This window comes from Amycolatopsis pittospori (genome assembly GCF_013870525.1).
GTDB lineage: Bacteria > Actinomycetota > Actinomycetes > Mycobacteriales > Pseudonocardiaceae > Amycolatopsis > Amycolatopsis pittospori.
In genome coordinates this window covers 1-55449 of the sequence record NZ_JACBXD010000029.1, presented here as the reverse complement: position 1 = coordinate 55449, position 55449 = coordinate 1, and the positions used below count along the sequence as shown (strand labels likewise).

Genomic DNA, 55449 nt, shown 5'->3' with positions numbered 1-55449 from the left:
ATCAGGCCCGAAAGCAGGTCGTCGGCGGGCTCGGCACGTTTCTCCGCGATGAGGTCGACGAGATAGGCGTGCATTTTCGCCGCCGCGGCACGGAGTTCCTCCGGCGTCGACCAGGCGACCATCGTGTTCGACCACTTCGCGAACGCAGGCTGGTCCCCCGCGTGCACGCCGAGCAGTTCGCAGATCACCCTGATCGGCAAGGGGACGGCGAAGGCGGTCAGCAGGTCGGTGCGCTCCGCGTCGCCGATGCCGTCCAGCAGTTCCGCGGTGATCTGCTCGATCCTCGGCCGCAGCCGGGAGACGGTCCGCGAGGTGAAGGCCTGGTTGACCAGTTTGCGCAGCCGCGTGTGATCCGGCGGATCCAGGTTGAGCAGATGGGCGCCGAGCGCGCGCACGGCGTCGTCGCCGGCGGATTCGAAGCCGTCGCGTTCGAAGAGCCGCCTGACCTGGGTGGTGTCCTTGCCCACGCGGGGATCCGCGAGTACGGCGCGTGCCTCGGCGTATCCGGTGACGATCCAGACGTCCAGGCCGCGCGGCATGCGCACCTTCCGGACCCGGCCGCCTTCGCGAAGCAGCGAAGAAATCCTGTGCGGCTCCTGGATGAACTCCTCGCCCAGGCTCTTCCGCTCTTCCGACACCCGCATCGGCCCGCCTCCCAGCGCACTGGTCAGCGTTCGGCCAGCGCGGCCACCACCCGCTCGGTCACGTCGGTCCAGTATGCCCGCTGTTCCTCGCGCTCGTCGGCGCCCGCGAGCCATTCCTGGTGGAAACGGAGCGTGGTCTTCTGCTCGGAGCCACTCACCGTGATCCGCAAGGTCGAGTCGTGGTCCCAGTCCTTCGGCCGCCAGGTCAGCCGGAGTTCGCCGCCCTCGGTGCGCCCGCGGATCTCGCCGGTCGTCCCGTTGGCCGTCTCGTACGCGGCGCCGAGCTCACGGCCGAGCTCCGCGCCGGGACCGAGCCAGATCTCCACACCCTCGCGTCCGACCAGGAAGTCCCACACCTGCGCGCCGCTTACCTGCACAGTTTGGGAAACACCTACCTGCCAACCACTTCCGGCTGTTTTGGCCACTGCTTTGGTCACCGGCCCATCATCCCATCGGGTGTAGCGTGCGACAGTCACCGGTCCGGGTGGAGGATCTCCTTCTGTGCGCTACCGTCCGATTTCTCCCGCTCTGCTGGTCTCCGAACTGACCGAACGCATCACGGCGATCACCGGCCGCCGCCGGATCGCGGTCGCCGTCGACGGCGCGGCCGGTGCGACGAACACCACAGAACTCGCCGACGCCCTGGTCGATCCGTTGAAGGTTGCCGGTCACGCGGCGTTGCGGATTTCGGCGAACGACTTCCTCCGTCCGGCGTCCTTGCGCTTCGAACGAGGCAAAGAGGACCCGGATTCGCGCTATACCGACTGGCTCGACCTCGGTGCCCTGCGCCGTGAGGTGCTCGACCCGCTCGCCGAGGACGGCAGCGGCCGGGTCCTCCCCTCGTTGTGGGATCCGGTCCGCGATCGCGCCACCCGCGCCGAACGCGTCGAACTGCCCGAAGGCGGTGTCGTCCTCCTGGACGGCGAATTCCTGTTCGGCGCGGGTCTCGCGTTCGACCTGAGCGTGCACCTGTGGCTCTCGCCGGCGGCGCTCAAGCGGCGGGTGCCCGCCGAATGGGCGTTACCCGCCTACGAGCGCTACGAACAGGAAGTCGACCCGACGGCGTTGGCGGACATCGCCGTCCGGGTCGACGATCCGAACCATCCGGCGCGTTACGAGCCCTGACGGCGTTCACCGACCGTCCGCCGTCACCGCACCGCCGCGACCGGGTCGCCGTCGAGCAGCCCGGAAAGCCTGCCCGCCATGGTGTCCCAACGCCAGTTCTCGCTGACCCACTCGCGGCCGGCGGCCCCCATCCGCCGCGCCCGCACCGGATCCTCCAGCAAGGCGGCCAGCGTCTCCCGCAGCTGCTGTTCGTCGCGGCCGTCGACGACGTGGCCGGTGACCTCGTCCAGCACCGTTTCCGGCGCACCGCCGGAATTGCCCGCGACGACCGGCAGCCCGCTCGCCGAGGCCTCCAGGTACACGATGCCGAGTCCCTCGACGTCGAGCCCCTTCCCGCGCGTCCGGGCCGGCATGGCGAAGACGTCGCCGGCGTTGTAATGCGCCGGCAACTCCTTCCACGGCACCGATCCGGTGATGACCACGCTGTCTTCGACCCCCAGCGCGTCGACAAGCCCGGTGAGCGTCTTGCGGTACGGGCCGCCGCCGACGATCAGCAGCGCCACGTCCGGGATCCGCCTACGGAGTTCGGGCAGGATCTTTATGAGCATGTCCTGGCCTTTTCGCGGCACCAGCCGGGAAACGCAGACGATGGTCGGCCGGTCGCCGAGACCGTGCCTGTCGCGGATTTCCTTGCCCGCGGCGGGATCCGGGCGGTAAAGGGCGGTGTCCACACCGCACGGGAGCATTTCCAATCCCGCCATCGGACCGAACGCGGCCGAAAAGCGGGAGCGCGTGTATTTGCTGACATAGGTGATCACGTCGACGGTGTCGCCGATGCGGCGCAACGCCTGCCGCGAACCCGGGAGCATCGACCAGCCGACCTCGTGGCCGTGCGTCGACGCCAGCACCCGGCGGGCGCCCGCGGAACGCAGCGGATGCCCCAGCAAAGCGAGCGGCGCGGCCGCCCCGAACCAGACGGCCTCGCAGTCGCGGGCGCGCATGATCTCCTTCGCCCGCTTGAGAACGTCCGGTGTCGGCAGCATCAGGGACGTCGGATGGCGCACCACCTCGAACGGGGCGGCGGCGTCGAACTCGCCGTGCGAGCCGGTGCTCGACTCCCAGGCCGGGGCGTAGACGACGAGGTCGTCCGCGGGCAGACGGGTGGCCAGCGAGTTCAGGTAGTTCTGGATGCCGCCGGGCCGGGGCGGGAAGTCGTTGGTCACCAGCAGGGTCCTCAGCACCCCTGCAGGCTACTTGGCCCCGGACGAGCGAAAGGGGCGGCACCGCTCGTGCGGTACCGCCCCTTTCGCTCGTCCTGTCGCAGGACAAAAGGTTCGATCAAGCGGTCGGGCGACGGGCCCCGACGTAGTTGTTCTGCAGCGGCGACACCTTGACGACGTCACCGGAGGTCGGCGCGTGCACCATCATGCCGTTGCCGACGTACATGCCCACGTGCGAAACGGGCGAGTAGTAGAACACCAGGTCGCCCGGCTGAAGCTGCGACTTCTCCACCGGGGCGCCGAAGGTGGCCTGCTGACGGCTCGACCGCGGCAGGCTCAGACCCGCCTGCTTGTACGCCCACTGCATCAGACCGGAGCAGTCGAAGGTGGACGGACCGGTCGCGCCCCACACGTAGGCGCTGCCGAGCTTGCTCTTCGCGGCCGAGAGGGCCGCCGCGGCGGCCGGACCCGGAGCGGGCAGGTTGGGGAACGCGCCGCCCTTGTCCTTCTGGGCCGCCTTGTCCGCGGAGCTCAGGTTGCCGCCGGCCCGCTCGATTTCCTTGAGCTGGTCGTTCAGCGTCTTCTGGCGCGCTTCGATGTCCGTCGTCAGCTTGGACGCGGCGTCGCGAGCGGAGGTGGCGGACGCCTGCGCGTCCGAAGCCTGCTTCGCGGCGGCCGCGGCCTGGGCGACGGCACCGCTCAGGTTGTTCAGGGCGGCGTTCTTGTTCGCGGCGAGGACCTCGAGCGCCGAGGAGCGCTCCAGGAAGTCCTGGGTCGACGCGCCCGACAGCAGCGAGGACAGCTTGTTGAGCTGCACACCGCTGGTGAACGACGCACCGGCGAACTTGTTGACCTCGGCCTGGAACGTCTTCTCGTCACCGGCCGCCTTGACGCCGATGTCCTTGGCGGCCGCGGCGTCCGCGGTGGCCTTGTCGAGCTCACCCTGCTTCGCGGCGAGGTCGTCCTTCGCCTTGAGGAGGTCTTCGTTCGCCTTCTCGGCCTGTGCCGCGAGGTCGCGGTACTTGGCGAGCGCGTCCGAGCCGGACGGGGGCTGTTGGGGGGCGGGGGCTGGGGCTGCGGTGGCGGAAGGCTGAGCGACCGTTACGGCTGTGATCACCGCGGCCGCGGCCAAAGCTCCTGACACCACGCGCTTGACTGGATGCGACTGCACGGTCGCGCGTGTCTCCTTTGCTGTCGGCCACTGACCGGAAACCCTGGGACGAAGAGGTCGGGGGCCCTCTTCCGCGAAGCCGCGTCGCCGGCCTCGTGAGAAGCCCGCGCGGTTCCCCGCGTTCCCGCCTTGCGCCTGGCCGAGTGCTATCGCAACAGGTTTGGCGCACGGCTGGTTCTGGTGCAGCTCCCCGACAAAGCTGCTTCAGTGGCGATCCCGTGTCGCCGTCTGTCGACGACTTCCGTCCACGAGATCTCGGACAGGTTACGAAACCACGGGCACCGCGTCCACCACGCCCACCGCAAAAACTCTCCGTGATGCGCCGAAACACCTTCGGACCAGCATGAGTGGAAACTTGTGACGGGCGTTACATCCTGGGGCTGGTCACGACTACCTACCGTTCACCCGATCGGATCGACCACTCGTCGAATGCCACGGTCCGGGCGTGTCTCAGGCCGTCATCCGGCGGGCCGGTTCCACCATCCGGAGGCGCGGGACCATCCCCGCCGCCGCGAGCGCGTCGACCGCCTTCCGCTCGTCAGCGTCCCATTCGAGCGCCGGCGGGGCACCCAGGAGAACGCTGACGACACAGTCATGACATGCGTCACCGCGGACCACGCACCGGTCGCAATCGATGACGAGGTTCTCTATGTCCGCTATATCGGCGATGGCCTTGTCGTCCATGGTCAGCAGGGTAGGAGGTGGCACCGACAGTTTCGGTCGTGAGTGGTAAGGACGGTTAGAACCGCCTTTACCACTCACGACCCGCAGCACCCGCTGTACCGGTTATCCACAACCGCCCTCGCTGTCCACAGATCTGCTTTCCGTCGCACGCACGCGGCGAAATCCGGTGATCGTGAAGGGGTGCCCTTACACAACCGCTGGTCGGAAGAAGCGATCCCGGCCGAACAACGGCCGAGCTGGCCGGTCCTCCTGGAGGAGCAGTACGGCGTCGTCTCCAGAGCGCAGCTCCGGGCCTATGGACACTCCAAGGCCGATATCGTCGCCAACCTGGAGGCCGGACGCTGGCGACGAGTGCTTCCGCGGGTCTATGCCACGTTCACCGGCCCTCTCCCGCGAAGTGCCATGATCCACGCAGCGCTCCGCTACGGCGGCGGAGACGCGGTCCTGAGCCACCGCACGGCCGCCGAGGAATGGCGTCTCGTGCCGATCGCGGAGGGACCTGTCGAAATCACGGTGCGCTATTCGAGTTCGGCGATCTCCCAACCCCCACTGGTGAAAGTGCACCGGTCGAGGGCACTCCCCCATTCCGCGGCCGAAACCTGGCCGCCCCGCACCAGGCTCACGGACACGATCGCCGACCTGGCGACTTCCCAGCCGACCGCGAAAGAGGCCTTGAACGTCGTCGTCGACCTGGTGAGCCGAAGCAAAGTCCCCCTGTCCGCGATGCGGGACTGCGTGTCGATGCGCCCGCCGTTCCGTTTTCGCGCTGAGATCCAGCGAGGTCTCCAACTGGTGGCCGACGGCCTCATGTCGGCTCTCGAAGTGGAGTTCAAGGATCAGGTCGAGATCCTGCACGGGCTGCCGGCGGGTGACCGGCAGACACCGGTCGAAGTGGACGGGAAGACGTTGTGGGAGGACGTCACCTACGACTCGCACGGAGCCGCCGTGACCGTCCGATTGGACGGACGCGCGACCCACGCCATGGCCGCCGTCGCCTTCCGGGACCGTCGCCGGGACAACGCCGCGGAACTCGCCGGTCGAGCCCGGCTGGTCTACGGCTGGCAGGACGTCCGGAACTCCCCGTGTCAGGTCGCGGACGAGGTCCGCACGATCCTCCTGCGGGAAGGGTGGCGACCGATGACCGAACGCGTCACCTGCCGGAAATGCTCGTGAGTGGTGAGGACGGTTCTAACCGTCCTCACCACTCACGACATCTACACCCGGCTGAGCCGCGAAACGAGAACCGCCGAGGGCACCGGGTGCGCGCCCTTCCGCCGCACCGAGTCCGCCACCGCCCGGTCCGTACTCGCGACCACCATCGGCCGCCCGGGCGGCTCGGCCGCGACCAGGGAGCGGATGACGTCGTCCGCGAGCACCCCGCGTTCGGAGAACAGCACCCGCACGCCGCGCGGCACCGCGGCGGGCACGGAGAGCACGCCGGCGCCGTCGAACACCACGGTCACCTCGGCCGAAGTCCGGGCGGCCAGCGCGGAAAGCTGGTGGATGAGCCGGTCCCGCTGGTCGGAGAGCGCGAGTTCCGGATAGCCGGTCTTCGTGACGTTGTAGCCGTCGACGATCAGATGCACATTGGGCAGCGCGAGGTGCCTGTCGAGCGCGGTGACGTCCTGGATCTTGCCGCCCGCGCCCAGGCCCGACGTCGCGCCGCGGACCATGTCCGCCGGACGCTGGCCGCGTGCGCTCACCGAGAGTTCCCGGCGAAGGCCGCCGACGGCGCCCTCGATCGTGTCCAGCAGCAGTCCGAGCCGGACCTCGTCGGCCTGACGTGCCTCGCGCGCGGACTGACGGGCGATCTCAGCGTCCGTGACGGCCTTCTCGGCCCGCGCCCGCTCGGTGGCGACTCGCTGCCTCTCACGGTCCAACTGGGCCTTCAGCGCCTTGATCTCTTCGGCGCGCTCCGCGCCGCCGCTCTCCATCTGAGCGTGGGCCTCGGCGACGGCGTCCTTGGCCTGGCGCAGTTGGACGCCTTGTTCCCGCAGGCGCTTCAGCAGTTTCTCGACCTCGGCGTCGCGTTCGCCCCGCGCGCCACCGGCGATCTCCTTCGCCTCGCGCAGATCTTCGCGCAGCTGGACCAGTTCGGTCTCCAGCCGCTGGTTGCGGGCGAGCGCGGCGTCGCGTTCGGCGCGCAACGCCGTCTCCTCGGCGTTCTTCGCCACCAGCCGGACCCGTCCGGCCGCACCGGACTCGCCCAGCAGCACGGCGGCGGCCGCGGCGGTGACGGAGTCGGGATCGTTCGGGTCGAGGGCGTCCTTGCGGTGGTCACGCAGCCATTCGGTGACCGCGACCCGGAACTGCGACGACTCCCCCAGCGCGGCGAGCAGCGCCGTCCCGCCGAGTTTCGCGCGTTTCGCGGGGGCGAACTTCGCGACCGGGCGCAGCTGTCTCGGCACGTCGGCGACCGGGAGTTTGCCGACGGCGGCCGCCGCGAGCTCGGCGATCCGCTCCCGCACGGCCTCCGGAAGGGACGTCCAGCCTTCGACGGGGACCTCTTCCAGGGTCTCGTCACCGTCAGCCGACGGCACGACACCCGAGGGTCCGCCGGTGGCGTCCTCGGGCAGTTCGGGCACTGTGGGCTGCGGTTGCATCGCTCCAGCGTAGGCCCCACGGGCTCGGGGCGCGCTCGATGGGACACCGTGCGCGGATCGTGAGATTGTCGGTGCCCACCCCTACTGTGCCCGATCATGGACACCGGACGGCGGCCGGGGGCGGCACAACTCGCCTTCGACGAACTCGGAACACCCTTGCGGGACACCACTTTCGTCGTTTTCGACCTGGAGACCACGGGGACGAAACCCGGGCCGGACGGGATCACCGAGATAGGCGCGGTCAAGGTCCGGGCGGGCGAGGTCGTCGGCGAATTCGGCACGTTCGTCAACCCGGGGATGCCGATTCCGCCGCAGATCGTCGAGCTCACCGGCATCACCAGCGCGATGGTCTACGACGCTCCCCGCATCGAGCGCGTGCTGCCCGCTTTCCTCGAGTTCATCTCCGGATGCGTGCTGGTGGCGCACAACGCCCCCTTCGACACCGGGTTCATGCGCGCGGCCTGCGAGGGCCACGGCTACCACTGGCCGAAGACGGCCGTCGTCTGCACGGTCCGGCTCGCCCGCCGGGTCATCTCCCGGGACGAGACGCCCAGCTACCGGCTCTCCGCGCTGGCCGCGCTGTTCGGGGCCAGGACAACGCCCAATCACCGCGCCCTGGCGGACGCCCGGGCCACTGTGGACGTCCTGCACGCGCTGTTGGAGCGCGTCGGCAACCTCGGTGTCCACACCCTCGAAGAACTACTGGACTACCTGCCCGAGGTCACCCCGGCCCAGCGGCGCAAACGTTCTCTCGCCGAACATCTCCCGTCGAGGCCCGGCGTGTACCTGTTCCGCGGCCCGAGCGACGAGGTGCTCTACGTCGGGACGTCGTCCGACCTGCGCCGCCGGGTCCGGCAGTACTTCACCGGCTCGGAGAGCCGCGGCCGGATCCGCGAGATGGTCGCGCTCGCGGAACGGGTCGACGCGGTCGAGTGCTCGCACGCGCTGGAGGCCGCGATCCGGGAGTTGCGGCTGATCGCCGCGCATCGCCCGATGTACAACCGCCGTTCCAAGAACCCACGCCACGCCTGGTGGGTCGCACTGACCGAGGAGGCCTTCCCCCGTCTGTCCGTGGTCCGCATGCCGCGAGACGGGATGCTGGGGCCGTTTCGCAGCCAGACCGACGCCCGGTCCGCCGCGGACACCCTCGCCGGCGCCTCCGGGCTGCGGACGTGCACCCAGCGCATCTCGGCGACGGAGCCGAACGGCAAACCCTGCGTTCTCGCCGAGCTGGGACGTTGCGGGGCGCCGTGCGCGGGACTGCAGACGGTCGAGGCGTACCGGCCCGGCGTGCTGGCCGTGTCCGGACTGATCGCCGGCACGGACGGCCGTCCGCTGCGGGCGGCCGCCGATCAACTGGCCCGGCTCGCCTCGGCGGAGCATTTCGAACAGGCCGCCCAGCACCGCGACCAGCTCGCCGGGCTGATCCGCGCGGTCGGCCGGGCGCACCGGCAGTCCGCGCTGGCGGGCATCCCCGAGCTCATCGCCGCCGGACCCGACGGCAACGGCGGCTGGGAACTGGCGGTGATCCGGTACGGCAGGCTCGCGTCGGCGGGCGTCGCGCGGCGCGGGGTGCCGCCGATGCCGGTCGTGGAGATGCTGGTGGCTTCGGCGGAGACGGTGATCCCCGGTCCCGGCCCGCTGTTCGGCGCGATCTCGGACGAGGTCCGCATCCTGCTGCGCTGGCTGACCCGCCCCGGCGTCCGGCTGGTGCGCACCACCCACCCCTGGGCGGAGGCGGCCGTCTCCGGTGGCTGGCAGGAGTGGCTGGACCTGGCGGCGAGTGCGACGGCGTTGGAACGAGTGGCGGGCTAGGATCGCGGCACCGGATTCCCGTATGTAGGAGGCGCTGTAGTGATCACCGCGATCGTGCTGATCCAGGTCGAGGCCGATGCGATCCCCGAAGCGGCACAGGCGATCGCGGACATCGAAGGCGTCCGAGAGGTCTACTCCTGCGCGGGCGACGTCGACCTGATCGCCTCGGTCCGGGTCGCGGCTCACGAGGACCTCGCGGACCTGATCCCGGCGAAGATCGGCAAGGTCCCCGGTGTGCTGAGCACGGTCACGCATATCGCGTTCCGCTCGTACTCGAAGGCGGACAGCGAGTCCGCGTTCGACATCGGCGTCGAAGGCGCCTGACCTGGAAGCACGTGAAGGCCCCCTTGCTCGCGTCTAGCGCAAGCAAGGGGGCCTTCACGTACTTCTGACGAGCTAGTGCCCGGAGGTGATCTCCTTGCGCTCCTGCGAGGGCTCGCCGCCGATGTCGTCGACCTTGCCGTTGCCGTGCCCGTTGGACCGGGCGCGCTCCAGCGCGATCGTCTCCTCGACCGGGTCCGGGGACCAGGTCGAACCCGCGACGGCGTGACCGGCCGAACCGAGCTTGTTCATCTTCTTCGGGACCGACGCGCCCTGGTACTCGAGCGGCAGCGGGTGACCGTGGTCGTCCACCGGGCCGAGCGGCTGGTGGATCTCGATGAACTCACCGTGCGGCAGGCGCTTGATGATGCCGGTTTCGACACCGTGCTCCAGCACCTCGCGGTCGGCCCGCTGGAGACCCAGGCAGATCCGGTAGGTGATGTAGTACGCGATCGGCGGCAGCAGCAGCACACCGATCCGGCCCGCCCACGTCGTCGCGTTCAGCGAGATGTCGAAGGCGAACGCGATGATGTCGTTGAAGCCCGACAGCATGATGACCGCGAAGAACGTCAGGGCCATGATGCCGAGCGAAGTCCGGACCGGGACGTCGCGCGGACGCTGCAGCAGGTTGTGGTGCGCCGTGTCCTTGGACAGCTTTCGCTCGATCCAGGGGTACATCACCAGCAACCCGATCAGCAGTGGCATCCCGACCGCACCGGGGAAGAACACCGCGGGGACCGTGTAGTTCCCGAGATAGAGCTCCCAGGCCGGCCAGATCCGCAGCATGCCGTCGGCCCAGGCCATGTACCAGTCGGGCTGTGAACCCGCCGAGACCTGCGCCGCGTTGTACGGGCCGATGTTCCAGATCGGGTTGATCTGGAAGAGCCCCGACATCAGCGCGATGACGCCGGTGACCAGCGCGAAGAACGCGCCGCCCTTGAGCGCGAAGACCGGCATGATCCGGACGCCGACGACGTTGGTCTCCTTGCGGCGCACGCCCGGGAACTGCGTGTGCTTCTGGTACCAGACCAGCGCGAGGTGCGCGCCCACGAGGGCGAGCATGATGCCCGGCAGCAGCAGGATGTGGATCGTGTACAGGCGCGGGATGATCTCGTTGCCGGGGAACTCCCCGCCGAACAGCGCCCAGTGGATCCAGGTGCCCATGACCGGCACCGAGAGCACGATGCCCGAAAGGGTCGCGCGGATACCGGTACCGGAGAGCAGGTCGTCCGGGAGCGAGTAGCCGAAGAAGCCTTCGAACATGCCCAGGACCAGCAGCAGCGCACCGATGACCCAGTTCGCCTCACGCGGGCGCCGGAAGGCGCCGGTGAAGAAGATCCGGAACATGTGCACCATCATCGAGGCGACGAAGATCAGTGCGGCCCAGTGGTGCAGCTGGCGGACGAACAGACCGCCGCGGACGTCGAACGAGATGTCCAGCGTGGTCGCGAAGGCCCGCGACATCTCGACGCCCTGCAGACCGGTGAAGCTGCCGTTGTAGACGACCTCCTCCATGGAGGGGTCGAAGAACAGCGTGAGGTACACGCCCGACAGCAACAGGATGATGAAGCTGTAGAGCGCGATCTCGCCCAGCAGGAACGACCAGTGGGTCGGGAACACCTTGTTGATCTGGTGCCGCATGCCCTTGGCGAGGTGATACCGGTCGTCGGCCCACTTGGCACCCGCACCGGCGGCCTTCTCGACCGGGTTCGTCCCCTTTGTCGGGGTGGTGAGTGAACTCATGACTTACGCTCCCAAAAGGCCGGTCCGACGGCCTCGTTGAAGTCTCCGCGCGCGATCAGGAAGCCCTCTTTGTCCACTGTAATCGGAAGCTGGGCCAACGGCCGCGTCGCCGGACCGAAAATCGGCTTGGCGTAGTGGAGCGCGTCGAACTGCGACTGGTGACAGGGGCAGAGGATCCGGTTGGTCCGCTGCTCGTACAGGGAGGTCGGGCAGCCGACGTGGCTGCAGATCTTCGTGTACGCGTAGTAGTCGCCGAAGTTGTAATCCTCCTGGTTCGCCCGCTTGACGACCTTGGCGGCGTCGGTGGGGCGGAGGCGGATCAGCATGACCGGGTTGTCGACCCGCTTGAAGGCGGCGGACAGGGCGTGCTCGTCCTCGCGCTCACTCTCGCGGAACGGGAACACCGTCTCCATGGCGCCGGCGTCGAGGTCCTCGGCCTTGACCAGGGAGACCTCGTGCGGGCGGCCGGTGTTGCGGCGCAGGTAGACGACCTCGTCCGGGAAGTTCTTCTTCCAGCCCGAGTGCCACAGCGAGTCGCGGCCTTCGGTGTCCTTCCAGGGGTCCTTGATGAAGGACGCCACGGGCAGGGCCGCCACGGCGAGCCCGAGCACACCGGCGCCGGCACCGGCGGATCGCTTGATCAGCGAACGGCGCGCGATGGTGCTGTGGCTGCCCGAGTGGGCCAGCTGGGCGAGGATGGTGGCCTTGTCGACCTCTTTCGACCCGCCGTCGCCGCGCTCCTGGACCGAAACCTCGGCCGGGATGAACTTCTTGGTGTAGATGATCACGCCGATACCGAGGCTGAGCACGGCGAGACCGAGCGTGACCCCGAGCAGCGGCGTGTACAGCGTGTACTTGGTGTAACCCTCGGTGCCCGGCTCCTTGTACTCGAACCAGTGCGGCCACGCGACGAGCACGACGAACGCGAGACCGGACAGCGCGGCCAGCACGAACCAGAGGGCGACGGTGCGCTCGGCGCGCTTCTCCGCCCGCGTCCCTTCGACCGGCCAGGGCTTCGGGTACTCCACGATCTCGACACCGTCGAGCGCGGTACCCAGCTTCACCAGCTGGTCGCGATCCATATCCGCCAACTCCGCCTCTGTCGGCGGCTTCGGCCCTTCGGCGCTCATGCCTTCGATCCAATCCACAACGTCACGCCGATCAGCGCGGCGATCCCGACGATCCACGCGATCGCGCCCTCCGAGGCCGGGCCAATACCGCCGAGCGAGTTACCGCCGGGTGAGTTGTTCCCGTGACTCACGGACTTCACGAACGCGATGATGTCCTTCTTCTCTTCGGGCGACAGCTGCCGTTCGGAGAATTTGGGCATGTTCTGCGGCCCGGAGAGCATCGCGGTGTAGATCTGCTCTTCCGTGGCCGGGTCCAGGTTCGGGGCGAACTTGCCCGACGAGAGCGCGCCGCCGCGGCCGGTGAAGCCGTGGCAGGAGGCGCAGTTGAGGCGGAAGAGCTCGCTGCCGCGCGCGACGTCCTTGCCGCGCAGCGCGTCGCCCTTCTCCTCGGGACGCTGGACGCCGCCGCCGTTCGCCTGGATGTAGGCGCTCAGCGCGTTGATCTCGGCCTCGCTCAGCTTCGGCGGCTTCCGCTGCGCCTGGGCCTCCTGGCGCACGGCGGGCATGCGGCCGGTCGAGGTCTGGAAGTACACGGCCGCGTCGCCGATGCCGACGAGGCTCGGGCCACGGTCGGTGACGCCTTCGAGCTTCGGCCCGTGACATTCGATGCACGTGTTGTTGTAGAGCTTCTCGCCCTCGCGCAGGAGGGCGGACTCGCCCTGCGCCTGCGCGGTCTGCGGCTCCGGGGCGAAAACGGCGTACAACCCGCCCACGCTCAGCAGCGCGATCCCGAGCGCCAGCGCGCCGGCGAACCGCCTGCGTGCCTTCGACCGCTTACGGAAGCGGCGCTCCGTGTTGTCCTTGCTGGAGGTCATCTTGCGGCAACCCTTGCTGTCAGTTCAGGCCGATAGGTCGTGGTGGCGGCTTCGATCACGGAAGGATGTAGATCACCGCGAACAGGCCCACCCACACGATGTCGACGAAGTGCCAGTAGTAGGACACGACGATCGCCGAGGTGGCCTGGGCCGGGGTGAACTTGCTCAGCTTGGTGCGGATGAGCAGGTACACGAACGCGATGAGCCCGCCGATGACGTGCAGGCCGTGGAACCCGGTCGCGAGGTAGAAGACCGTTCCGTACGGGCCGGACGGGATGGTCATGCCCTCGTCGATCAGGTGCAGGTACTCGTAGCCCTGGCCACCGACGAAGATCGCGCCCATGATCAACGTGATGATGTACCAGCGGCGGAGGCCGAACACGTCACCCTTTTCAGCGGCGAACACGCCGAACTGACAGGTGAACGACGACGCCACGAGGATCACGGTGAACGGGATCGCCAGCGCGATGTTCAGGTGGAAGGGCTCACCGTGCAGGGGCGGCGGCCACTGGCCGGTCGCGTTCTGCGCCTTCACGGTGAAGAACATGGCGAACAGTCCGGCGAAGAACATCAGTTCGCTGGACAGCCACACGATGGTGCCGACACTGACCATGTTCGGCCGGTTCAGCGAGTGGACCCGCTGGCTGATGGTGGGAGCTGCCGTTGTCACGCGTCGCATTATGTCCTCTCACGCGGGAGGCCCGCCGGGTGGGTCCCGGCGGGTCGCGTGCGTGTCGGGTCACATCTGAACGAAAGAGGGAACCGGGCTACTCATGGGTTTACTAGATCGGCTGCGTGACCTGGTCGGAAAGACCAAAGCCCCCGGTCTCGGCGCCGACACGCCCGGCGTGGAGATCATCGCGGAGGCGTTCGACCCGGCCGAGGCGGACTCGTCGGTGCTGGCGAGATCACCCGCTTGGGTCGCCGAAGCGCCGGCGATCCTGCGGCACCACTTGAAACTTCCGCCCGAAAAGGTGGCGGAGGCGACAGCGATTCTCGCCCAGGACGGCTGGGAGCTGCGGGAACAGGGACCGGACGGCGGCTTCACGCTGGCGCACGCGCTGCGCGTCCAGATCCTCGACGCGCTGCACTGCGCGCAGGAAAGGTCGCGGATGGCGGGGCTGGCGCAGCGGCTCGGCGGGGATTCGCTGGGCTGGGACGCGCTCCAGCCTCCGACCGGTACACGTGATGTCGGTCATGGCGGATAACATCGCGGGGTCGACATGACTAGACGAGGCGGAGGCGCGCTCATGGGCGAGCAGGCGATGCGGATCCTGGTGTTCAGCCACAAGGCGGAGGTGCGCGAGGCGATCATCAACGCCGTCGGCCGCAGGCCCGCCGCCGACCTCGGCCGGGTGGACTACACCGAGGCGTCCGGCATCTCCGAGGTGCTCTCCGAGATGGACGCGGCCAATGTGGACCTGGCCATCCTGGACGGTGAGGCGCAGCCGACCGGCGGCATCGGGCTGACCCGCCAGCTGAAGAACGAGATCGAGGATTGCCCGCCGATCGTGGTGTCGGTGCGGCGCAAGGACGATCGCTGGCTGGCGACCTGGTCGCAGGCCGACGCGGTGCTGGTCCACCCGCTCGACCCGCTGACCGCCGCCGAGACGGTCGCCGACGTGCTGCGCGCCCGCCGGGTGCCGGTCGTGCACGGCTGAGCCGATGAGCGCGGCCACTAAGACCTGGCCGTCCCTGCTCAACCAGCTCATCGCGCGCGCGGACCTGTCCGCCGAGGACACCGCGTGGGCGATGGACCAGATCATGAGCGGGGCGGCGACGCCCTCCCAGATCGCCGGATTCGCCGTCGCGCTGCGAGCGAAGGGCGAGACACCGGCGGAGATCTCCGGGATGGCCGACGCCATGCTGGCGCACGCCAAACGCGTGACGATCGACAGGCCGTCGGTCGACATCGTCGGCACCGGCGGCGACCGGTCCAACTCGGTCAACATCTCCACCATGGCCACGGTGGTGACGGCCGCGGCCGGCGCCCCGGTGGCCAAGCACGGCAACCGGAGCGCGTCGTCGAAGTCCGGCGCGGCCGACGTGCTGGAGGAACTGGGCGTCACCATCGACCTGCCGCCCGAGACGGTCCAGCGCAGCGTGAACGAGCTGGGGATCGGCTTCTGCTTCGCGCCGAAGTTCCACCCCGCCCTGCGCCACGCCGGCCCGACCCGCGGTGAACTCGGCGTGCCGACGACGTTCAACCTGCTCGGCCCGCTGACCAACCCCGCGCAGCCGCGCAGTTCCCTGATCGGCTGCGCCTACGAGGACAAGACCCGCGTCCTCGCCGAGGTCTTCGCGCGACGCGGCATGACCGTGCTGCTGGTCCGCGGCGACGACGGGCTCGACGAGATCACCACCACGACGACCAGTTCGGTCTGGGTGGTCTCCGGCGGCGAGATCACCGAGCGCAGCTTCGATCCCTTGTCGGTGGGTGTCCCGCGAGCGACCGCGGAGGACCTTCGCGGTGGCGACGCGGCGCACAACGCCGAGGTGTTCCGGCAGATGATGGCTGGGAAGACCGGTCCGGTCCGGGACGCGGTACTGCTCAACTCGGCGGCCGCGCTGGCCGCTTTCACCGGCTTCTCGGGATCGCTGGAAGAAGACCTCGCGGCCGGTCTGGCGCGGGCGGCCTCCGCTGTCGACTCGGGCGCCGCCGCCGACCTGCTGAACCGGTGGATCGCCTTCGCGTAGCCCCTCGCGTGCGCTCTCCGACGTGCTATGAACGGCCCGTTACTGGCAAATTTTGCAAGTAACGGGCCGTTCATAGCATCCGGCGGCGGCTACGAAGCGGTGCTGAAGCGGGCCCGGTAAGCCGTAGGCGTCAGGCCCGTAGCCCGCCGAAGCTGGGTACGCAGGTTCGCCGCGGTACCGAAACCCGACGCCCGCGCCACCCGGTCCAGGCGCTGCTCCCCGCGCTCGATCAGCCGGCACGCCAGCGCGATCCGCTCGGTGGTGAGCCACGCCAGCGGCGTCGTCCCCAGTTCGGCGCGGAATCGACGGTGGAGCGTCGCCTGGCTGGCCGCCGCCCGGGTGGCGAGGTCGGCCACGGTGAGCGGCCGGTCCAGTCGTTCACGCGCCCATTCGAGCACCGGCGCGAGAGAGGTGTCCGGCACCGACGGAACGGGGCGTTCGACGAATTGCCGCTGTCCGCCGTCGCGGTGCCCGGCGAACACCAGGCGGCGGCTCACCGCGTTGGCGATCTCGGCGCCGTGGTCGCGGGCGATCAGGTGCAGGCCCAGGTCGAGCGCGGCCGCGCTGCCCGCCGCGGTCAGGACGTCGCCGTCGTCGACGAACAGGACGTCCGGCTCCATCAGCACCTCGGGGAACAGGCTCCGGAACCGCTCGGCCCATTTCCAGTGCGTCGTCGCGCGGCGCCCGTCGAGAACACCGGCCTGAGCCAGCGTGAAAGCGCCTGTGCAGAAGCTCACCAGGCGGGCTCCCCGCGCGGCCGCGGCGCGAATGGCGGCCAGCACCGGCTCGGCCGCCGGAACCTCCGGGTCGGGCCGGTTGGGCACGATCACCGTGTCGGCGTTCTCGACGGCTTCGAGCCCGGAAACCCCGGTGAGGGTGAACATCCCCAGGTGCATGCGCACGGACGGCGCGGCGGCGCACAGCGTGAGGCCGTACCAGGGCCGGTCCAGCTCCGGCCGCCGCAGGCCGAACAACTCGGTCGCGACGCCCATTTCGAACGGGTTGGACCCCTCGTCGACCAGGACGGCGACCTCGTGCGAGAAATCATGCGACATATGCGATTCCTAGCACTCACTCCCCGGACGGTCCAGCGGCCAGGATCGAATCCATGAGCAAGCAGCCGATCGATCTGAGCACCGCGCTGGCCGGGTTCGACGAGATCTGGAGCCCGCGGATCGTCGCCCACGTCAACGATTACGACGTACGTCTCGCCAAGGTCGCGGGCGAGCACGTCTGGCACGTCCACGAGAACACCGACGAGTTCTTCCTGGTCCTCGACGGAACGTTGGACATCGCCTTGCGCGAGGAGGCGGGCGAGCGCGTCGTCACCCTGCCGCGCGGCTCGGTGTTCGTCGTACCGCGCGGCACTTATCACAAACCGTCCTCAGTGGACGGTGCGTCGCTGTTGCTGTTCGAACCGACCGGGACACTGTCGGTCGGCGACAGGCACGACGAGGTCCCCGACCACGTCACGGTCACGGTCGGACAGGAAATCTCCTTCTAGCCAACGGAAAACGTCCTGCGGTAGGCGCTCGGACTGGTCCCGCGAAGCTTGCCGAACTGGTGCCGCAGCGCCGCCGCGGACGCGTAGCCGCAAGCGACCGCGATGTCCTCGATGGACAGACGTCCTTCTTCGAGCAGGGCCTGCGCGCGATCGAGACGGCGTTCGGTGAGCCATCGGTGCGGGGTCGTACCGGTGGCCGCCGAGAAGCGGCGCAGGAAGGTGCGCTCCCCCAAACCGCTGCGGCGCGCCAATTCCGCGACGGTGAACGGCTGATCCAGTCGCCGCTCGATCCATTCGAGCGCTTCGGACAGCACGGTGTCGTCCGACGCGGCGGTCTCGGGGACCGGTGCCTGCACGAACTGCGCCTGCCCGCCGACCCGGTGCGGCGCCGCGACCATCCGCCTCGCCAGCGCGGTGGCCGCGGTCACTCCGCGCAGTTCGCGCACCAGATGCAGGCACAGGTCGACGGCGGCGACGGTCCCCGCACTGGTGAGCACGCCGCCGTCGTCGACGTACAACGCCTTCGGGTCGACTTTCGCCGTCGGGAAGCGCGACCGGAACTCCTGTTCGTAAACCCAGTGCACGGTGCAGTTGCGCCCGTCGAGGAGCCCCGCGTAGCCGAGCGAGAAGACGCCAGCGCAGAAGCCCGCGACCCAGGCACCCCGGGCGGCCGCGTCACGAAGGACTTCGAGCACCGGCTCGGGTGGGCTCGCGCTGCGCGGTGCGCAGGTCGGGACGATCAGCAGGTCGGCGGACGCCGCGAAGTCCAGGCTCTCCAGTCCCTTGAGACCGAAGCCCGACCAGCTCAGGACGTCGTCCCCGCCGGGCGAACAGACCGCGAAGTCCCAGCCCTCGATGCCGTCCGCACTCCGGTCGGTGCCGAAGACCTCGCACGCGACCCCGAGTTCGAACGGCGAGACGTGGTCCGCGAGCACCACCGCGACCTTCTTCACATCCATGCGGCGAGTGTGTCACAAGTTTTGCGGTCGATGTCATCTCTGACACTGGTTGAGCGGGCAAGAGAGGGCGAAAGTGGTCGCCATGACCAAGAACAACCCCCTGCTGCAGTGGACGGCCGCGATGGCCCTCTCCGGCACGATCGGTGCCGTCGTCCTCGAAAGCGGCGCCGACGCGCCCGCCGTGGCGTTCGCGCGGAGCCTCGTCGGCGGCCTGCTGCTCCTGGTGTGGAGCGCCGCCCGAGGCTGGCTCCGCCCCTGGACGCTCAGCCGCCGCGACCTCGGGCTCGCCGTCTTCGGCGGACTGTTCCTGGTCGGGAACTGGGTGCTGCTGTTCGCTTCGTACGCGCTGTCGTCGATCTCCGTCAGCACCGTCGTCTACCACACGCAACCGCTGATGCTGGTCGGTCTCGCCGCTGCGTTCCTCGGCGAGAGGATGGCGAAGAGCCAGTTGATCCGCGCGCTGATCGCGTTCGGCGGCGTGACGCTCATCTCGCTGTCCGCACACGGCGCCGACGGGAAACCCGTACGGCTGGAAGGGATCGCGCTCGCCCTCGGCGCGGCCGCGCTCTACGCCGGCGCCTCCTTCGTCGCGAAGCAACTGAAGCACCTTCGCCCGCACGTCCTGGCGGCCGTCCAGCTGGCGACCGGCACGATCGTGCTCGCGCCCGCACTGCTCGTCACGCCGCTGCCTACGGACACCTCAGGGCTGCTGTGGCTGGTACTGCTGGGAACGGTGCACACCGCGCTGATGTACGTCCTGATGTACGCCGGCATCGGCAAACTGCCGACAGCGACGGTGGCGCTGCTGTCCTACGTCTACCCCGTGGTCGCGGTGGTCGTCGACGCCCTCGCCTACGACCACCGGCCGACCTGGCTGGAAGGTGTGGGGATGCTGGCCGTCCTCGCCGCCGCCCTGGCACCCCAGAAGGGCGGGAAGGCGCCCAAGCCCGAGGTGCGCGAAACACCAGTGGCCGTTCGGCCCAGTGGGTCGTGAGTGGCGATTCGGGTTCTAACCCGAATCGCCACTCACGACCCCGCACATACGAAAGCGGCGCCTCACTCCGTTCCCGGAGCGAGGCGCCGCTTCCAACGACTACAAGCGTCAGTCGTGGTTCGGACCGGTGTGGTACTCGAAGACCAGCCCGCCGATGGCCACGATCACGAAACCCAGCGCGATGATCAGCAGCCAGATGTGGAAGAACGCGAGCGCGACACCGGTCAGCGCGGCGGCCGCCGCGAGACCGATCGGCCAGTAGCTGCCCGGGCTGAAGAAGCCCAGCTCACCGGCGCCGTCGCTGATCTCGGCGTCTTCCCGGTCCTCCGGACGCGGCTCGATGCGCCGCGCCACGAACTGCAGGTAGCTCCCGGCCAGGAAGGCCAGGCCACCGGTGAGGATCAGGGCCACCACACCGACCGGCTCGACGCCGTCCCGGGTCATCGTTCCGGTCATGTACGCGTAGATACCCGCCACGACGACGGAGAAGACCGCGACGAGGAAGAAAATCCGTCCTTCGACCTTCATGGACGTTGCCTCACTCCTGTTTCGGGCTCGAACAGCCGGGTCAGTTGGTCGCGACCCGCGCGGTGCGGTCGGTGTTGAACGGGGTGGTGGTGACGGCGTACGGCGAGCAGAGCTCGCCACAGTTCATGGCCGTCAGCGCCTCGGAAGCGGTGTTCGGCTTGCCGCTCTTCGGGTTCACCGTGCCGCGGAGCTGGATGTACTGCGCGTACTTGTCCGCCGACAGCGCCCTGACCTCGAAGTTCATCCCCGAGTGGTAGGTGCCGCACAGTTCGGCGCAGCGGCCGACGAACGAACCTTCCTTGTCGATCGAGTTCTGGAAGGTGAAGTCCTGGTTGTTCTTCTCCGGGTCCGGCATGACGTCCCGCTTGAAGTGGAACTCCGGCACCCAGAACGAGTGGATGACGTCGGCCGACCGCAGGTTGTACTGGATCGTCTTCTTCGTCGGCAGGACGAGCAGCGGGATCTCGGTCGAGCTGCCGACCGTGGTGATCTCGGGGTCGTCGTGGTTCTTGGAGTCGCTCTTGTACTTGAACTCCCAGTTCCACTGGAACGCGACGATGTCGACCGTGACGTCGGGGTTCTCCGTCTCGGCGAGCACGCGGTTCTCGGTGGTCGCGGTGAAGAAGAACAGCACGCAGACCATGATCGTCGGGACGACGACCGTGAAGATCTCCAGCGGGATGTTGTACTGGAACTGCCGGGGCAGTTCCTCCTCCGCGCCGTCGGCGGTCTTCTTCTTGCGGTGGAAGATCGCGGTCCAGAAGATCAGCGCCCAGACGATGACACCGACGACCAGCGCGGCGACGACGGTCCACGTCCACAGCGTGCGCATGTCGTGCGACTGCGGGGTCACCCCGACCGGCCAGCCGAATCGGAGGATCTCGTCCCCGGAGCAGCCCGTCGCGGTCAGCATCACCAGCGCGGCGAGTGCGACTACGCGACCAGCCCGCTTAGCTGGCTTGCGCTCTGGATTTCCCACTGCGCCTTGCCCTTTCACCCAGAGCCTCCTCGACCGATCTTTGTGACAGGGCGGAGCCTAGCCGAGTTGTGGCACCGCGCTGACTAAGGGGTAACCCCAACACACGTGTCCCCCACCACGGTCGGGTGTACGCCCGCACGGGCATACTGGGCCCTTCTCCCCCGCTCGGCCAACAAGAGGTGTGTGAACTAGACGTGTGCGGCCTGCTTGGACTGATCTGTTCGACCGAAGCCGACGCGGCCGGCGCCCGTGACGCGGTCGACGCCGCCATGCGCTGCCAGCGGCACCGCGGCCCCGACGAGCACGACACCTGGGCCGACGCCGAGGTGGTCTACGGCTTCAACCGGCTCGCCTTCATCGATGTCGACCACGCGCACCAGCCCCTGATCTGGGGTCCGCCGGAGGCGCCGGAGCGCTACACGCTGAACTTCAACGGCGAGATCTACAACTACCGGGAGCTGCGCGACGAGCTGGCCGCCGAGCACGGTGCGAAGTTCGCCACAGAAGGTGACGGCGAGGCGATCGTCGCGGCGTACCACTACCTCGGCGACGACGCGGTGAAGAAGCTGCGCGGCATGTTCGCCTTCATGATCTGGGACTCCCAGGAGAAGGTCGTCTTCGGCGCGCGTGACCCGTTCGGCATCAAACCGCTGTTCTACTCCGCCGGCCCCGGCAAGGTCGCCTTCTCGAGCGAGAAGAAGAGCCTTCTGGAGCTCTCGGGCGTGCTCGGCGTCGAGGAGAAGCTGGACCGCAAAGCCCTTCAGCACTATCTGGTGCTCCAGTACGTGCCGGAGCCCGAGTCGCTGCACGCCGGGATCCGCCGCGTCGAGTCCGGTACGTCGTTCCGCGTGGTCCCCGGCGGGGACGTCGAGTTCACCCGCTACTTCCACCCACAGTTCAGCGCGAAGCCGGTCAACGGCCAGGCCGAGGCGGACGCGCTGTACGAGCGCATCGCCGACGTCATGCGCGACTCGGTCGGCAAGCACATGATCTCCGACCCGGACGTCACGGTCGGCGCGTTCCTCTCCGGCGGTATCGACTCCACCGCGACCGCGACGCTGGCGAAGGAGCACAACCCGAACCTCATCGCGTTCACCACCGGGTTCGAGCGCGAGGGCTACTCCGAGGTCGACGTCGCCGCCGAATCGGCCGCCGCGATCGGCGTGAAGCACGTGGTCCGCACGGTGTCGGCGGACGAGATGATGGAGGCGCTGCCGCTCATCGTCTGGTACCTGGACGACCCGGTGGCCGACCCGGCGCTCGTACCGCTGTGGTTCATCGCCCGCGAAGCGCGTAAGCACGTCAAGGCCGTGCTGTCCGGCGAAGGCGCCGACGAGCTCTTCGGCGGCTACACGATCTACAACGAGCCGATCTCCCTGGCGCCGTTCGAGAAGATCCCCGGCGGCATGCGGAAGATCATCGGCAAGGTCTCCACGAAGATCCCCGAGGGCACCCGCGGCAAGGACCTGCTGCGCCGCGGCGCGCTTCCGCTGGAGGACCGCTACTACGGCAACGCCCGCAACTTCCGCGACGACCAGCTGCGCCACGTGCTGCGCACGTACGAGGAGGGCGTCGGCTTCAAGGACGTCACCGCTCCTTGGTACAAGGTCTCCGAGGGCTGGGACCCGGTCGCGCGTATGCAGCACGTCGACCTCTACACCTGGCTGCGCGGTGACATCCTGGTCAAGGCCGACAAGGTGACCATGGCGAACTCGCTGGAACTGCGTGTGCCGTTCCTCGACGCCGAGGTCTTCAAGGTCGCCGCGAGCATCCCGCTCGACCAGAAGCTCGCGCACGGCACCACGAAGTACGCGCTACGCCAGGCGCTGGCGAAGATCATCCCGGCGCATGTGCTGAACCGGCGCAAGCTCGGCTTCCCGGTGCCGATCCGGCTGTGGCTGCGCAACGAGATGTACGACTGGGCCAAGGGCATCATCTCGGACTCGCGGACCGACGAACTGCTCGACAAGAAGGCCATCCTGGCGCTGCTGGAGGAGCACAAGGCCGGTCAGCTCGACCGGAGTCGCCAGCTGTGGGCGCTGCTGGTGTTCATGCTCTGGCACGGCATCTTCGTCGAGCACCGCATCAAGCCCGAGGTGCCGGAACCCGTCTACCCGGTGAAACTCTAGTCACGACTCCGCACTGGCCTTCACCGTTCACCCGGTGGAGGCCAGCATGGAGCGATGGACTTCGTCCTCGTGCACGGCACGACGCAGAGCCCGGCAGGCTGGGACCGCGTGGCCAAGTTGCTCAGGGCCGCCGGGCATCGCGCGATCGCGGTGGACCTGCTGACCCCGGCCGATCTGCCTGTCGAGGGCTACGCGCAGCACGCACGGGACCAGTACGACGGCGAACGGCCGGTCGTGGTGGCCCATTCCGGGACCGGGGTCCTGCTCCCCGCGATCGCCGAAGCGCTCGACGCGCGGGCGATGGTGTGGGTCGCCGCCTACATCCCCGATTTCGCCGGTGGCCGGAGCCTGCGCGACGAGGCCGTCTCCCTGTTCGCCCCTGAATGGATCGGCGTGGACCCGACCGCGGATCCCGCGAAGGCGTCGGAGTTCCTTTTCCACGACTGCGACCCCGAGACCGAACATCTGGCGCTGGACAGCCTGCGGCTGTTCAGCCCCGCGGTGCTCGCGGCGCACCACGCCGGGCCCGCGCCGGAGATCCCGTCGACGGTGGTCGGCCCCACGCGTGACCGCACGCTGAAGCCCGAGTGGATGCGTCAGGCCGCCCGGGACCGGCTGGGGGTCACCGCGATCGAGATCGACGCCGGGCACTGCCCGCACATGTCCCGCCCCGCGGAGGTCGCCGGCATCCTGACCGGACGCGCGTGACAGATGCCCGACCCACTCCCCTCACCCCTGCTCGCGCAAGTCCGTGAAGGCCTCCTTGAGGGACGCTGAGTCCCTCAAGGAGGCCTTCACGGACTTAAGGGACGTCAGTGGACCTTTCAGCTCACGCCGGCAGGATCGCGGCGATCTCTTCGGCCGACTCCGGCCCGAAGGCCTCCTTCAGGCGGCCCAAGACGTCTTCACGCTGGAAGGACCATTCCTGCGTGCCGACGGTCTCGAGCACCAGCACGGCGATCAGCGACCCCAGCTGGGCCGAACGCTCCAGGCTGAGGCCGCCGTCGATACCGGCGATGAACCCGGCGCGGAAGCCGTCGCCGACGCCGGTCGGGTCGACCTTGCCGCGCTCCGGGACGGCGCCGATCTGCAGCGCGAGGCCGTCCTTGCCGATGATCTCGACGCCCTTCTCCCCGAGCGTCGTGATCCGCATGCCGACGCGGTCGAGGACGTCGGCCTCGGTCCAGCCGGTCTTCTGGAGCAGCAGCTCCCATTCGTAGTCGTTGCTGAACAGGTACTTCGCGCCCTCGACGAAGGAGCGCACCTGCTCGCCGTCCATCCGGGCGAGCTGCTGCGAGGGGTCGACGGCGAAGGGGTAGCCGCGCTGGCGGCACTCCTCGGCGTGCCGGACCATACCCTCGGGGTCGTCCGGGCTGATCAGCACGAGAGACAGCTCACCGGCGTGCGCGGCGACCGGCTCGAGTTCGATGTTGCGGGATTCGGCCATCGCGCCGGCGTAGAAGGTGGCGATCTGGCAGAGGTCCTCATCGGTGGTGCAGACGAAGCGTGCGGTGTGCGCGACCTCGGACACCAGCACGCCGGCGGTGTCGACACCGTGCCGCTCGAGCCACGAGCGGTAGTCGGCGAAGTCGGAGCCCACCGCACCGACCAGGATCGGGCGCTTGCCCAGGACACCGAGTCCGAAGGCGATGTTCGCGCCGATCCCGCCCCGCCGGACGACGAGGTCGTCGGCCAGGAAGCTCAGGGACACGCGGTGCAGCTGCTCGGCGATGAGCTGCTCGGCGAACCTGCCCGGGAAGTGCATGAGGTGGTCGGTTGCGATACTGCCGGATACTGCGATCCTGGCGCTGTCTGCCACCGGTTCTCCTTGATCGGTCGGCCTCGCCGGAACGAGGACGGCTAAGTTACCCGCAGGTCATGCCCCATACGGGTTGCTTCAAGCACGGCCATGAACACTACCGGTTGGTAGTGGTGTCCTACTCGAACGCGAGTCATTAACTTGTCGTTCGTGACCTCTTCCGCGTATCACCTAGAACCGGAATCGATCGGCGAACTCATCGCCGACTGTGCCGGCATCCCTTCGTCCCTCCAGGCCGAGAACCTGCCCCTGCCCCGGCAGATCGCTCCGCCGTGGACCGTGGACGAGCGGTGCCTCGCCCAGGTCGCCGATCTGGACGCCTACGTCTGATCCGCTGAGAGTCCGCAAGTTCGGCGGGCATGAAGAAGGGCCGCGACCTGGGTGAGGTTCGCGGCCCTTCTTCGTGCCCGATTCGCGTCAGTGGAAGCTGTCGCCGCAGGCGCAGCTACCCGTCGCGTTGGGGTTGTCGATCGTGAAGCCCTGCTTCTCGATCGAGTCGACGAAGTCGATCACGGCGCTGGACACGTACGGCGCGCTCATCCGGTCGACGGCGACGCGGAGGCCGTCGAAGTCCCGGAACAGGTCGCCGTCGAGCGTGCGCTCGTCGAAGAACAGCTGGTAACGCAGACCCGCGCACCCGCCGGGCTGGACGGCGATGCGCAGGTGCATGTCGTCGCGGCCCTCCTGCTCGAGCAGGGCCTTCGCCTTGGAGGCCGCGGAGTCGGTCAACGTGACGCCGTGGGTCTCCTCGGCGGTTTCGGCCTGAGCTGCGCCTGCCTGCTCAGCGGTCGTCATGGTTCTCCCTCTGGTCGAACTCGCTGCGGGTACTCGTCTTGCACATGGTCCAACACGTCGGAGTCCCGATCTGTTCCCCTCCATGGTGACATATCGCTCGGCCTGGTGCGTGGCACCGTGACGCCCGCGACTACCCTGGTGAGGTGAGGTTCCTGCGCCGTAGCACCACAGACTCCGCCACGACCGACACCGAGACCCTCGACAACGAGGCCGTCGAGGTCCAGGCCAAGGCCTATACGCCCGGAAAGGGCAAGGCCACGCCCAAGCGGCGTGAGGCCGAGGCCAAGCGCCGTGGTCCGGTGGCGCCGCCCCCGACCACCATGCGGGAGGCGATGAAGCGCAACAAGGAACTCCGCAAGTCCGCGAAGGCCGACCCGGAGTACAAGGCCAAGCAGCGCAACGCGGCCAAGGAACGCCGCGAGAAGATGATGGCGGGCGACGACAAGTACCTGCTCCCGCGCGACCGCGGGCCGGTCAAGGCCTACATCCGCGACCTCGTCGACTCGCGACGCAACCTGCTCGGTCTCTTCATGCCGCTCGCGATCCTGGTGTTCGTCGCGCTGCTGGTGCCGTACCCGGACGTGCAGCGCTACGCGACCCTGCTGTGCACAGTGATGCTGCTCGGCATGATCGTCGAAGGCGTGCTCAGCGGACGCCGGATCGCGAAGATGGTCCGCCTGAAGTTCCCGAACGAAGTGGTCAAGGGCACCTCGGTCGGCTGGTACTCCTTCATCCGGGCGAGCCAGATCCGCAAGCTGCGCGTCCCGAAGCCGCGGGTCAAGCCCGGCGACAAGGTCTGAGCAGGCGAAACCCAGGTCGTTAGCCTACCTAACGGCCTGGGGTAGAGTCGGGCTCATGGAGTTCCGACGCCTAGGCCGCAGCGGCCTCAATGTCAGTGAGATCTCGTACGGCAACTGGCTCACCCACGGGTCCCAGGTGGAAGAGGACCAGGCGCAGTCCTGCATCAAGGCCGCGCTCGACGCGGGCATCACCACCTTCGACACCGCCGATGTTTACGCCAACACGGCCGCCGAATCGGTACTCGGCCGCGGACTCAAGGGCCTGCGGCGCGAAAGCCTGGAGATCTTCACCAAGGTCTACTGGCCGACCGGCCCCAAGGGTCCCAACGACCAGGGCCTCGGCCGCAAGCACATCATGGAGTCGGCGAACGCTTCGCTGAAGCGACTCGGCACCGACTACGTCGACCTCTACCAGGCGCACCGCTTCGACCGGACCGTCCCGCTCGAAGAGACGTTCCTCGCCTTCGCCGACCTCGTCCGCCAGGGCAAGGTGCTCTACATCGGCGTTTCGGAGTGGACCGCCGAGCAGATCACCCAGGGCGCCGCGATCGCACGCGAGCTGAAGGTGCCGTTCATCTCGAACCAGCCGCAGTACAACGCGCTGTGGCGGGTCATCGAGGCGCAGGTCGTCCCGGCGTCCGAGCGTGAGGGCCTCAGCCAGATCGTCTGGTCGCCGATCGCGCAGGGCGTGCTCACCGGCAAGTACAAGCCCGGTCAGCCGCTGCCCGAGGGCTCCCGCGCGACGGACGAGAAGGGCGGCGCCAACATGGTCGCCCGCTTCCTCAACGACGACGTCCTCGAACGTGTCCAGCGGCTGCAGCCGATCGCGGACAAGGCAGGCCTGTCGCTGGCCCAGCTGTCCGTGGCGTGGGTGTTGCAGAACCCGAACGTCGCTTCGGCGATCATCGGCGCTTCGCGTCCGGAGCAGGTGCACGAGAATGTGAAGGCGGCCGGCGTGAAGCTGGACGCGGATCTTCTCGCCGCCATCGACGAGGCCCTCGACGGCGTCGTCGAGACCGACCCCACCCTGACCCGCTCGCCCTGATCCCCTCCCCCGCACTTAGTCGACCAAATGCGGGGTTGGTCCGTGAAGGCCTCCTTGAGGGTCCATCCATGCCCCCGCCACCGCCCTCAACGGAGGCGCTTCGCGCCACGGGGCTGATTCAAGTCCCTCAAGGAGGCCTTCACGGACTTCGGGCGTCAGTCGCCGTGCACCCGGGACTGGTAAGCGATCTGACCGTCGAGGTCGAGGGCGTCGGCGGGTGCGCGAAGCGGGTCGATTCCCAGTCCCCGCAGCAGCCTGCTCGCCCCGACGACGCGGTCGCCCGCCCGGCCGTCGAGCCGCTCCGGCCGGTGGCCCCGCTGGATCAGCAGGCCCACGACGTCGTCGATCAGCCGGTACGGGTCGTAGACCTGCGGGTCAGGCATGGCCACCACCGGGAACCCAGGTGTTCCCGGTGATCCTCTCGTAGACCTCGGTGTATCGCTTGCGGGTCGCCTCGACGATCTCGTCGGGGATCTCCGGCCCGGGCGGCGTCTTGTCCCAGCCGGTGCTCGCGGACCAGTCGCGGACGAACTGCTTGTCGAACGCGTGCTGCGTCCGCCCCGGCTGCCAGTCGTCGGCGGGCCAGAACCGCGAGGAGTCCGAGGTGAGGACCTCGTCCCCGAGCGTCAGCACACCGTCGGCGTCGAAACCGAATTCGATCTTGGTGTCGGCGATGATGATGCCGTTCTTCGCCGCGTGCTCGGCGCCCTTGGTGTAGACCTCGATCGTCAGGTCGCGGAGACGGTCCGCGGTCTCCTGGCCGATGTCGTTCACGACCTCGGCGAAGGTCATGAATTCGTCGTGTCCGGTGTCGGAGATCTTCGTGGTGGGCGTGAAGATCGGCTCGGGCAGCTTGTCCGCCTCGACGAGACCCGCGGGCAACTCGACCCCGGAGACCTTGCCGTCGCGCTGGTATTCACGCATTCCGAGACCGGTGAGGTAGCCGCGCGCGATGCATTCGACCTGGATCATCTTCAGCGGCTTGCAGCGCATGGCACGGCCGGCGAATTCGGCCGGGACGTCGGTCGTGGAGACGACGTGGTTCGGTACCACGTCGGCCATCTTTTCGAACCACCAGGCGGAAAGCTGGTTCAGCAGCGCGCCCTTGTCCGGGATCGGGGTCGGCAGCGAGACGTCGTAGACCGAAACGCGATCGGACGCGACGAGCAGAATGTCGTCGTCGATTTCGTAAAGGTCCCGGACCTTACCCGCGTGAATGTGCTTCATGCCCCGTCCTCGATGTTGTATTCGTAGAAAACCCACTGATTCGGCAAGGCCGACGATTCGCCGTACTCCAGCACGTCACCCTCCGCGGAGAGAAACCTGTTGCGGCTCAACAAGATCGCCGTACCTTCGGCCACGCCGAGTTCCGCCGCGTCCTCGGCACCCGCCAGCCCCGCGGCGTGCTGAGTATGCGTCGACGTGAGAACCCGCCCGGTCTGATCCGCGACGTATTTGACCGTTCCTTCGACGATCCGCCTGGTCTCGAACAGCAGCGGCGACTTCGCCGCGAGCGCGCCGTCGAACCAGGAGACCGACGTCGACACCGGCACTTCGTCGCCGGCGTACGTGGTCCGCCGCCGCCGGATCGCGGGAGCGCCCTCGTCGATACCGAGCGCGTCCGCCACCCGCTCCGGCGCCGGGACGAGCCCGGCCTCACGGATTTTCGCGTAGTGGCCCGGTGGATAGACCTTGCCGGTTCGCGCGATCGAGATCGTCCGATCGTGCGCGGAGCGGTGCAGCGCTCTGGTCTGCACCACTGTCCCGATGCCGCGTACCGCGCGGACCAGACCTTCGGCCCGCAATGTCGAGAGCACCTTCATCGCCGTCGCCATGGCGACGTTCCAGTTCCTCGCGATCTCGCGCGCGGACGGCACCGCGTCGCCTTCCTTGAGCCTGCCCGAAACGATGTCGTCGCGAATGTTTCCCGCGATCTGGAGATACGGCGGTTCAGGTCGTTCGACGGCGGGCAAGGTGACTCCTAACAAGGTCGCGCGGTGCGCACAAGCGTTCTAGCACACCCATGGACGAGCACCAAGGATCCTGCTCACACCCCATTATTACGTACTAGTACACATTCTGGACGGTGCTCTAGTACACCTGTTACTCTCCGCAGAGTTCCCGAAACCCGTTGGGGGGCTCGATGAACCATCTGAGCATCGACGAACTGCTCGAAGAGCTTCGAAGACGCCGGTGGGTCGTCTACATCTTCGGCCCCCGGGAGGAGCCCGAAGTCTGCGCCGCGGTGTTCCAATGGGAGACCTGCGCCGATGTCCTGGTCCTGCGCGGTGAGGAACGGGCGAGCGCCTACCGGGTCACCACACTCCCCGACACGGACGTCTTCCAGCCCGCACTCGTCTCGTGGCAGTACCACTCCACGGCCGACTGGACGCTGCGCGCGGTGCTCACCATCCCGCCGCCCGGCGACGTCGCGGCGCCGATCCAGTTGCTGCAACCACATCCGGACTGCGCGATCCCGATGGACGCGCGCCAGCCGGTCACCATCCTGCCGGCCAACGGAACCGGCAAGGCCGACCAGGGAGATCCCTAACCTCGGCCGATCACCTGCTCGGCGACAACGAGGTCGTGCGGGTAGGTGATCTTGAGGTTCTCCGCGCTGCCCGGAACCCACCGCACCGGCAGCGCGGAGAACCTTTCCATGCACGAAGACGTGTCCGTGCCGACGAAACCCTCGCGCTCGGCCGTTTCGTACGCCTCCAGCAACGGGGCCGCGCGGAAACCCTGTGGTGTCTGCACCCGGATGGCGCCCGGCAATTCCCCGGAAACGGTGTCACCGTCCACACGCACGATGTCGTCGGCGGCGATGCCGGGCACCGCTCCCCCATACCGCCGCGTGTCGGCGAGGACGTCCGCGATCAGTTCCGGGGTGACGAGCGGACGGGCCGCGTCGTGCAGCAGCACCGCGTCGATCTCGCCGCTTCCGATCCGGGAAGCCAAGTGGCGCAAGGCGTTCAGCTCCGAACCCTGACGCGTCGCGCCACCGTGCACGAGTTCGACCTCACCCGGATGCGCGGCGAGCACCTCCCGCGCGAGCTCGGTGTCCTGCGGCCGGATGACCAGCACGAGCACGTCGATGCCGGGTACGCGGGCGAAGGCGTCGAGCGACCACGCGACGACCCGCCTGCCCGCCACCGGCAGGTAGACCTTGTTGAGCTTGGCGCCGACCCGGGTGCCCGCACCGCTCGCGAGCACCACCCCGGCCGCCTTCGTCTGAGCCACAGGCAACTCTGGCACAGCCGGGTCGGTAGGTTGGGCCCGGCCACCGAAGCGATCCGAAGGGCAAGGCGTTGGACGACGAAATCCTCGAGTTCGCCGAAGTCGAGCAACCTGATGAACACGCACGCTCGGCGGCGATCGCCCTCCACTCGAAATTGATCAAGCCCGCGGGCTCGCTGGGCAGGCTCGAAGAACTGGGCGTCTGGGTCGCGGCCTGCCAGGGCCAGTCACCGCCTCGCCCGTTCACGCGGCCCCGCGTCGTGGTGTTCGCCGGGGACCACGGCATCGCCGCGAAGGGCGTCTCGGCCTATCCGGGCGAGGTCACCGCGCAACTCGTCGGCAGCATGCTGACCGGTGGCGCGGCGATCAACGTGCTGGCGGCCTCCGCCGGCGCGAGCGTCCGGGTCGTCGACATGGCCGTGGACAGCGACGCCCCCGCGACGCGGTCCATCGGCGAGTACAAGGTGCGGCGCGGCTCCGGCTCCATCGACGTCGAAGACGCCCTGACCGACGAAGAGGCGCGCGCCGCCGTCCGCGCGGGCCGGGCGATCGCCGACGCCGAGGTCGACGGCGGGGCCGACCTGCTCATCGCGGGCGACCTCGGGATCGGGAACAGCACCCCGGCCTCGGTCCTGGTCGCGGCGCTGACCGGCAGCGAACCGGTGGCCGTCGTCGGCCGCGGATCGGGTATCGACGACAACGCCTGGATGCGCAAGGCCGCCGCCGTCCGCGACGCGCTCCGGCGGGCCCGGACGGTACTGGCCGACCCGGTCGCTCTCCTGCGCACCGCCGCCGGCGCCGACATCGCCGCGATGACCGGATTCCTCGCGCAGGCCTCGCTCCGCAAGACCCCTGTGATCCTGGACGGCCTGGTCGCCGCCGCGGCCGCGCTGGTCGCCGAGGAACTCGTGCCCGGCGCGCGGCAATGGTGGACCGCCGGCCAGCTCGGCGGCGAACCCGCGCACGCGCTCGCGCTGGAGCACCTCGACCTGGACCCGATCCTGGACCTGGACGTCCGGCTCGGCGAGGGAACGGGCGCGGTCGTCGCGCTGCCGCTGGTGTTCATGGCGACGCGGGTGCTCGCGGAGATGGCGACGCACGAGCAGTCCGGGGTGAGCGGGCCGCTGATCGACGTCCCCGCCACCTGACGCTTCGCATTTAGTCCTCTGAATGCGGGCCGTCTTCGGTCCCGGAAGTCCGTGAAGGCCTCCTTCCCTACCTTGAGCGTAGGGAAGGAGGCCTTCACGGCACTCTTGCCGGTCTGCGGACCGGCGAGGGCTCAGCTCCCTCTCGCGTTTAGTCCTCTGAATGCGGACCGCCGAAGATCAGCCCAGCGGGTACATCCAGCCTTCCGGGGCGGGCCGCGTGCCCTCCTGGATGCCGGTCAGCGCGCCGCGCAGCTTCATGGTCAGTTCGCCCGGCTGGCCGCCGGCGACGGAGAACTCCCCGCCCGCGTGCTTCACGTGCCCGACCGGCGTGATGACGGCCGCGGTCCCGCAGGCGAACACCTCGGTCAGCTCACCCGACGCGGCGGCCTTTTCCCACTCTTCGGTGGAGATCCGACGCTCCTCGACCTGGTGGCCGAGCGACTTCGCCAGCTCCAGCAGTGACTTGCGGGTGACGCCCGGCAGCAGCGAGCCGGTCAGTTCCGGGGTCACGACGCGGGCTTCGTCGCCGGAGCCGAAGACGAAGAACAGGTTCATCCCGCCCATCTCCTCGACCCAGCGCCGCTCGACGGCGTCGAGCCAGACGACCTGGTCGCAGCCCTTTTCGACGGCCTGCGCCTGCGCCACGAACGACGCCGCGTAGTTGCCGGCGCATTTCGCCTCGCCGGTGCCGCCGGGGACGGCGCGCACGTACTCGGTGGAGAGCCAGACGCTCACCGGCTTGACGCCGCCGGAGAAGTACGAGCCGGCGGGCGAGCCGATCAGCGCGTAGAGGTACTCGTTCGCGGGACGGTTGACGCCGAGCCCGGCCTCGGTGGAGATCATGAACGGCCGCAGGTACAGCGACTCGCCCTGCTTCGTCGGGATCCAGCGGTTGTCGACGGCGATCAGTTCACGGATCGAGTCGAGGAACACCTCCACCGGCAGCTGCGGCATGGCGAGCCGCTCGGCCGAGTTCCGGAACCGGACAGCGTTGGCGTCGGGCCGGAAGGCCGCGACGGTGCCGTCCGGTTGACGGTACGCTTTGAGGCCTTCGAAGATCGCCTGGCCGTAGTGCAGCACGGAGGTCGCCGGGTCCAGCGTGAAAGGCGCGTACGGCCCGACGGTCGCGTCGTGCCAGCCCTGCTCGGCGCTCCACTTCACGGTCACCATGTGATCGGTGAAGTACAGACCGAAACCGGGTGCGGCCAATACGTCCGCGACGCGTTCCGGGCTCGCGGGGCTCGGGTGCGGGAGGTGGGTGAACTGCGTCGAGGTCGTCATGCCTAAGACGATAACGCTTGGTCGGACCCACGTTAGTCGGACGTCCGCATATCTTTACCTCTCGCGATCTGTCCATCGCGACGAACGGATGAGGGCTCGCGCCCCTAGGATGGGTTCGTGACGTACAACCAGATGCAGCCCGCACACCCGGCGCGACCGGCCACCGTCGGCAAGGGTGCCGACGTCAAGACGTTCGCGACGGCGGTGCTGCTCACCTTCGGCACCGGCCTGCTGATGATGGACGGCTGGGCCCTGCTGGACAGCGGCTTCGGCGCGTTCCTCGGCCTGGTCGGGGGCGGCTTCGGCATCTTTTGGTGGCGCAGCATCCACGGCAAGGTGTTCCCGCGTGAACTGTCCACCAAGTCGGTGGTCATCCTTACCGTGATCAACGTCGTGCTGGTGCTGCTGCTCCTCCTCCAGGTGAGCTAGAGCAGCCCCTCGGGGAGAACGGGCGCCCGCCAGTCCGGCTCCGGCCGGAAGTCGGTCCAGGTGCCGTCGAAGGGGAACGACCCGGCGTCCGCGAGCGCCCCGATGCGCTCGCCTTCGGCCCTCAGCCGCTCCAACTGCGCGGCGGTGATCCGCCCGGCGAGGACGGCCTCCTCGGCCTCGTCCTCGTCCTTCCACTGCCAGCTTCCGCCGGGTTCGACGGCGACGTCGAGGATGCCGTCGATCCGGTCGGGCCCGGACGACGTGCGCCCCATCGGGACCTCGAGGTTGACGTACCAGTTGAGGAAGCGTCCCGCGGCGTCGAAGAACCACCAGACCGACGACCATTCGTCGTCGGCGATCCGGCGCAGCGTCGAGGTGTCGCGCCAGAAATCCGGCACCCGCACCCTCGGCACCCGGAACCGCTCCTCGAGCGGCGCCTCGCGGAAGAGCCGTCCGTCGGCGAGCCTGCTGCCGATGATCGGGGTGTCGGCCGGGAGCCAGCCGAGCAGCACTTCGCCGTCGTCGGCGATGACGCGCAGCGGGTGATGCTGACCGATCGAGCCGTCCGGCCGGAGGAAGCGCTCGACGACCGTGTCGCCCGGGGTCCAGAGAGGATCACGCACGCCTTGCACGGTACCCACGGGCGCGGACCCGCAGAACCAGTTCCGCGACCGTTCCCACTCCCGCGAGCCCGAGGGCCACGACCGGCCCAGCGAAGGCCGCCGCGACGGCCACGATCAGTCCACAAGCGAGTGTCGCCTTCGGACGTTCCGGGGACAGCCGCTCCCGGCCCTCGGTGAAGGCGTCCACCGCGACCGGCACGGTCGCCACCGCGACCACCACCGAAAGCACGGGCAGCAGCGAGACCGCGTCGGCCGCGGCGAGGAGTTCGCGGAACGACGTCGCGGAGAGTCCCAGCCGGATCGGTCCCAGCTGGTAGAGGGCGACGCCGACGATCACCACGGCCACCAGGCCCACCGCGGCCGCGCGGCCCGCGCCGGGACGGCGGGGCAGCAGGAACGGCAGCAGCACCAGGACGGCGAGGCCGAGACCGGGTACGGACGGCGGATCCGGCGCGATGAACTGCGCCAGCGGCGGGATGGCGACGCAGATCGCGATCAGGGAGGCGGCCGCCACGAGCAGCACGCCGGTGACCCAGCGGGCGGCGTGGTCGCCGAGGCGGACCCCGGCGAGATCGGCGACGGCCGCGACGACGGCGAACACCGCCGCGGCGATGCCCGGAGCGGACGGAAACAGGTACTGGCCGAACGTCGTCGCGAAGACGAGGACGAGGCCCAGCCGCGAAACGGAGCCCACGATCCGATCCGCTCGCGTCTCCCCCAGCGGCGGCAGCAACGCCTCCGCCGCGACGGCGACCAAGACCGCGACCACCGCCGCGAGCAGCACCCAATAGTCCGCTCCGGAGGTGCCCACCGCGAGTGCGATGAACAGACCGCCCGCCAGCCGCACGCCGTCTCCCTTCCTGTACACCGAGTGACCCGGTCGGCCCCGCTGTTCCCCCAGGTCCCGCTGTCATTAGCATGGCTCACGATCCAACCGGGCACCCGCCCGGTACCACCGCGAACGCGCGAGGAGCCAGAAGTGACCGTGCCGAAGCTTGCCCTGACCGAGAACGCCGAAGCGGCGCTTGCCAAGACGCGCGCCGACGTCGTCGTCATCGGAACCCTGCAGGGCGAGGACGGCCTGGCGCTCGCCGCCGGCTCCTCCGTTGCCGATGCCGCCTTCGACGGCAAACTCGCCGACGTCCTCGGGACGCTGGGCGCGTCCGGCAAGGCCGACGAGGTCGTCAAGGTCCCGACGCTGGGCAAGCTGTCCGCCGGTGTCGTGCTGGCCGTCGGCCTCGGCAAGGCGGGCGAGAACGGCGTCACCGCCGAGCAGGTCCGCCGGGGCGCGGGTGCCGCGGCGCGGGCGCTGAGCGGCACCGACCGCGCGTTCGTCACACTGTCGGCGATCGACCTGCAGGCCGCCGTCGAGGGCACCGCGCTCGGCGCGTACACCTTCACCGCGTACCGCTCCGAGAAGGGCGACGGCCCGGTCGCCAAGGTCGACTTCGTGAGCCCCGAAGAGGGCACCGCGAAGGACCACAAGGCGACCCTCAAGGCCGCCACCCTGATCGCGGAGTCGGTGATCATCGCCCGCGACCTGATCAACACCCCGCCGAACGACCTGTTCCCGGCCTCCTTCGCCGACCGCGCGAAGACCCTGGCCGAGGCGAACAACCTCGAATTCGAGGTCCTCGACGAAAAGGCGCTCAAGCGCAAGGGCTTCGGCGGCATCCTCGGCGTCGGCGGCGGCTCCTCCCGTCAGCCGCGTCTGCTGCGTCTCGCCTACAAGCCGGCGAAGGCGTCGAAGAAGGTCGCGCTGGTCGGCAAGGGCATCACCTTCGACTCGGGCGGCATCTCGATCAAGCCCGCCGCGAACATGGACCACATGACCTCGGACATGTCGGGCGCGGCCGCCGTGCTCGCCTCCGTGGTGCTGGCCGCGAAGCTGAAGTACCCGCTCGAGGTCGTCGCGCACATCCCGCTGGCGGAGAACCTGCCCTCGGCCACCTCGTACCGGCCGGGCGACGTGCTCAGCATGTACGGGGGCAAGACCGTCGAGGTGCTCAACACCGACGCCGAAGGCCGTCTCGTGCTGGCCGACGCGATCGTGCGCGCGGGCGAGGAGAACCCCGACTACCTGATCGAGACCTCGACGCTGACCGGCGCGCAGCTCGTCGCGCTGGGCAACCGCACCGCGGGTGTCATGGGCTCGGACGAGTTCCGCGACCGGATCGCCGGTATCGCGCAGGCGACCGGTGAGGGCGGCTGGGCCATGCCGCTGCCGGAGGAACTGCGCGCCGACCTCGACTCGCGTCTCGCCGACCTGGCGAACGTGACCGGGCACCGCTGGGGCGGCATGCTCGCCGCGGGCATCTTCCTGCGCGAGTTCGTCGCCGACGGCCTGCCCTGGGCGCACATCGACATCGCGGGCCCGTCGTTCAACACCGCCGGCCCGTGGGGCTACACCGGCAAGGGCGGCACCGGCGTCCCGGTCCGCACCATCGCCGCCGTCCTCGCGGACATCGCCGCCAACGGCTGATCCTCGCGCGTGAAGGCCCTCTTCCCTCTGCTCAGCCGAGGGAAGAGGGCCTTCACGCGTTTCACTCCAGAGGCGTGTCCACGAGCTGGCCGAACGCCGGCCCGCAGGGTCCCGCTCAGTGTCCGATGTGGACGGTGACGGGGATGGCTCGAGGTCGGCGAGGTCTTGGCTGTGAAAGCTCGTAGAGGATCCGACTCACGGCGTTCTGCGTCTTGGCCACGCCGGCGATGTTCTCGGGCTGATCGAGGGGCCGGACCCCCTTGGGTCGAATTCGATCACCCGCTCTGAGGCGACGGCCGGCGTGAGTGGATCGGCGTCGCACCGAGGTCATTCCTTGTGGCAAGGTCGTTTCCGTGGACAGGGACGCGTATCTGGAAGGCGCGATCAGGGATGTGCTGAGCGGTGACGAGGCGACGCTCGACGACCGGATCGGGCACGCCGCGTTGCTGTTCGCGGCGTCCGGGGCGATGGCGGAAGCCGACAGGCTGATCACGCATTGGCACGCGCTCACCGAACGTCCCGTGACAGCGCTCGTCCCCGGCGCCGTGCAGGCGCGCGCGTGGGCGATGCTCTTCGAAGCGAACGGCGGGCGGCCGGAGTGGGCCGCGGCGCTGACGCCGCTCGACCTCGACGCCGAGGAACGCGCCCACGAAACGCACCTCGCCCGGCGCGTGTCCGATCTCGACGGTCTCTTCAGCGGCTCCCCGATCGGCGAGGCGGTGTCGCATCTCGGGCCGTCCCGGCCGGACCGGTTGCGCGAGGCCGTCGCGCGAGGCGACGTCGACGTCTGGGCGGAGATCGCCTCGCAACAGGCTCGCCCGGACGTCGCCGTGCTCGCCGCGTCGCGGCCGCTCGCGCCGCGTCTGGCCGCGGGAGCGGACCCGCTCGGACTCGGCGACTGGACCAGGGTGTGCGCCGGGGCGCTCGTCGCGGGCTTGTACGAGCGCTACCCGCCGGACACCGGGACGTGGCGCGAGATGGTCGCGGGCATCCTCCGGCTACGCGGCGGCGGGACCGCGCCCCCGGCGGCGTCCGCCCGCAACGTCGACGCGGCGGAGGTACGGCTCGGGCTCCGGCTGCCGGCCGATTACCGGGAGTTCCTGCTGACCTGTGACGGACTGCCCGCCGACGTCGTCTTCCCGCGTCTGCTCGGCACGGCGGAACTGCGCGCGGAAGGCGGGGTGGTCGTGATCGCCGACCCCGCCGTGGTGCTTCTCACGGCTGTCGGCGACGGATGGCGAACGGTCGAGATCGACCCGGCGCTGGGCACGACGGTCCACCCGGCGTTCCGCGCGCTGCTGGAACGGCATCTGCTCCTGCTGGCCCAGTCCGCGTAGGACAGGCGTCGGTCCGTGAAGGCCTCCTTCACTACCTTGAGGGTAGGGAAGGAGGCCTTCACGGACCGGACCTGTGACCAGCCGAAACCCGTCAGGCTTCGCCGCGTTTCTTCCGCTCGGTGTACTCCCGCATCCGCTTCGGATAGCCGACCCGCGCCACCTCGTACACGGGGATCGACCGTTTGCGACCGAACTGCTGCGCGGCGTCCAGGCTGTCGATCCGGCGCCGCGTCCACTCGCCGTCGTGCGCGATGAGGACGACTGTGGTCTCCGTGACGTTGGTCTTCGGCTCCACATAGGCCTCGACACCCGTCCTCGACGCGGCCCACTCCTCAAGGTGCTTGAAGTCGTTTGAAGAGGCTTTCCGCAGCGTACCGGGCTTTTGCCCGCCTTTAGAGCGCCGGCGCAGCGAGTCGAACAGACCCACTCCGACCACCTCACTTCCCACTCGCGTCCGATGTCCATTATCCCGACTCGGGCGTGTGCTCACCGTCGCATACCCGGCTAGGTCGCAGGCCCGCCGCGCGTAGTGACAAGATGGCAAGTGTCCGCGCGCGCGTATACCGCGCGAAGCGGCGCCAGAGCACCACCCCTACCGCTTGCCGAGGAGTTATTGAAGTGACCGACACCTCCGCCGACCTTGTGATCCTGGGTGGCGGATCGGGCGGCTACGCCGCCGCGTTCCGCGCGGCCGAGCTGGGCCTTTCCGTCACCCTGATCGAAAAGGACAAGCTTGGCGGGACGTGCCTCCACCGAGGCTGCATCCCGACCAAGGCCCTCCTGCACGCGGCGGAGGTCGCCGACGAGACCCGCGACGCCGAGACCTTCGGCGTCAAGGCCGTGCTGGAAGGCATCGACATCGCCGGGGTCAACAAGTACAAGGACGGGATCGTCTCCCGCCTGTACAAGGGCCTGCAGGGCCTGGCCAAGGCGCACAAGGTGAACCTCGTCGAGGGCACCGGAACGTTCGTCGGCGGCACCACCGTCGAGGTCGACGGCACCCGCTACACCGGCAAGAACGTCATCCTCGCCACCGGCTCGTACTCGAAGACGCTGCCGGGCCTGGAGCTGGGCGGCCGCATCATCGCGAGCGAGCAGGCCCTTTCGCTGGACTACATCCCGAAGAAGGCCATCGTTCTCGGCGGTGGTGTCATCGGTGTCGAATTCGCGTCCGTCTGGGCGTCCTTCGGCGTCGACGTCACCATCGTGGAGGCGCTGCCCCGCCTGGTCCCGAACGAGGACGAGTACGCGTCCAAGCAGCTCGAGCGCGCTTTCCGCCGCCGCAAGATCGCCTTCAAGACCGGCGTGCGGTTCACCGGTGCGAAGCAGGACGACGACGGCGTCAGCGTGTCGCTGGAGTCGGGCGAAACCCTCGAGGCCGACGTGCTGCTGGTCGCCGTGGGCCGCGGCCCGAACTCGGCCGGGCACGGCTACGAGGAGGCCGGGGTCAAGATGGAGCGCGGCTTCGTCCTCACCGACGACCGCCTGCGCACCAACCTGCCGAACGTCTTCGCCGTCGGCGACATCGTCCCGGGTCTGCAGCTCGCGCACCGCGGGTTCCAGCAGGGCATCTTCGTCGCCGAAGAGATCGCCGGCCAGGAGCCTCGCGTGATCGACGAGAGCGGCATCCCGCGCGTCACCTACTCGCACCCCGAGGTCGCTTCGGTCGGCCTCACCGAATCGCAGGCGAAGGAGAAGTACGGCTCCGACGTCACCACCTTCACCTACGACCTCGGCGGCAACGGCAAGAGCCAGATCCTCAAGACCTCCGGTGGGGTCAAGCTGATCAAGGCTCCGGAAGGGCCGGTCGTGGGCGTGCACATGGTGGGCGACCGCGTCGGCGAGCTGATCGGCGAAGCGCAGCTGATCTACAGCTGGGAGGCGTTCCCCGAGGACGTCGCCCCGCTCATCCACGCGCACCCCACCCAGACCGAGGCCCTCGGTGAAGCGTTCCTCGCCCTGGCGGGCAAGCCGCTGCACGTCCACAGCTGACGTCTCACCGTCGAAGAAACAGACCAAGCAAGACATATCAAGGGAGTCAGCGAACGATGGCCTACTCCGTCACGTTGCCGGAGCTCGGTGAGAGCGTCACCGAGGGCACCGTCACCCGGTGGTTGAAGCAGGAGGGCGACACCGTCGAGGTCGACGAGCCGTTGCTCGAGATCTCCACGGACAAGGTCGACACCGAGGTCCCGTCCCCGGTCGCCGGCAAGGTCGTGAAGATCAGCGCGCAGGAAGACGAGACCGTCGAGGTCGGTGGCGAGCTCGCGGTGATCGACGACGGGACCGGCGGTGTGCCGGAGTCCTCCGGGTCCTCCGAGTCCTCGGCGTCTTCGGAACCGGCCGCCGAAGAAGCGCAGCCGGAACCCGAGCCGGAGCCCGCGCAGGAGCAGGCCTCCGCGCCGTCCCAGCCGGACACCGCACCGGCTTCGGGCGGCGAAGGTACCGAGGTGAAGCTGCCCGAGCTGGGCGAGAGCGTCACCGAGGGCACCGTCACCCGGTGGCTCAAGCAGGTCGGCGACAGCATCGAGGTCGACGAGCCGCTGCTGGAGATCTCCACGGACAAGGTCGACACCGAGGTCCCGTCCCCGGTCGCCGGCACCGTGCTGGAGATCCGCGCCGGTGAGGACGAGACCGTCGAGGTCGGCGGTGTCCTCGCGGTGATCGGCGCGGCCGGTTCCGCCCCGGCCCCGAAGGCCGAGGAGAAGAAGCCCGAGCCCAAGCCGGAACCCAAGCCCGAGCCCAAGCCGGAACCGAAGCCCGAGCCCAAGGCCGAGGCCGCCCCCGCGCCGAAGCCGGCCGAGCAGCCGAAGCCCGCCGCTCAGCCCGCCCCGGCGGCGAGCAGCGACAACGGTTCGGACAACGCGCCGTACGTGACGCCGCTGGTCCGCAAGCTCGCTTCGGAGCACGGCATCGACCTGTCGTCGCTGACCGGCAGCGGTGTCGGTGGCCGTATCCGCAAGCAGGACGTGCTCGCGGCCGCGGAGGCCAAGCAGAAGGCCGCCCCGGCTCCCGCCGCCCAGCCCGCCGCTGCCGCCGCGCCGGCCGCGTCGTCGGCTCCGGCCGCTCCGCGCAAGGCCGCGGTTTCGCCGGAGCTCGCGGCACTGCGCGGAACCGTGCAGAAGGCCAGCCGGATCCGTCAGATCACCGCCACGAAGACCCGCGAGTCGCTGCAGGTTTCCGCGCAGCTCACGCAGGTCCACGAGGTGGACGTCACGAAGATCGCGAAGCTCCGCACGCGGGCGAAGGCGGCCTTCAAGGAGCGCGAGGGCGTCAACCTGACGTTCCTGCCGTTCTTCGCGAAGGCCACCGTCGAGGCGCTCAAGCAGCACCCGAACGTCAACGCGTCCTACAACGAGGACACGAAGGAGATCACCTACCACGGTGCGGTGCACCTGGGGATCGCGGTGGACACCGAAAAGGGTCTGCTGTCGGTGGTCATCCACGACGCGGGTGAGCTCAGCCTCGCCGGTCTCGCGCACCGCATCGCCGACCTGGCGGGCCGCGCGCGTTCGGGCCAGATCAAGCCGGACGAGCTTTCGGGCGGCACCTTCACGATCACGAACATCGGCTCCAACGGCGCCCTGTTCGACACGCCGATCATCGTGCAGCCGCAGTCCGGCATGCTCGGTACCGGCGCGGTCGTGAAGCGTCCGGTCGTGATCGCGGACGCCGACGGCAACGACACGATCGCCGTCCGGTCGATGGCGTTCCTGCCGCTGACCTACGACCACCGCCTGGTGGACGGGGCCGACGCGGGCCGCTTCGTCACGACGATCAAGCAGCGTCTGGAAGAGGGCAACTTCGAGGACGAGCTCGGTCTCTGATCCTCCGGTAGTCCGAGAAGGCCCTCGTCCCCTCCACGGGACGGGGGCCTTCTCCATTTTCCTCGCATTTAGTCCTCTGGATGCGGTACTTGCGCACGCAACTACCGCATCCAGAGGACTAAATGCGCCGGTTTGACAGCCACCCAGAACTCTAGTATTCCGGAATTACGGAAAACAAGAGGGAGGGTGTTGACCATGCTGACCAGACGCCATCTGCTGGCGGGAGCCGCGGCCGGATCGGCGGCGCTGCTGCTGCCGGGGACCGCGAGCGCGACCACGACCGGGCCGGACACGTCGACGGAACAGGGCTGGCTCGACTGGCTCGCCGCGCACCGGCGCGACGTCTCCGTCCTGATCGACGACGGCGCGGGCCGGCGGGCTTCGCGCAACGCCGATGTCCGGCGGCTACTGGCTTCGTCGGTCAAGGTCGTGCACCTCAGCGCCTACGCCGTCGCGGTCGCCGCGGGCAGGCTCGATCCGAAGGAACAGATCAGGGTCGGCGACTGGGACGCCCACCACCCGTTCGTCTCCGACGGCCGCGCGCACTTCCACGCGCTCACCTGGCTGGGCGTCCCCTGCGACGACTACGGCATCGCCAAGGACCCTGAACAGCGCGTCCCGCTGGCGAGGCTCCCCGAAGCGATGATCTTCTTCAGCGACAACGCCGCCACCGACTACCTCCGCACCCGTCTCGGCGATCCCGCCCTCCAGCGCGCGGCGGCACGAGGAGGGTGGGTGCGGCCGGACACCCGATCGCTGGGCGGCGAGGTCCTGATGCTGATGATGCCGGAGTACGCGCCGCCGCCCGGCAGTCCCGTCGCGGTCCGGCGGGCGCTGGGCGACGCGGTGGCCCGGCGGTTCGTGGCCGACCCCGACTTCCGCGCCGAAGCCTTCGCACGCTTCCCGACCATGCCGGGGACGCCGGAGGCGCAGTGGCCGTGGGTGGAGGGCCACGCCAGGGGTACGGCCTCGGAACTGTTCTCCCTCCACCACAGCCTGGCATCCGGTCGCTACCGGCCGGGCGGCGCGCTCGCCCGCGAGATCCTCGCCAGGCCGCTTTCCGGCCGCGTGCCGCCCGGCGCGAGCGAGGTGCTCATCAAGGACGGGGCCCTGCCGCGCACGCTCACCATCGGGCTTTCGGTCAGGTGGCCGGGAGGACGGTCCGGTACGGCGGCCGTCCTGCTCCACGGCGTGACGGACCGGGACACGCAGAACGAGTTGCCGCTCATCGACGCCTTGCTCGCGGCGCTGTCCGACCCGGCGAAGTTCACCGCCCTGCGGCGAGCGCTCGGCTAGCCGACGGTATAGATAACCGGTATGGACGCTGAGCTCGCCGACCGGATCGCCGCCCTCGAAGAACGGGTCGCCGCGCTCGAAGAACGGGGCCCGGCCGCCCAGCCGGCCGGCCCCGGGGGTCTGGTCGGGTATCGCGGCGAGCTCACCGATCCCGTCGAGCTGAGCTGGGCGATCAACGTCCTGCCGGGCCCGCTGCTGGCGCTGGACGACGGGCCGCGGGTCGAGGTGCTCGCGGCTCTGTCCAGTACCGCACGGGTGGCACTCGTACGGACGCTGGCCGAAAAGGGCACCCAATCCGCGCCCGCGTTGCAGGAGGCCGCCGAACTCGGCTCCCCCGGCCAGCTGTACCACCATCTCAAGGCGCTGACCGGCGCCGGGATCGTCGAGCAGGACAAGCGGGGCAGCTATCGCCTGCGGCCCGCGGCGACGATCCCGGTGCTGGTGTTGCTCACCGCGGCGTCGGACGTCGCCGGGCAACTGCGAACCTGAGCGTGCGACCGGAACGCGGATAGGACACGATCGGATCATGCGAGTTCTGATCGCGGGCGCGAGCGGACTGATCGGCACCTCCCTGACGAAGCGGCTTCGCGAGTCCGGGAACGAGGTGATCCGACTCGTGCGCAGGGAAGAACGGGCCGACGACGAACGCCGCTGGGATCCTCCGGCGGGCGAAATCACCGACGGCGCGCTCGACGGTGTCGACGCCGTGGTGAACCTCGCGGGTGCGCCCCTCCTGCCCGGACGCTGGAGCGCGGCCCGTAAACAGGTTCTGCTCGACAGCCGGGTCGAACCGACCGAAGTGCTCGCCGAAGCGGTCGCCGAACACGGGATCCCTGTGCTGGTGAACGCTTCCGCCGTCGGCTACTACGGCGATCCCGGTCCGTCCCTTGTGGACGAAGCGAGTCCGGCGGGCCGCGGTTTCCTCGCCGAACTCTGCACCGCGTGGGAAGGTGCCACCGAGGCCGCGACCACCGCCGGCGCCCGGGTCGTGCGGATCCGGACCGGGCTGGTGCTCGCGCGCAAGGGTGGACTCCTCGATGTCCTGCGTCCGCTGTTCCGGCTCGGGCTCGGCGGGAAACTCGGCGACGGCAAGCAGTACATGCCGTGGATCTCGCTCGACGACGAGGTCGGCGCGATCGTTTTCGCGCTGGAGAACGCGTCGCTGTCCGGCGCGGTGAATCTCAGCGGACCGCAGCCCGCGACGAACGCGGCGTTCACGAAGGCGCTCGGCCGCGCCGTGCACCGTCCGGCGTTCTGGCAGGTGCCCGGTTTCGCCATGAAGATCGCCCTCGGCCAGGCCGCCGAGGAGATGGCGTTGTTCGGGCAGCGCGCCATGCCCCGCGCGCTCGAAGAGGCGGGCTACGAGTTCAGGCACCCGACGCTCGAAGGCGCGCTGGCCGCCGCGACATGACCCTGCAACGCGGCTTGTACACCATCGCCGGAACCCTGCTGCTGATCGGCTTCGTGGTCCTCGGCCTGCTGGTCGACGATCAGGCGCCGCCGGTGGACGTCGCCCTCGCCGACGCGTTCCGCGGCCAGTACACGCGGCCCGCCGGGCAGGTGGCCGACCTGATCACGAACGTCCTCGGCCCGGTGCTGCCGTTCGCGCTCGGCGCCGTGCTGGTGGTGATCGCCTGGCGCCACCGGGAGCTGACCGCGCTGTGCGTCAAACTGGCCGTCGTCCTCATGCTGTGCCGCCTGACGAGCCTGATCGCCAAACCACTGTTCTACCGGGAACGTCCTCGCGAATTCCCCGACCTGAGCTACCCGAGCGGGCATGTCGTCGCCGTCGCCTGCACCGGATTCGTCGCCATCCTGCTCTGCGCGTGGACCCGTCCGCACCTGGTGCGCCTGGCGATCACGATCGCCGTCGCGGCGACGGTCGTGGGCGCGCTCTGCCGCGTCGTCCTCGGCGTCCACTGGCTGACCGACACCGCCGGATCGGTGCTGGCCGTCGGCGGTGTCGGCCTGATCGCGGCGACCGGACTGGGCCTGCTGCCCCGGCCGCGAGACCCGGCGTAGTGTCGCTGACGTGAGCTCTTCGACCACGTCATGCCGTGCCGCCACCGAGCCCGTCGACGTCCGCGAGATCGGGACGATCGACTACACCGAGGCCTGGGAACTCCAGCGCCGACACGTGACCGCCCGGGCCGACGGCGACGGCCCCGACACCATGCTGTTGCTGGAGCACCCGTCGGTGTACACCGCGGGCAAGCGCACCGAAGCCGAGGACCGTCCGACCGACGGCACCCAGGTGATCGACGTCGACCGCGGCGGGAAGATCACCTGGCACGGCCCCGGCCAGCTGGTCGGCTACCCGATCGTCAAACTCGCCGACCCGATCGACGTCGTGCACTACGTCCGGCGCCTCGAAGAGGCCCTGATCACCGTCTGCGACCAGCTCGGCGTGCACACCGGCCGGGTCGAGGGCCGCAGCGGCGTCTGGATACCGGCCGACGACCGCGGCCCCGAGCGGAAGATCGCCGCGATCGGCATCCGCGTGCAGCGCGGCGTGACCATGCACGGCTTCGAGCTGAACTGCAACGCCGACCTGGCCGCGTTCGACAAGATCGTCCCGTGCGGTATCCGGGACGCGGGCGTGACGTCGCTCTCGTACGAACTCGGCCGCGAGGTCACCGTGGCGTCGGTGCTGCCGATGGCGCGCGAGGCCGTACTCGCGGCCTTGGAGGGCGACCTCCCGGTGAACGACGAGCGCTGGCTGCCGCGTCCCGAGACACCCGCGGCCCCCGGGGTCACTTTCGCCTTGCAGAATTAGTGCTGCCGGCAGGGTTCAGTTCTCGCTGAAAGGGGCCTGCAAATCGGTTCGCGGCAGCGTTTTGGCAGCGGTTCGGCTGACAATTCGATGCACCGATCCGAAGGGGCTTCATATGGGAAACAAAACCAAAACCCTCACCGTCGCCGCACTGACTCTGGCGAGTCTCGCTTCTTCGGCGATGACCGCCACCGCGGCACCGGCGACGGTGGGCGCCGCGGCCGGCCAATACAGAGACTGCACCTGGACCGGTATCAATCGGGCCCCGGCGGCCTATGCCAAGGCCAGGTGCGATGAACTCGACGAAGGGACGCTCTGGTTCCGCGTGGTCGTCTACTGCCAGGACGGACATCTCCACGTCGGCGATTGGGCACAGCGAGGCGATACCTCCATCGCGCGGTGTCCCGCCGGTGTCGGAATGCACAACTTCGGCCCGGACATCACGATGACCTGACGCGACTCCCGCGCACACTAAGGCCTCCTTTTCCACCGCACGGTAGAAAAGGAGGCCTTCGTGCTTCGCTATGACTCAGAGACAGAAAACCACGTCGTAGCCGAACAATGACCAGTTGTCACGATTCTGATTGTCGGAGCGCAGAAGACCGTCTCCGCTGGGTTCCACCCGGGCATAGTTACCGGGCGACCCTATCAACCGGAAGGTACGCGCCCCCGGCGAGACGTCTTCCCAGCGCCACTGGCCGTTGATCTTCTTGTCCGGATATTCCGCGTACAATCTCCTTGTACTGTCCAGAATCTCGACATAGTTTCCATTGGCGTTCGACTGCAGATAGACCACGCCATTATCGTAGTGCTGCACCCAGAATTCCTCCGCGGCGCCGGTTCCCGCACTGTCCGCGTGCAGCGTCGTTCCCTTGACGCGCACGGTCAGGCCGCTGGCCATCGAAACGATCCGGATCTTGCAGTACACGGGCGCGCCCGCGATGCGCGATTCCGCCGCGCTCGCCGCGGGCGCGACCAGGCCGGCAGCCATGACCATCGAACCCAGCGCGAGAGCGAATGCACGAATCAGCCCGAATTTTTTCGCCACCGATTTCCCCTTTCGACGAAGAAATCGTAGGAGGAATTCGTGAGAGCACACAATAGCTTTCAAGCGAGCCTGAAAGCAGCAGCCCCACCGCGTATGAAGGTGTCAGTCCAGCCGAGGTGCGACCTCGGAGGCGATCAGCTCGATCTGGTCCACATCCGAGAGGTCCAGCAGCTGCAGGTAGAGCCGGGTGATCCCGGTCTTCTCCCGCCACTGCCCGATCTTCTCGACGACCTCCGCCGGCGTCCCCGCGAGGCCGTTCTCCTTCAGTTCCGTCACGTCGCGGCCGATCACCTCGGCCCGCTTCGCGATCTCGGCGTCGTCACGACCCACGGCGACGACCAGCGCGACCGAGCGGAGGATCTCCTTGGGGTCGCGGCCGATCTCGCGGGCGGCGGCGTCGACACGGCCGAACTGCTCGGCGGCGAACTCCGGCGCGGCGAAGGGCAGGTTGAACTCGTCGGCGTACCGCGCGGCGAGCGCCGGGGTCCGCTTCTTGCCGCCGCCGCCGATGATCACCGGCGGCCGGGGCCGCTGAGCCGGTTTCGGCAGGCCGGGCGAATCGACGAGCTGGTAGTGCTCGCCGTCGAAGGAGAACGTCTCCCCCTCCGGCGTCTCCCACAGCCCGGTGACCACCGCGAGCTGCTCGGCGTAGCGGTCGAAGCGCTCTTTGAGCGGCGGCAGGTCGAGGCCGTACGCGGTGTGCTCGTCGTCGTACCAGCCCGAACCGAGGCCGAGTTCGACCCGGCCGCCGGACATCTGGTCGACCTGCGCGACCGAGATCGCCAGCACCGACGGGTGCCGGAAGGTGGCGGCGGTGACGAGGGTGCCCAGCCGCACACGGCTGGTCTCACGGGCGAGACCCGCGAGGGTGATCCACGCGTCGGTCGGCCCGGGCAGGCCGGACGCCGAACCCATCTTGAGGTAGTGATCGCTGCGGAAGAAAGCGTCGTAGCCCGCGTCCTCGGTGGCCTTGGCCACCCGGAGCAGGTCGTCGTAGCTGGCCCCCTGCTGGGGCTCGGTAAAGATCCTGAGGTCCACGAAGCCACCCTATAGACGGCTTCGTCAGCTCGCTTTCCCGTGCTCGGCGGACGGAACACGGCGGAATCCGACGAGCAACCGCACCAGGACCTCCTCGACCTGGGCGCTGACCTTCTTCGGTTCGGGCGACGAAGCGATCTCGATGGCCGCGCTCGACAGCGCGCCGAACAGCAGGCGCGCGGTGACGTCGACCGGGACGTCGTCGACCTCGCCGACCTCGATGAGCGACTGGATCCCGGTGCGGACCAGGCCGAAACTGCACCGTTCCTCGGCCTCGCGCCAGCGCTCCCAGCCCATCACCACCGGGGCCTCGTGGATCGCGATGCGCTGGTACGCCGGGTCGAGGCAGCTCTGCAGGAAGCCGCGCAGACCCGCCAGCGCCCGCTCCCACGGCGAGTCCGGACCGTTCATGATCTTTTCGAGCCGGTCGAAGACCTGGCTCTCCACCGTGTCGAAGGCAGCCTCGAACAACGCCTGCTTCCCACTGAAGTGGTGATAGAGCGCGCCCTTCGTCACCCTGGCCCGTTTGGCGATCTCGTCGAGAGAAGTGCCCGCGTAACCGCGTTTGGTGAACAGCTCCACGGCACTCTCGACGAGTGCCGACCGAGTGGACTCGGAATAGTCCAGCCGCCTTGACCTCATTGTCGCCACCTTCACAACTTTACGCCGTCGGCCCCGCTCCATACTCATGGTATGTTGGCTGCTGTCAGGTCCGTACCGGGAGTATGCCGCAAACCTGCGGTATGTACCGGGTCACGGAGGGGAGCCAACATCATGAGCTGGAACGACTTCTACCAGCGGCGAGACATCCTCGAAGCCGCACTGCGACAGGCGGGTCACCACCCGTCCGACCCGCTTTCACTCGAAGAGATCCCGGGGGCCACCAAGTACTTCGCGACCGAAGACGAACTTCTGGTCGCGCTGCAGTACAAGTGGAATCAGGTGTTCGGCGGACACCTTCGCGCCGAAATGGCGGACCCCGACTACGCCGATCAGGACCTCGCGCTCGACCGCGTCGACGCGGTCACCCGTGCCTGGAATCGCGCCACGACCGAGCATGAGACCCTTCGCGCGGTTCTCGACGCCGCCCTCGACCGATGCCCGGCGCTGGCGCCGTCGCACGAAGCAGAACTGCGCACCCTCGCGCTCACGGCGGGACTGGCCGACGGCAACGAGCCCACCGCCGAGATCACCAAGGTCGGCGCCGCGTTCGCCACCCTGCTCCGGCACGGCCGCCAGGCCAAGCCCGCCCGCCGCCGCAGCCCGATGGGACACCTGCTCAGGTTGCTCGCGCCGAGCGCGTGATCCGGCGTGGCGGCACGGCTGACGATGTAGTTAGGTGACCGACATGGCTGCTCACACGCGCTGGACCGAGGCCGACATCCCTGATCAGACCGGCCGGACCGCGTTCGTCACGGGGGCGAACTCGGGACTGGGACTGCGGACCGCCGAGGTGCTCGCGAGCAAGGGGGCTCGCGTGCTGCTCGGCTGCCGGTCGCCGGAACGCGGCGCCAAGGCGCTGGAGCAGGTCCGCGCGGCCGCGACCGGACCCGCACCGGAACTGGTCCGGCTCGATCTCGCCGACCTCGACTCGGTGCGCGAAGCCGTCAAGAAGGTCCAGGAACTGACCGAGGACAAGCTCGACCTCCTGGTCAACAACGCCGGTGTGATGGCGACCCCGCGTGGCCACACCAAAGACGGCTTCGAGACCCAGTTCGGCACGAACCACCTCGGGCACGCGGTGCTGACCTGGCTGCTGGTGCCGTCGCTGCGCAACGGCACGGGCGCCAGGGTCGTGACCTTGTCGAGCGTCGCGGCGACAGGTGCGCGCATCGACGTCGCGGATCCGAACTTCGAACGCCGCGCGTACAACCCCGCGGCGGCCTACGGCCAGTCGAAACTCTCCAATCAGGTGTTCGCGCTCGAACTCGACCGCAGGCTGCGTGCCGCGGGCGAGGACATCATCAGCGTGGCCGCCCACCCCGGCTACACCTGGACCGGTCTCGGATCGGGTATGGCCCGCTCCTACCGCAACCCGGTGGTGCGCGCGCTCGTCGGCGCGGGCAACCGGATCGGCGAGATCTTCATCGCGCAGAACGCCCGGCAGGGCACGCTCCCGCAGTTGTTCGCGGCGACCTCCCCCGAGGTCGAAGGCGGCGACTACATCGGACCTCGCGGCCTCGGCGGCCTGCGCGGTACGCCGGTCAAGGTGCGGCCGCTGCCCGCCGCGAAGAGCGAATCGCTGGGCGCCGCACTGTGGGACGTGACCACCAAGTTGACGGGCGTCACCCCCGATCCCGCGTGAGCGACGACCACTACTACGGCGGGCGTAGGGTGGCGGTGTGAGTGCTGCCCCAGATGGCCGCAAGCTGTTGCGGCTCGAGGTCCGGAATTCCCAAACCCCCATCGAAAAGAAGCCTTCGTGGATCAAAACGCGAGCGCGGATGGGCCCGGAGTTCACCGAGCTGAAAGGTCTGGTGCGCCGCGAAGGCCTCCACACCGTCTGTGAAGAAGCGGGCTGTCCCAACATCTACGAATGCTGGGAAGACCGCGAGGCGACGTTCCTGATCGGTGGCGACCAGTGCACCCGGCGCTGTGACTTCTGCCAGATCGACACGGGCAAGCCGGCCGAACTGGACCGCACCGAACCGCGCAAGGTCGCCGAAAGCGTCCAGGCCATGGGCCTGCGCTACTCGACGGTGACCGGCGTCGCCCGCGACGACCTGGAAGACGGCGGCGCGTGGCTGTACGCCGAGACCGTGCGCCAGATCCACGCGCTGAACCCCGGCACGGGCGTCGAACTGCTGATCCCGGACTTCAACGCCGACCCCGACCAGCTGGCCGAGGTGTTCGGTTCGCGGCCGGAGGTGCTCGCGCACAACGTCGAGACGGTGCCGCGGATCTTCAAGCGGATCCGGCCCGGCTTCCGCTACGCGCGTTCGCTCGAAGTGATCACGCGTGCCCGCGAGGCCGGCCTCGTGACGAAGTCGAACCTGATCCTCGGCATGGGCGAAACCCCCGACGAGGTCGCCCCGGCAATGAAGGACCTGGTCGACGCGGGCTGCGAGATCCTCACGATCACCCAGTACCTGCGTCCCTCGCCCCGGCACCATCCGGTCGACCGCTGGGTCAAGCCCGAGGAGTTCGTCGAGCACTCCAACGCCGCCGAGGCCATGGGCTTCGCCGGTGTCATGGCGGGGCCGCTGGTCCGGTCCTCGTACCGCGCCGGGCGCCTCTTCGCGCAGACGAAGGCGCGCCGCGGCGAAGCGCTGTCGGAGAACCTGGCCCACCTCGCCGCCGAAGGGACCGCCGCCCAGGAAGCCAGCTCGCTGCTGGCCCGGTGACTCCGGTCACCCTCTTTCGAAGGTCGCCACCCACCAGGTCACGAATCAGTAATGTGACCTGGTGGCGTTGGTAACGGATCTTCTGAACTGGCTGCAGGGACTCCCCGAACCGGGACTGGTCGCGGCGACCGGTGGACTGGTGTTCGCCGAATGCACCATCGGGCTCGGCTTCATCGCGCCCGGCGAGTCGGGGCTGCTGGTGGCGGCCACGACGGCGACGTCGGTCTCGCGGTTCCTGACCCTGTGGGCGGTCGTGACGGTCTGCGCCGCACTCGGCGACTCGCTCGGGTACGCGATCGGCAAACGCTTCGGACCGCGTCTGCGCGAAACCAAACTGATTCGCAAATACGGCCTCGACGCCTGGGACAAGGCGACAGGCGTACTCGAACGGCGTGGCGCGTGGGCGGTGTTCTTCGCACGGTTCCTGCCGGTGATCCGCACGTTGACCCCGGCGGCGTCCGGGACTTCGGGTCTCCCGTTCCGCAAGTTCCTGCCGGCCGCCGCGGCCGGTGCGGCCTGCTGGTCGGCCATCCACATCGGTATCGGCGCCGCCCTCGGTGAAGCCGCGAAGAAGGTCGAAGGCGCGCTGAACACCGGCGGACTGGTCATCGTCGGCGTGCTCGTCGGCGTCGCCGTGTTCTTCCTGCTGCGCTACAAAAAGAAGAAGGCGCTCGGCGTCACAGCCGAGGAAGCCACCCCGGCGAAGGTCGGCGCGGAGGACTAGATTCCGGGCATGAGCGCCCTGAACCTGCCCCAGCCGATCGGTTTCGTCCTCGGCGGCGGGGGCAGCCTCGGCGCCATGCAGGTCGGGATGCTCCAGGCACTCTCGGAAGCCGGCATCGCGCCCGACCTCGTCGTCGGCACTTCGGTGGGTTCACTGAACGCCGCCGTCCTCGCCCTCGGGGACGAGTCGGGTGACCGGCTGAACCGGATCTGGTCGCGGATGACGCGTCACGAGGCGTTCCCCGGCGGCGTGCTCAGCCAGGTGCGAACCCTGCGGCACAGCAAGACCAACCTGTTCCCCAACACCGGTCTCGCCGCGATCGTCGACGAGCACATCGGCGAAGGCGTCCGGTTCGAGGATCTCGCGCTGCCGCTGGGCGTCGTCGCGACGGACGTCGACACCGCCGAGCCCCTGCTGATCCGCTCAGGCCCCGTCCTGGCGCCGTTGCTGGCCAGTTGCGCGATCCCGGGGATCTATCCGCCGGTGGCTTTCGAGGAGCGCATGCTCTACGACGGCGGCCTGGTCGCCAACGTGCCGATGCGCCAAGCGCTCGCGATGGGCGCGAAATCGCTCGTCGTCCTCGACTGCGCGTTCCCCGGCAAAATGCCCGGCACCCCGCAGACCTTCGCCGAGGTGATGATGTTCACCGCGATGATCAGCATGCGGAACCAGGCCGTCCTGGAAGCGCCGATCGCCGCGGCGGAGGTACCCGTCGTCTACGTGCCGGGGCCGAAGCCGGTGCGGGTCAGCCCGCTGGACTTCAGCCACACCACCACGCTGACGAGCGAAGCCTACGAAGCCGCGAAGACCTATTTGGGTGAATTGAACGTCGATGGCCCTGGTCTTTATGGTGCGCCGGGTCTCGTTGTGGCGTGACAGGCAACCATCCACCATCGATCACGTCTTCTTCGTCGCGTACTTTTGAAAGAGAACTTTCCGCTGATCGAGCGACGTAAAAAGAGACTTACATGTTCCCCAAGAAGACATTACTTTCGACGGCCGGAATACTCGCCGCGGTACTGCTGATCTCGGCCTGCTCATCCTCGGGCGACTCAGGAAGCGGCAATACGAATTCGACCGGCACCAGTGCCGAATCGGACGAAAGCCCGGTTTCGGTGTCCATCGATCCCGCAGGCGGCAAGGACGTCAATCCGGCGACCCCGGTCGTCGTGAAGGCCGAGCACGGCAAACTGACCGATGTCACCGTCACCAACGCCGACAAGGGCAATCCGGTGAAGGGCGAACTCGCCGGCGACGGGCTCAGCTGGAAGACAGTGGAGCCGCTCGGCTACGGCAGCACTTACAAGATCGTGGCGCACGCCCAGGGCACCGACGGGAAACCGGTCGAGCAGCAGACCCGGATCTCCACGCTGAGCCCACGTCAGCAGGCGAACCCGAACCTCATCCCGGCACCGGCCGCGGTCACCTCCGGCGGGGTCGGTGTCGGCCAGCCCATCGTGTTCAGCTTCGGCCAGCCGGTGAAGAACAAGGCCGACGTCGAGAAGAAGCTGTCGGTGGAGTCGACGCCGAAACAAGAGGGCTCCTGGTACTGGATCGACGACAAGAACGTCCACTACCGGCCCAAGGTCTACTGGCAGCCCGGGACGACACTGAAGGTTTCGGCGATGATCTACGGCGTCGATTTCGGCAATGGCGTCTACGGAGCGACCGACCGCACCGAAACGTACAAAGTGCACGATTCCTGGGTCGCGAAGGCCGACGGCAACACCGAGCAGATGCAGATCTTCCACAACGGCCAGCTGGCGAAATCGATGCCCATTTCCATGGGCAAGGACGCCACGCCGACCCATTTGGGCGCGCACGTCATTTCGGACAAACACGAGAACTACACGATGGACTCGTGCACCTACGGCGTCTGCCAAGGCCAGCCCGGCTACTACAAGTCGAACGAGAAGTGGTCGCTGCGGATCTCCAACGACGGCGAGTTCGTCCACGAGAACCCGAACAGCGTCGGCGCGCAGGGCAGCTCCAACGTGTCTCACGGCTGCATCAACCTGAACGCCGCCAACGCCCAGTGGTTCTACCAGAACATGGGGCTCGGAGACGTCGTCGAGGTGACCAACTCCGGTGGCCCGCAGCTGCCGGTCTGGGACCTCTACGGCGACTGGTCGAAGTCGTGGGCGGACTGGCAGGCGGGCAGCGCCGTCAAATAGGGGCATGATGGGCCGGGTGACCACCACCCTGAGTACGGCCCGTTCGCTCGTGGCCGGCGCCGGCCGGGTCGTCGCACTGACCGGCGCCGGGGTCTCCACGGACTCCGGGATCCCTGACTTCCGCGGCCCGCAGGGCCTGTGGACCCGCGATCCGGCCGCGGAGAAGATGTCGAACCTCCAGGCGTATCAAGGCAGTCGCGAGGTTCGAGAGCGGACTTGGCAGGCGCGGCTGGTCCACCCGGGCTGGTACGCCGAGCCGAACGCCGCGCACTACGCGCTCGTACGCCTGTCGCCGACGCATATCGTCACGCAGAACATCGACCGGCTGCACCAGAAGGCGGGTTCTCCGCCGGAACGGGTGCTGGAACTGCACGGGACGATGTTCGAGTCCGTCTGCCTGTCCTGTGACGACCACCGGGACATGAGCTCGACCCTGGAGCGGGTCCGAGCCGGCGAGACGGATCCGCCCTGTCTGGTGTGCGGTGGCATTCTGAAGTCCGCCACGATCTCCTTCGGGCAGCAACTGGACCGAGACCTGCTACTCGCCGCTCGCGCCGCTGTCGAAGCGAGCGATCTCCTGCTGGTGGCGGGTTCGTCCCTGGGCGTCCAGCCGGCCGCGGGCCTGGTGAGCGCCGCTTCGCGCGCCGGCGCCGCCGTGGTGATCTGCAACGGCTCCGAAACGCCCTACGACTCCCTGGCCACCGCTGTGGTCCGAGGCCCCCTGGGCGAGACCCTCCCCGCCCTCGCCCCCTGACCTCCCCGCACCCCTTCCTCCGCCGGCCGCAGTTAGTCGACTACTTGCGCCGGCTCCCGGGGTCGCGCGGCTCACTGCGCTCCGACCCGCTCCGACCCGCTCCGCTGGGTCTTCGCTGGCCGGGGTCTTCGCTGGCCGGGGTCTTCGCTGGCCGGGGTCGTGAGTGTTTTGGGTCGTTAGAGCGACCCTTTTCACTCACGAGCTCTGTGTGGTGGCGGGTTGGTCGTGAGTGGCGTTTCGGGTTAGAACCCGAAACGCCACTCACGACCTCCTGCGTCGCTGAGCCCCGCATGGGAGTGCCAGGGGTGTGGTGGGCGGTGACTTGTGTGTGTAGGCGTGTATGTCGCGTGCTCAGGGGCGTGTCTCGCGTGATCGGGTGGACGGCGGGCGTGTTTGGGTGGACGGCAGGCGTGTTTGGGTGGACGGCATTGTGTCGTCCGTGTGATCACGGGTGTGTGCCGTTCAAGCACGGGT

The 55449-nt window shown here is 68.8% G+C and carries 61 protein-coding genes (1 of these 61 only partly in view); 34 read left to right on the top strand and 27 right to left on the bottom strand.

Translation table 11 applies throughout. The features are described from left to right. Both H5J31_RS18440 and H5J31_RS18435 read right to left on the bottom strand, forming a co-directional pair. Nucleotides 1–644, bottom strand: partial view of a cytochrome P450 family protein gene (locus tag H5J31_RS18440; protein ID WP_181773829.1) — the 5' portion only. 565 nt of this gene lie to the left of the window's left edge; the window shows 644 of its 1209 coding nt (coding positions 1–644); the start codon lies at nt 642–644; its stop codon lies beyond the left edge, outside the window. 23 nt (nt 645–667) lie between these two features. Next, nucleotides 668–1021: an SRPBCC domain-containing protein gene (locus H5J31_RS18435; RefSeq protein ID WP_328701537.1), complete on the bottom strand. Its 354-nt coding sequence runs from the start codon at nt 1019–1021 to the stop codon at nt 668–670. Between the two features lie 124 nt (nt 1022–1145). Here H5J31_RS18435 and H5J31_RS18430 point away from each other — a divergent pair, with 124 nt between their 5' ends. Then, the gene (locus H5J31_RS18430; protein ID WP_181773828.1) at nt 1146–1769 is read left to right on the top strand and encodes a nucleoside/nucleotide kinase family protein; all 624 of its coding nucleotides are present in this window, start codon (nt 1146–1148) and stop codon (nt 1767–1769) included. A gap of 23 nt (nt 1770–1792) precedes the next feature. On the opposite strand, the gene H5J31_RS18425 is transcribed toward H5J31_RS18430, so the two are convergent. The 3 genes from H5J31_RS18425 to H5J31_RS18415 all read right to left on the bottom strand — a co-directional run bounded on the left by H5J31_RS18425 (nt 1793) and on the right by H5J31_RS18415 (nt 4784). Continuing rightward, nucleotides 1793–2950: a glycosyltransferase family 4 protein gene (locus H5J31_RS18425; protein WP_181773827.1), complete on the bottom strand. Its 1158-nt coding sequence runs from the start codon at nt 2948–2950 to the stop codon at nt 1793–1795. A gap of 97 nt (nt 2951–3047) precedes the next feature. Then, entirely contained in the window at nt 3048–4100 is a 1053-nt protein-coding gene (locus H5J31_RS18420) for a C40 family peptidase (protein WP_181773826.1), read from the bottom strand. Nucleotides 4101–4550: 450 nt separating this feature from the next. Beyond that, nucleotides 4551–4784 (bottom strand): hypothetical protein, encoded by a 234-nt coding sequence (locus H5J31_RS18415; RefSeq protein WP_181773825.1) that lies wholly within the window; start codon nt 4782–4784, stop codon nt 4551–4553. 180 nt (nt 4785–4964) lie between these two features. On the opposite strand from H5J31_RS18415, the gene H5J31_RS18410 reads away from it, so the two are divergent. Then, on the top strand, nt 4965–5957 hold the full coding sequence (locus H5J31_RS18410; RefSeq protein WP_181773824.1) for a hypothetical protein: 993 nt from the start codon (nt 4965–4967) through the stop codon (nt 5955–5957). Between the two features lie 41 nt (nt 5958–5998). Here H5J31_RS18410 and H5J31_RS18405 read toward each other — a convergent pair whose 3' ends face one another. Further along, the gene (locus H5J31_RS18405) at nt 5999–7387 is read right to left on the bottom strand and encodes an NYN domain-containing protein (protein WP_181773823.1); all 1389 of its coding nucleotides are present in this window, start codon (nt 7385–7387) and stop codon (nt 5999–6001) included. A 96-nt stretch (nt 7388–7483) separates the two neighbouring features. Here H5J31_RS18405 and H5J31_RS18400 point away from each other — a divergent pair, with 96 nt between their 5' ends. After that, on the top strand, nt 7484–9202 hold the full coding sequence (locus H5J31_RS18400) for a DEDD exonuclease domain-containing protein (RefSeq protein ID WP_181773822.1): 1719 nt from the start codon (nt 7484–7486) through the stop codon (nt 9200–9202). A 39-nt stretch (nt 9203–9241) separates the two neighbouring features. After that, nucleotides 9242–9526, top strand: a complete 285-nt coding sequence (locus H5J31_RS18395) for an Lrp/AsnC family transcriptional regulator (protein ID WP_005154220.1) — start codon at nt 9242–9244, stop codon at nt 9524–9526. Between the two features lie 72 nt (nt 9527–9598). Here the strand turns inward: H5J31_RS18395 and qcrB are convergent, their stop codons facing one another. The 4 genes from qcrB to ctaE are packed head-to-tail and all read right to left on the bottom strand — an operon-like array spanning nt 9599 to nt 13890. After that, nucleotides 9599–11266 carry a cytochrome bc1 complex cytochrome b subunit gene (gene qcrB, locus H5J31_RS18390; RefSeq protein WP_181773821.1) on the bottom strand — a complete coding sequence of 556 codons (1668 nt, stop codon included), beginning with the start codon at nt 11264–11266 and terminating at the stop codon, nt 9599–9601. Continuing rightward, nucleotides 11263–12396, bottom strand: coding sequence for a cytochrome bc1 complex Rieske iron-sulfur subunit (gene qcrA / locus H5J31_RS18385; RefSeq protein WP_181773820.1), 1134 nt, complete (start codon nt 12394–12396; stop codon nt 11263–11265). The genes qcrB and qcrA overlap by 4 nt, the downstream gene beginning before the upstream one ends. After that, nucleotides 12393–13211 carry a cytochrome bc1 complex diheme cytochrome c subunit gene (qcrC, locus tag H5J31_RS18380; protein WP_181773819.1) on the bottom strand — a complete coding sequence of 273 codons (819 nt, stop codon included), beginning with the start codon at nt 13209–13211 and terminating at the stop codon, nt 12393–12395. The genes qcrA and qcrC overlap by 4 nt, the downstream gene beginning before the upstream one ends. 55 nt (nt 13212–13266) lie before the next feature. After that, nucleotides 13267–13890 (bottom strand): aa3-type cytochrome oxidase subunit III, encoded by a 624-nt coding sequence (ctaE, locus tag H5J31_RS18375; RefSeq protein WP_181773818.1) that lies wholly within the window; start codon nt 13888–13890, stop codon nt 13267–13269. A 94-nt stretch (nt 13891–13984) separates the two neighbouring features. On the opposite strand from ctaE, the gene H5J31_RS18370 reads away from it, so the two are divergent. From H5J31_RS18370 to trpD, 3 genes are read left to right on the top strand one after another with little or no spacing between them, the layout of a single operon-like run. Beyond that, nucleotides 13985–14419 carry a hypothetical protein gene (locus H5J31_RS18370; RefSeq protein WP_181773817.1) on the top strand — a complete coding sequence of 145 codons (435 nt, stop codon included), beginning with the start codon at nt 13985–13987 and terminating at the stop codon, nt 14417–14419. Nucleotides 14420–14461: 42 nt separating this feature from the next. After that, a complete protein-coding gene (locus H5J31_RS18365; protein ID WP_181773854.1) occupies nt 14462–14872 on the top strand; it encodes a hypothetical protein in 411 nt (136 codons plus the stop codon). A gap of 4 nt (nt 14873–14876) precedes the next feature. After that, entirely contained in the window at nt 14877–15908 is a 1032-nt protein-coding gene (gene trpD, locus H5J31_RS18360; RefSeq protein WP_181773816.1) for an anthranilate phosphoribosyltransferase, read from the top strand. An 89-nt stretch (nt 15909–15997) separates the two neighbouring features. Here the strand turns inward: trpD and H5J31_RS18355 are convergent, their stop codons facing one another. Then, nucleotides 15998–16963 carry a helix-turn-helix domain-containing protein gene (locus H5J31_RS18355; RefSeq protein WP_181773815.1) on the bottom strand — a complete coding sequence of 322 codons (966 nt, stop codon included), beginning with the start codon at nt 16961–16963 and terminating at the stop codon, nt 15998–16000. Nucleotides 16964–17016: 53 nt separating this feature from the next. On the opposite strand from H5J31_RS18355, the gene H5J31_RS18350 reads away from it, so the two are divergent. Next, entirely contained in the window at nt 17017–17412 is a 396-nt protein-coding gene (locus H5J31_RS18350) for a cupin domain-containing protein (RefSeq protein ID WP_181773814.1), read from the top strand. Here the strand turns inward: H5J31_RS18350 and H5J31_RS18345 are convergent. After that, on the bottom strand, nt 17409–18371 hold the full coding sequence (locus tag H5J31_RS18345) for a GlxA family transcriptional regulator (RefSeq protein WP_181773813.1): 963 nt from the start codon (nt 18369–18371) through the stop codon (nt 17409–17411). The two genes, H5J31_RS18350 and H5J31_RS18345, sit on opposite strands and share 4 nt — an antisense overlap. A gap of 82 nt (nt 18372–18453) precedes the next feature. On the opposite strand from H5J31_RS18345, the gene H5J31_RS18340 reads away from it, so the two are divergent. Continuing rightward, nucleotides 18454–19365, top strand: coding sequence for a DMT family transporter (locus H5J31_RS18340; RefSeq protein ID WP_181773812.1), 912 nt, complete (start codon nt 18454–18456; stop codon nt 19363–19365). 108 nt (nt 19366–19473) lie between these two features. On the opposite strand, the gene H5J31_RS18335 is transcribed toward H5J31_RS18340, so the two are convergent. Next, nucleotides 19474–19893 carry a cytochrome c oxidase subunit 4 gene (locus H5J31_RS18335; RefSeq protein WP_181773811.1) on the bottom strand — a complete coding sequence of 140 codons (420 nt, stop codon included), beginning with the start codon at nt 19891–19893 and terminating at the stop codon, nt 19474–19476. A gap of 40 nt (nt 19894–19933) precedes the next feature. After that, entirely contained in the window at nt 19934–20872 is a 939-nt protein-coding gene (gene ctaC, locus H5J31_RS18330) for an aa3-type cytochrome oxidase subunit II (protein WP_181773810.1), read from the bottom strand. A gap of 194 nt (nt 20873–21066) precedes the next feature. On the opposite strand from ctaC, the gene asnB reads away from it, so the two are divergent. Together asnB and H5J31_RS18320 are read left to right on the top strand one after the other, a co-directional pair. Then, entirely contained in the window at nt 21067–23001 is a 1935-nt protein-coding gene (gene asnB, locus H5J31_RS18325; protein ID WP_181773809.1) for an asparagine synthase (glutamine-hydrolyzing), read from the top strand. Between the two features lie 54 nt (nt 23002–23055). Continuing rightward, nucleotides 23056–23709, top strand: a complete 654-nt coding sequence (locus H5J31_RS18320; protein WP_181773808.1) for an alpha/beta fold hydrolase — start codon at nt 23056–23058, stop codon at nt 23707–23709. Nucleotides 23710–23830: 121 nt separating this feature from the next. On the opposite strand, the gene H5J31_RS18315 is transcribed toward H5J31_RS18320, so the two are convergent. Beyond that, nucleotides 23831–24820, bottom strand: coding sequence for a carbohydrate kinase family protein (locus H5J31_RS18315; RefSeq protein WP_181773807.1), 990 nt, complete (start codon nt 24818–24820; stop codon nt 23831–23833). A gap of 141 nt (nt 24821–24961) precedes the next feature. Between H5J31_RS18315 and H5J31_RS18310 the strand changes: the two genes are divergently transcribed. Continuing rightward, on the top strand, nt 24962–25150 hold the full coding sequence (locus tag H5J31_RS18310; RefSeq protein ID WP_181773806.1) for a hypothetical protein: 189 nt from the start codon (nt 24962–24964) through the stop codon (nt 25148–25150). An 87-nt stretch (nt 25151–25237) separates the two neighbouring features. On the opposite strand, the gene H5J31_RS18305 is transcribed toward H5J31_RS18310, so the two are convergent. Beyond that, a complete protein-coding gene (locus H5J31_RS18305; protein ID WP_181773805.1) occupies nt 25238–25615 on the bottom strand; it encodes a HesB/IscA family protein in 378 nt (125 codons plus the stop codon). A 143-nt stretch (nt 25616–25758) separates the two neighbouring features. Here H5J31_RS18305 and H5J31_RS18300 point away from each other — a divergent pair, with 143 nt between their 5' ends. Next, nucleotides 25759–26415: a DUF3043 domain-containing protein gene (locus H5J31_RS18300; protein WP_181773804.1), complete on the top strand. Its 657-nt coding sequence runs from the start codon at nt 25759–25761 to the stop codon at nt 26413–26415. A gap of 55 nt (nt 26416–26470) precedes the next feature. Continuing rightward, a complete protein-coding gene (locus H5J31_RS18295) occupies nt 26471–27460 on the top strand; it encodes an aldo/keto reductase family protein (RefSeq protein WP_181773803.1) in 990 nt (329 codons plus the stop codon). A 155-nt stretch (nt 27461–27615) separates the two neighbouring features. Here the strand turns inward: H5J31_RS18295 and H5J31_RS18290 are convergent, their stop codons facing one another. The 3 genes from H5J31_RS18290 to H5J31_RS18280 are packed head-to-tail and all read right to left on the bottom strand — an operon-like array spanning nt 27616 to nt 29433. Beyond that, nucleotides 27616–27843 (bottom strand): hypothetical protein, encoded by a 228-nt coding sequence (locus tag H5J31_RS18290; protein ID WP_181773802.1) that lies wholly within the window; start codon nt 27841–27843, stop codon nt 27616–27618. Beyond that, entirely contained in the window at nt 27836–28687 is an 852-nt protein-coding gene (locus tag H5J31_RS18285) for a phosphoribosylaminoimidazolesuccinocarboxamide synthase (protein WP_181773801.1), read from the bottom strand. The genes H5J31_RS18290 and H5J31_RS18285 overlap by 8 nt, the downstream gene beginning before the upstream one ends. After that, entirely contained in the window at nt 28684–29433 is a 750-nt protein-coding gene (locus H5J31_RS18280; RefSeq protein WP_181773800.1) for a GntR family transcriptional regulator, read from the bottom strand. Before H5J31_RS18280 ends, H5J31_RS18285 begins: the two co-directional genes overlap by 4 nt. 170 nt (nt 29434–29603) lie before the next feature. Here H5J31_RS18280 and H5J31_RS18275 point away from each other — a divergent pair, with 170 nt between their 5' ends. After that, nucleotides 29604–30011, top strand: a complete 408-nt coding sequence (locus tag H5J31_RS18275) for a hypothetical protein (protein ID WP_181773799.1) — start codon at nt 29604–29606, stop codon at nt 30009–30011. Here H5J31_RS18275 and H5J31_RS18270 read toward each other — a convergent pair. Further along, nucleotides 30008–30676, bottom strand: a complete 669-nt coding sequence (locus tag H5J31_RS18270; RefSeq protein ID WP_181773853.1) for an IspD/TarI family cytidylyltransferase — start codon at nt 30674–30676, stop codon at nt 30008–30010. The genes H5J31_RS18275 and H5J31_RS18270 overlap by 4 nt on opposite strands. A gap of 92 nt (nt 30677–30768) precedes the next feature. Here H5J31_RS18270 and cobT point away from each other — a divergent pair, with 92 nt between their 5' ends. Beyond that, complete coding sequence (gene cobT / locus H5J31_RS18265; protein WP_181773798.1) at nt 30769–31845, top strand: nicotinate-nucleotide--dimethylbenzimidazole phosphoribosyltransferase; 1077 nt, start codon at nt 30769–30771, stop codon at nt 31843–31845. Between the two features lie 177 nt (nt 31846–32022). Here cobT and H5J31_RS18260 read toward each other — a convergent pair whose 3' ends face one another. Beyond that, entirely contained in the window at nt 32023–33126 is a 1104-nt protein-coding gene (locus tag H5J31_RS18260; protein ID WP_181773797.1) for a branched-chain amino acid aminotransferase, read from the bottom strand. Between the two features lie 117 nt (nt 33127–33243). On the opposite strand from H5J31_RS18260, the gene H5J31_RS18255 reads away from it, so the two are divergent. After that, nucleotides 33244–33555, top strand: a complete 312-nt coding sequence (locus H5J31_RS18255; protein ID WP_181773796.1) for a hypothetical protein — start codon at nt 33244–33246, stop codon at nt 33553–33555. Here the strand turns inward: H5J31_RS18255 and H5J31_RS18250 are convergent. Then, on the bottom strand, nt 33552–34178 hold the full coding sequence (locus H5J31_RS18250; RefSeq protein ID WP_181773795.1) for a DUF402 domain-containing protein: 627 nt from the start codon (nt 34176–34178) through the stop codon (nt 33552–33554). The genes H5J31_RS18255 and H5J31_RS18250 overlap by 4 nt on opposite strands. Continuing rightward, nucleotides 34171–35046 (bottom strand): hypothetical protein, encoded by an 876-nt coding sequence (locus tag H5J31_RS18245; protein ID WP_328701535.1) that lies wholly within the window; start codon nt 35044–35046, stop codon nt 34171–34173. The genes H5J31_RS18250 and H5J31_RS18245 overlap by 8 nt, the downstream gene beginning before the upstream one ends. Before the next feature lie 111 nt (nt 35047–35157). Between H5J31_RS18245 and H5J31_RS18240 the strand changes: the two genes are divergently transcribed. Then, nucleotides 35158–36660, top strand: a complete 1503-nt coding sequence (locus H5J31_RS18240) for a leucyl aminopeptidase (RefSeq protein ID WP_181773794.1) — start codon at nt 35158–35160, stop codon at nt 36658–36660. Between the two features lie 353 nt (nt 36661–37013). Beyond that, nucleotides 37014–37997, top strand: coding sequence for an SMI1/KNR4 family protein (locus H5J31_RS18235; protein ID WP_181773793.1), 984 nt, complete (start codon nt 37014–37016; stop codon nt 37995–37997). Nucleotides 37998–38088: 91 nt separating this feature from the next. On the opposite strand, the gene H5J31_RS18230 is transcribed toward H5J31_RS18235, so the two are convergent. After that, a complete protein-coding gene (locus H5J31_RS18230; RefSeq protein WP_076168163.1) occupies nt 38089–38433 on the bottom strand; it encodes an oxidoreductase in 345 nt (114 codons plus the stop codon). Between the two features lie 182 nt (nt 38434–38615). Here H5J31_RS18230 and lpdA point away from each other — a divergent pair, with 182 nt between their 5' ends. From lpdA to H5J31_RS18190, 8 genes are all read left to right on the top strand, one after another. After that, on the top strand, nt 38616–39989 hold the full coding sequence (lpdA, locus tag H5J31_RS18225; protein WP_181773792.1) for a dihydrolipoyl dehydrogenase: 1374 nt from the start codon (nt 38616–38618) through the stop codon (nt 39987–39989). A 56-nt stretch (nt 39990–40045) separates the two neighbouring features. Next, on the top strand, nt 40046–41824 hold the full coding sequence (gene sucB, locus H5J31_RS18220; RefSeq protein WP_181773791.1) for a 2-oxoglutarate dehydrogenase, E2 component, dihydrolipoamide succinyltransferase: 1779 nt from the start codon (nt 40046–40048) through the stop codon (nt 41822–41824). A 195-nt stretch (nt 41825–42019) separates the two neighbouring features. Next, complete coding sequence (locus H5J31_RS18215; RefSeq protein ID WP_181773790.1) at nt 42020–43120, top strand: serine hydrolase; 1101 nt, start codon at nt 42020–42022, stop codon at nt 43118–43120. Between the two features lie 21 nt (nt 43121–43141). Continuing rightward, complete coding sequence (locus H5J31_RS18210) at nt 43142–43609, top strand: ArsR/SmtB family transcription factor (protein WP_181773789.1); 468 nt, start codon at nt 43142–43144, stop codon at nt 43607–43609. 37 nt (nt 43610–43646) lie between these two features. Next, on the top strand, nt 43647–44531 hold the full coding sequence (locus H5J31_RS18205) for a TIGR01777 family oxidoreductase (protein ID WP_181773788.1): 885 nt from the start codon (nt 43647–43649) through the stop codon (nt 44529–44531). Further along, nucleotides 44528–45142, top strand: coding sequence for a phosphatase PAP2 family protein (locus tag H5J31_RS18200; RefSeq protein WP_181773787.1), 615 nt, complete (start codon nt 44528–44530; stop codon nt 45140–45142). The genes H5J31_RS18205 and H5J31_RS18200 overlap by 4 nt, the downstream gene beginning before the upstream one ends. A 10-nt stretch (nt 45143–45152) precedes the next feature. Continuing rightward, a complete protein-coding gene (gene lipB, locus H5J31_RS18195; RefSeq protein WP_181773786.1) occupies nt 45153–45896 on the top strand; it encodes a lipoyl(octanoyl) transferase LipB in 744 nt (247 codons plus the stop codon). Between the two features lie 112 nt (nt 45897–46008). Continuing rightward, complete coding sequence (locus H5J31_RS18190) at nt 46009–46347, top strand: hypothetical protein (RefSeq protein WP_181773785.1); 339 nt, start codon at nt 46009–46011, stop codon at nt 46345–46347. A 75-nt stretch (nt 46348–46422) separates the two neighbouring features. Here H5J31_RS18190 and H5J31_RS18185 read toward each other — a convergent pair whose 3' ends face one another. From H5J31_RS18185 to H5J31_RS18175, 3 genes are all read right to left on the bottom strand, one after another. Next, on the bottom strand, nt 46423–46941 hold the full coding sequence (locus H5J31_RS18185) for a fascin domain-containing protein (RefSeq protein ID WP_181773784.1): 519 nt from the start codon (nt 46939–46941) through the stop codon (nt 46423–46425). A 102-nt stretch (nt 46942–47043) separates the two neighbouring features. Beyond that, a complete protein-coding gene (locus tag H5J31_RS18180) occupies nt 47044–47979 on the bottom strand; it encodes an LLM class F420-dependent oxidoreductase (protein ID WP_181773783.1) in 936 nt (311 codons plus the stop codon). A 24-nt stretch (nt 47980–48003) separates the two neighbouring features. After that, nucleotides 48004–48621 (bottom strand): TetR/AcrR family transcriptional regulator, encoded by a 618-nt coding sequence (locus H5J31_RS18175; RefSeq protein WP_181773782.1) that lies wholly within the window; start codon nt 48619–48621, stop codon nt 48004–48006. A gap of 132 nt (nt 48622–48753) precedes the next feature. Here H5J31_RS18175 and H5J31_RS18170 point away from each other — a divergent pair, with 132 nt between their 5' ends. The 7 genes from H5J31_RS18170 (at nt 48754) to H5J31_RS18140 (ending at nt 54975) form a co-directional block, all read left to right on the top strand. Next, complete coding sequence (locus tag H5J31_RS18170) at nt 48754–49284, top strand: hypothetical protein (RefSeq protein WP_181773781.1); 531 nt, start codon at nt 48754–48756, stop codon at nt 49282–49284. A gap of 43 nt (nt 49285–49327) precedes the next feature. Next, nucleotides 49328–50284 (top strand): oxidoreductase, encoded by a 957-nt coding sequence (locus tag H5J31_RS18165; RefSeq protein WP_181773780.1) that lies wholly within the window; start codon nt 49328–49330, stop codon nt 50282–50284. Nucleotides 50285–50321: 37 nt separating this feature from the next. Continuing rightward, entirely contained in the window at nt 50322–51323 is a 1002-nt protein-coding gene (lipA, locus tag H5J31_RS18160) for a lipoyl synthase (RefSeq protein ID WP_181773779.1), read from the top strand. Nucleotides 51324–51384: 61 nt separating this feature from the next. Continuing rightward, entirely contained in the window at nt 51385–52047 is a 663-nt protein-coding gene (locus tag H5J31_RS18155) for a DedA family protein (RefSeq protein ID WP_181773778.1), read from the top strand. A 9-nt stretch (nt 52048–52056) separates the two neighbouring features. Beyond that, entirely contained in the window at nt 52057–52923 is an 867-nt protein-coding gene (locus tag H5J31_RS18150; protein ID WP_181773777.1) for a patatin-like phospholipase family protein, read from the top strand. A 92-nt stretch (nt 52924–53015) separates the two neighbouring features. Further along, nucleotides 53016–54221 carry a L,D-transpeptidase gene (locus H5J31_RS18145; protein WP_181773776.1) on the top strand — a complete coding sequence of 402 codons (1206 nt, stop codon included), beginning with the start codon at nt 53016–53018 and terminating at the stop codon, nt 54219–54221. Nucleotides 54222–54228: 7 nt separating this feature from the next. Further along, on the top strand, nt 54229–54975 hold the full coding sequence (locus H5J31_RS18140) for an SIR2 family NAD-dependent protein deacylase (RefSeq protein ID WP_181773851.1): 747 nt from the start codon (nt 54229–54231) through the stop codon (nt 54973–54975). The last annotated feature ends 474 nt before the right edge of the window (nt 54976–55449 follow it).

Excerpts from the sequence above, each read along its gene's own strand:
- H5J31_RS18320 (WP_181773808.1), top strand. The coding sequence starts at position 23,056 with ATGGACTTCGTCCTCGTGCACGGCACGACGCAGAGCCCGGCAGGCTGG.
- H5J31_RS18370 (WP_181773817.1), top strand. The coding sequence starts at position 13,985 with ATGGGTTTACTAGATCGGCTGCGTGACCTGGTCGGAAAGACCAAAGCC.
- H5J31_RS18335 (WP_181773811.1), bottom strand. The coding sequence starts at position 19,893 with ATGAAGGTCGAAGGACGGATTTTCTTCCTCGTCGCGGTCTTCTCCGTC.
- H5J31_RS18295 (WP_181773803.1), top strand. The coding sequence starts at position 26,471 with ATGGAGTTCCGACGCCTAGGCCGCAGCGGCCTCAATGTCAGTGAGATC.
- H5J31_RS18175 (WP_181773782.1), bottom strand. The coding sequence starts at position 48,621 with ATGAGGTCAAGGCGGCTGGACTATTCCGAGTCCACTCGGTCGGCACTC.
- H5J31_RS18340 (WP_181773812.1), top strand. The coding sequence starts at position 18,454 with ATGACCAAGAACAACCCCCTGCTGCAGTGGACGGCCGCGATGGCCCTC.
- H5J31_RS18170 (WP_181773781.1), top strand. The coding sequence starts at position 48,754 with ATGAGCTGGAACGACTTCTACCAGCGGCGAGACATCCTCGAAGCCGCA.
- H5J31_RS18165 (WP_181773780.1), top strand. The coding sequence starts at position 49,328 with ATGGCTGCTCACACGCGCTGGACCGAGGCCGACATCCCTGATCAGACC.
- H5J31_RS18150 (WP_181773777.1), top strand. The coding sequence starts at position 52,057 with ATGAGCGCCCTGAACCTGCCCCAGCCGATCGGTTTCGTCCTCGGCGGC.
- sucB (WP_181773791.1), top strand. The coding sequence starts at position 40,046 with ATGGCCTACTCCGTCACGTTGCCGGAGCTCGGTGAGAGCGTCACCGAG.
- H5J31_RS18285 (WP_181773801.1), bottom strand. The coding sequence starts at position 28,687 with ATGAAGCACATTCACGCGGGTAAGGTCCGGGACCTTTACGAAATCGAC.
- ctaE (WP_181773818.1), bottom strand. The coding sequence starts at position 13,890 with ATGCGACGCGTGACAACGGCAGCTCCCACCATCAGCCAGCGGGTCCAC.
- trpD (WP_181773816.1), top strand. The coding sequence starts at position 14,877 with ATGAGCGCGGCCACTAAGACCTGGCCGTCCCTGCTCAACCAGCTCATC.
- H5J31_RS18190 (WP_181773785.1), top strand. The coding sequence starts at position 46,009 with ATGGGAAACAAAACCAAAACCCTCACCGTCGCCGCACTGACTCTGGCG.
- H5J31_RS18355 (WP_181773815.1), bottom strand. The coding sequence starts at position 16,963 with ATGTCGCATGATTTCTCGCACGAGGTCGCCGTCCTGGTCGACGAGGGG.
- qcrC (WP_181773819.1), bottom strand. The coding sequence starts at position 13,211 with ATGACCTCCAGCAAGGACAACACGGAGCGCCGCTTCCGTAAGCGGTCG.
- H5J31_RS18415 (WP_181773825.1), bottom strand. The coding sequence starts at position 4,784 with ATGGACGACAAGGCCATCGCCGATATAGCGGACATAGAGAACCTCGTC.
- H5J31_RS18215 (WP_181773790.1), top strand. The coding sequence starts at position 42,020 with ATGCTGACCAGACGCCATCTGCTGGCGGGAGCCGCGGCCGGATCGGCG.
- H5J31_RS18345 (WP_181773813.1), bottom strand. The coding sequence starts at position 18,371 with ATGGATGTGAAGAAGGTCGCGGTGGTGCTCGCGGACCACGTCTCGCCG.
- H5J31_RS18275 (WP_181773799.1), top strand. The coding sequence starts at position 29,604 with ATGAACCATCTGAGCATCGACGAACTGCTCGAAGAGCTTCGAAGACGC.
- H5J31_RS18365 (WP_181773854.1), top strand. The coding sequence starts at position 14,462 with ATGGGCGAGCAGGCGATGCGGATCCTGGTGTTCAGCCACAAGGCGGAG.
- H5J31_RS18405 (WP_181773823.1), bottom strand. The coding sequence starts at position 7,387 with ATGCAACCGCAGCCCACAGTGCCCGAACTGCCCGAGGACGCCACCGGC.
- H5J31_RS18140 (WP_181773851.1), top strand. The coding sequence starts at position 54,229 with ATGGGCCGGGTGACCACCACCCTGAGTACGGCCCGTTCGCTCGTGGCC.
- H5J31_RS18290 (WP_181773802.1), bottom strand. The coding sequence starts at position 27,843 with ATGCCTGACCCGCAGGTCTACGACCCGTACCGGCTGATCGACGACGTC.
- H5J31_RS18305 (WP_181773805.1), bottom strand. The coding sequence starts at position 25,615 with ATGACGACCGCTGAGCAGGCAGGCGCAGCTCAGGCCGAAACCGCCGAG.
- H5J31_RS18145 (WP_181773776.1), top strand. The coding sequence starts at position 53,016 with ATGTTCCCCAAGAAGACATTACTTTCGACGGCCGGAATACTCGCCGCG.
- H5J31_RS18200 (WP_181773787.1), top strand. The coding sequence starts at position 44,528 with ATGACCCTGCAACGCGGCTTGTACACCATCGCCGGAACCCTGCTGCTG.
- H5J31_RS18210 (WP_181773789.1), top strand. The coding sequence starts at position 43,142 with ATGGACGCTGAGCTCGCCGACCGGATCGCCGCCCTCGAAGAACGGGTC.
- qcrB (WP_181773821.1), bottom strand. The coding sequence starts at position 11,266 with ATGAGTTCACTCACCACCCCGACAAAGGGGACGAACCCGGTCGAGAAG.
- H5J31_RS18400 (WP_181773822.1), top strand. The coding sequence starts at position 7,484 with ATGGACACCGGACGGCGGCCGGGGGCGGCACAACTCGCCTTCGACGAA.
- H5J31_RS18205 (WP_181773788.1), top strand. The coding sequence starts at position 43,647 with ATGCGAGTTCTGATCGCGGGCGCGAGCGGACTGATCGGCACCTCCCTG.
- qcrA (WP_181773820.1), bottom strand. The coding sequence starts at position 12,396 with ATGAGCGCCGAAGGGCCGAAGCCGCCGACAGAGGCGGAGTTGGCGGAT.
- H5J31_RS18350 (WP_181773814.1), top strand. The coding sequence starts at position 17,017 with ATGAGCAAGCAGCCGATCGATCTGAGCACCGCGCTGGCCGGGTTCGAC.
- H5J31_RS18260 (WP_181773797.1), bottom strand. The coding sequence starts at position 33,126 with ATGACGACCTCGACGCAGTTCACCCACCTCCCGCACCCGAGCCCCGCG.